This window comes from Burkholderia sp. Ac-20365, from assembly GCF_017104715.1.
Classification (GTDB): domain Bacteria; phylum Pseudomonadota; class Gammaproteobacteria; order Burkholderiales; family Burkholderiaceae; genus Paraburkholderia.
The window spans coordinates 634,388-690,047 of the sequence record NZ_JAAGPI010000002.1; the positions used below are offsets into that span (position 1 = coordinate 634,388).

General features: G+C 63.2%; 53 protein-coding genes and 2 pseudogenes (2 of these 55 cut by a window edge). 22 read left to right on the forward strand and 33 right to left on the reverse strand.

Annotation, left to right across the window (positions count from 1 at the left end):
• Positions 1-530 carry the 5' portion of a pyridoxamine 5'-phosphate oxidase gene (gene pdxH / locus G3O01_RS06175; protein WP_205803633.1) on the reverse strand. 109 nt of this gene lie to the left of the window's left edge, so 530 of the gene's 639 nt are visible here — the first part of the coding sequence; it begins with the start codon at positions 528-530; the stop codon falls past the left edge of the window.
• Positions 531-740: 210 nt separating this feature from the next.
• Between pdxH and tcdA the strand changes: the two genes are divergently transcribed.
• Positions 741-1,604, forward strand: a complete 864-nt coding sequence (tcdA, locus tag G3O01_RS06180; protein WP_205803634.1) for a tRNA cyclic N6-threonylcarbamoyladenosine(37) synthase TcdA — start codon at positions 741-743, stop codon at positions 1,602-1,604.
• An 80-nt stretch (positions 1,605-1,684) separates the two neighbouring features.
• On the opposite strand, the gene trxA is transcribed toward tcdA, so the two are convergent.
• Together trxA and G3O01_RS06190 are read right to left on the reverse strand one after the other, a co-directional pair.
• Positions 1,685-2,533 (reverse strand): thioredoxin, encoded by an 849-nt coding sequence (gene trxA / locus G3O01_RS06185; protein WP_205803635.1) that lies wholly within the window; start codon positions 2,531-2,533, stop codon positions 1,685-1,687.
• Between the two features lie 120 nt (positions 2,534-2,653).
• The gene (locus G3O01_RS06190) at positions 2,654-3,535 is read right to left on the reverse strand and encodes a pirin family protein (RefSeq protein WP_205803636.1); all 882 of its coding nucleotides are present in this window, start codon (positions 3,533-3,535) and stop codon (positions 2,654-2,656) included.
• A gap of 169 nt (positions 3,536-3,704) precedes the next feature.
• Between G3O01_RS06190 and G3O01_RS06195 the strand changes: the two genes are divergently transcribed.
• Positions 3,705-4,586, forward strand: a complete 882-nt coding sequence (locus G3O01_RS06195) for an EamA family transporter (RefSeq protein ID WP_205803637.1) — start codon at positions 3,705-3,707, stop codon at positions 4,584-4,586.
• 745 nt (positions 4,587-5,331) lie between these two features.
• Here G3O01_RS06195 and G3O01_RS06200 read toward each other — a convergent pair.
• Positions 5,332-6,882: an N-acetylmuramoyl-L-alanine amidase gene (locus G3O01_RS06200; protein WP_205803638.1), complete on the reverse strand. Its 1,551-nt coding sequence runs from the start codon at positions 6,880-6,882 to the stop codon at positions 5,332-5,334.
• Positions 6,864-7,418: a tRNA (adenosine(37)-N6)-threonylcarbamoyltransferase complex ATPase subunit type 1 TsaE gene (tsaE, locus tag G3O01_RS06205; protein ID WP_205803639.1), complete on the reverse strand. Its 555-nt coding sequence runs from the start codon at positions 7,416-7,418 to the stop codon at positions 6,864-6,866. The genes G3O01_RS06200 and tsaE overlap by 19 nt, the downstream gene beginning before the upstream one ends.
• Positions 7,419-7,435: 17 nt before the next feature.
• Here tsaE and queG point away from each other — a divergent pair, with 17 nt between their 5' ends.
• From queG to xerD, 3 genes are read left to right on the forward strand one after another with little or no spacing between them, the layout of a single operon-like run.
• A complete protein-coding gene (gene queG / locus G3O01_RS06210; RefSeq protein WP_205803640.1) occupies positions 7,436-8,707 on the forward strand; it encodes a tRNA epoxyqueuosine(34) reductase QueG in 1,272 nt (423 codons plus the stop codon).
• A gap of 44 nt (positions 8,708-8,751) precedes the next feature.
• Positions 8,752-9,222: a methylated-DNA--[protein]-cysteine S-methyltransferase gene (locus tag G3O01_RS06215; protein ID WP_205803641.1), complete on the forward strand. Its 471-nt coding sequence runs from the start codon at positions 8,752-8,754 to the stop codon at positions 9,220-9,222.
• Complete coding sequence (gene xerD / locus G3O01_RS06220; RefSeq protein WP_205803642.1) at positions 9,219-10,154, forward strand: site-specific tyrosine recombinase XerD; 936 nt, start codon at positions 9,219-9,221, stop codon at positions 10,152-10,154. The genes G3O01_RS06215 and xerD overlap by 4 nt, the downstream gene beginning before the upstream one ends.
• Positions 10,155-10,178: 24 nt before the next feature.
• On the opposite strand, the gene G3O01_RS06225 is transcribed toward xerD, so the two are convergent.
• The gene (locus G3O01_RS06225; protein ID WP_205803643.1) at positions 10,179-11,765 is read right to left on the reverse strand and encodes an AMP-binding protein; all 1,587 of its coding nucleotides are present in this window, start codon (positions 11,763-11,765) and stop codon (positions 10,179-10,181) included.
• A 137-nt stretch (positions 11,766-11,902) separates the two neighbouring features.
• On the opposite strand from G3O01_RS06225, the gene ybaK reads away from it, so the two are divergent.
• Positions 11,903-12,394 carry a Cys-tRNA(Pro) deacylase gene (gene ybaK, locus G3O01_RS06230; protein ID WP_205803644.1) on the forward strand — a complete coding sequence of 164 codons (492 nt, stop codon included), beginning with the start codon at positions 11,903-11,905 and terminating at the stop codon, positions 12,392-12,394.
• Positions 12,395-12,527: 133 nt separating this feature from the next.
• Entirely contained in the window at positions 12,528-13,154 is a 627-nt protein-coding gene (plsY, locus tag G3O01_RS06235; protein ID WP_205803645.1) for a glycerol-3-phosphate 1-O-acyltransferase PlsY, read from the forward strand.
• Between the two features lie 63 nt (positions 13,155-13,217).
• Here plsY and G3O01_RS06240 read toward each other — a convergent pair whose 3' ends face one another.
• Positions 13,218-13,703 carry a YajQ family cyclic di-GMP-binding protein gene (locus G3O01_RS06240; protein ID WP_012399944.1) on the reverse strand — a complete coding sequence of 162 codons (486 nt, stop codon included), beginning with the start codon at positions 13,701-13,703 and terminating at the stop codon, positions 13,218-13,220.
• Complete coding sequence (locus G3O01_RS06245) at positions 13,690-13,869, reverse strand: hypothetical protein (RefSeq protein WP_205803646.1); 180 nt, start codon at positions 13,867-13,869, stop codon at positions 13,690-13,692. Before G3O01_RS06245 ends, G3O01_RS06240 begins: the two co-directional genes overlap by 14 nt.
• A 3-nt stretch (positions 13,870-13,872) precedes the next feature.
• Here G3O01_RS06245 and murB point away from each other — a divergent pair, with 3 nt between their 5' ends.
• Positions 13,873-14,913 carry a UDP-N-acetylmuramate dehydrogenase gene (murB, locus tag G3O01_RS06250; protein WP_205803647.1) on the forward strand — a complete coding sequence of 347 codons (1,041 nt, stop codon included), beginning with the start codon at positions 13,873-13,875 and terminating at the stop codon, positions 14,911-14,913.
• Positions 14,914-14,991: 78 nt separating this feature from the next.
• Here the strand turns inward: murB and argF are convergent, their stop codons facing one another.
• Entirely contained in the window at positions 14,992-15,921 is a 930-nt protein-coding gene (gene argF, locus G3O01_RS06255) for an ornithine carbamoyltransferase (RefSeq protein ID WP_205803648.1), read from the reverse strand.
• A gap of 460 nt (positions 15,922-16,381) precedes the next feature.
• On the opposite strand from argF, the gene G3O01_RS06260 reads away from it, so the two are divergent.
• Positions 16,382-16,711, forward strand: a complete 330-nt coding sequence (locus tag G3O01_RS06260; RefSeq protein ID WP_180721616.1) for a DUF3579 domain-containing protein — start codon at positions 16,382-16,384, stop codon at positions 16,709-16,711.
• Positions 16,712-16,877: 166 nt separating this feature from the next.
• Here G3O01_RS06260 and rpsT read toward each other — a convergent pair whose 3' ends face one another.
• Entirely contained in the window at positions 16,878-17,156 is a 279-nt protein-coding gene (rpsT, locus tag G3O01_RS06265) for a 30S ribosomal protein S20 (RefSeq protein ID WP_205803649.1), read from the reverse strand.
• Positions 17,157-17,623: 467 nt separating this feature from the next.
• On the opposite strand from rpsT, the gene murJ reads away from it, so the two are divergent.
• Both murJ and G3O01_RS06275 read left to right on the forward strand, forming a co-directional pair.
• Complete coding sequence (murJ, locus tag G3O01_RS06270; protein WP_205803650.1) at positions 17,624-19,174, forward strand: murein biosynthesis integral membrane protein MurJ; 1,551 nt, start codon at positions 17,624-17,626, stop codon at positions 19,172-19,174.
• Positions 19,175-19,179: 5 nt separating this feature from the next.
• Complete coding sequence (locus tag G3O01_RS06275) at positions 19,180-20,022, forward strand: SirB1 family protein (RefSeq protein WP_205803723.1); 843 nt, start codon at positions 19,180-19,182, stop codon at positions 20,020-20,022.
• 105 nt (positions 20,023-20,127) lie between these two features.
• Here G3O01_RS06275 and G3O01_RS06280 read toward each other — a convergent pair whose 3' ends face one another.
• The 5 genes from G3O01_RS06280 to lpxK all read right to left on the reverse strand — a co-directional run bounded on the left by G3O01_RS06280 (position 20,128) and on the right by lpxK (position 24,782).
• Positions 20,128-20,886, reverse strand: a complete 759-nt coding sequence (locus G3O01_RS06280; RefSeq protein ID WP_205803651.1) for a 3-hydroxyacyl-CoA dehydrogenase — start codon at positions 20,884-20,886, stop codon at positions 20,128-20,130.
• 845 nt (positions 20,887-21,731) lie between these two features.
• Positions 21,732-22,397 (reverse strand): adenylate kinase, encoded by a 666-nt coding sequence (gene adk, locus G3O01_RS06285; protein ID WP_205803652.1) that lies wholly within the window; start codon positions 22,395-22,397, stop codon positions 21,732-21,734.
• Between the two features lie 259 nt (positions 22,398-22,656).
• On the reverse strand, positions 22,657-23,460 hold the full coding sequence (gene kdsB / locus G3O01_RS06290; RefSeq protein WP_205803653.1) for a 3-deoxy-manno-octulosonate cytidylyltransferase: 804 nt from the start codon (positions 23,458-23,460) through the stop codon (positions 22,657-22,659).
• Positions 23,461-23,581: 121 nt separating this feature from the next.
• The gene (locus tag G3O01_RS06295) at positions 23,582-23,785 is read right to left on the reverse strand and encodes a Trm112 family protein (protein ID WP_007180583.1); all 204 of its coding nucleotides are present in this window, start codon (positions 23,783-23,785) and stop codon (positions 23,582-23,584) included.
• Positions 23,766-24,782 (reverse strand): tetraacyldisaccharide 4'-kinase, encoded by a 1,017-nt coding sequence (gene lpxK / locus G3O01_RS06300; RefSeq protein ID WP_205803654.1) that lies wholly within the window; start codon positions 24,780-24,782, stop codon positions 23,766-23,768. Before lpxK ends, G3O01_RS06295 begins: the two co-directional genes overlap by 20 nt.
• Before the next feature lie 577 nt (positions 24,783-25,359).
• Here lpxK and xseA point away from each other — a divergent pair.
• The 5 genes from xseA (at position 25,360) to G3O01_RS06325 (ending at position 30,798) form a co-directional block, all read left to right on the forward strand.
• Positions 25,360-26,739: an exodeoxyribonuclease VII large subunit gene (gene xseA / locus G3O01_RS06305; protein ID WP_205803655.1), complete on the forward strand. Its 1,380-nt coding sequence runs from the start codon at positions 25,360-25,362 to the stop codon at positions 26,737-26,739.
• 213 nt (positions 26,740-26,952) lie between these two features.
• Positions 26,953-27,531 carry a Fe-Mn family superoxide dismutase gene (locus tag G3O01_RS06310; protein WP_205803656.1) on the forward strand — a complete coding sequence of 193 codons (579 nt, stop codon included), beginning with the start codon at positions 26,953-26,955 and terminating at the stop codon, positions 27,529-27,531.
• A gap of 371 nt (positions 27,532-27,902) precedes the next feature.
• Positions 27,903-29,072 (forward strand): CaiB/BaiF CoA-transferase family protein, encoded by a 1,170-nt coding sequence (locus G3O01_RS06315; RefSeq protein ID WP_205803657.1) that lies wholly within the window; start codon positions 27,903-27,905, stop codon positions 29,070-29,072.
• Between the two features lie 21 nt (positions 29,073-29,093).
• Positions 29,094-29,843, forward strand: a complete 750-nt coding sequence (locus G3O01_RS06320) for an electron transfer flavoprotein subunit beta/FixA family protein (RefSeq protein ID WP_205803658.1) — start codon at positions 29,094-29,096, stop codon at positions 29,841-29,843.
• A 10-nt stretch (positions 29,844-29,853) separates the two neighbouring features.
• Positions 29,854-30,798, forward strand: coding sequence for an FAD-binding protein (locus G3O01_RS06325; RefSeq protein WP_205803659.1), 945 nt, complete (start codon positions 29,854-29,856; stop codon positions 30,796-30,798).
• Positions 30,799-31,496: 698 nt separating this feature from the next.
• Here G3O01_RS06325 and G3O01_RS06330 read toward each other — a convergent pair.
• The 8 genes from G3O01_RS06330 to G3O01_RS06365 form a co-directional block, all read right to left on the reverse strand.
• Complete coding sequence (locus G3O01_RS06330) at positions 31,497-31,766, reverse strand: hypothetical protein (RefSeq protein ID WP_205803660.1); 270 nt, start codon at positions 31,764-31,766, stop codon at positions 31,497-31,499.
• Positions 31,741-32,565 carry an SDR family NAD(P)-dependent oxidoreductase gene (locus tag G3O01_RS06335; protein ID WP_205803661.1) on the reverse strand — a complete coding sequence of 275 codons (825 nt, stop codon included), beginning with the start codon at positions 32,563-32,565 and terminating at the stop codon, positions 31,741-31,743. The genes G3O01_RS06330 and G3O01_RS06335 overlap by 26 nt, the downstream gene beginning before the upstream one ends.
• A 42-nt stretch (positions 32,566-32,607) precedes the next feature.
• The gene (locus G3O01_RS06340) at positions 32,608-33,024 is read right to left on the reverse strand and encodes a MaoC family dehydratase (protein ID WP_205803662.1); all 417 of its coding nucleotides are present in this window, start codon (positions 33,022-33,024) and stop codon (positions 32,608-32,610) included.
• Positions 33,025-33,036: 12 nt separating this feature from the next.
• Positions 33,037-33,477 carry a MaoC family dehydratase N-terminal domain-containing protein gene (locus tag G3O01_RS06345; RefSeq protein ID WP_205803663.1) on the reverse strand — a complete coding sequence of 147 codons (441 nt, stop codon included), beginning with the start codon at positions 33,475-33,477 and terminating at the stop codon, positions 33,037-33,039.
• A gap of 25 nt (positions 33,478-33,502) precedes the next feature.
• The gene (locus G3O01_RS06350) at positions 33,503-34,693 is read right to left on the reverse strand and encodes a lipid-transfer protein (RefSeq protein WP_205803664.1); all 1,191 of its coding nucleotides are present in this window, start codon (positions 34,691-34,693) and stop codon (positions 33,503-33,505) included.
• A 51-nt stretch (positions 34,694-34,744) separates the two neighbouring features.
• Complete coding sequence (locus tag G3O01_RS06355; protein WP_205803665.1) at positions 34,745-35,884, reverse strand: acyl-CoA dehydrogenase family protein; 1,140 nt, start codon at positions 35,882-35,884, stop codon at positions 34,745-34,747.
• A 50-nt stretch (positions 35,885-35,934) separates the two neighbouring features.
• A complete protein-coding gene (locus tag G3O01_RS06360) occupies positions 35,935-37,815 on the reverse strand; it encodes a feruloyl-CoA synthase (protein WP_205803666.1) in 1,881 nt (626 codons plus the stop codon).
• A 321-nt stretch (positions 37,816-38,136) separates the two neighbouring features.
• A complete protein-coding gene (locus G3O01_RS06365; RefSeq protein ID WP_205803667.1) occupies positions 38,137-38,703 on the reverse strand; it encodes a DUF2889 domain-containing protein in 567 nt (188 codons plus the stop codon).
• A 285-nt stretch (positions 38,704-38,988) separates the two neighbouring features.
• Here G3O01_RS06365 and G3O01_RS06370 point away from each other — a divergent pair, with 285 nt between their 5' ends.
• On the forward strand, positions 38,989-40,200 hold the full coding sequence (locus G3O01_RS06370; RefSeq protein ID WP_205803668.1) for a porin: 1,212 nt from the start codon (positions 38,989-38,991) through the stop codon (positions 40,198-40,200).
• Between the two features lie 82 nt (positions 40,201-40,282).
• On the opposite strand, the gene G3O01_RS06375 is transcribed toward G3O01_RS06370, so the two are convergent.
• From G3O01_RS06375 to G3O01_RS06385, 3 genes are all read right to left on the reverse strand, one after another.
• Positions 40,283-41,704, reverse strand: coding sequence for an aldehyde dehydrogenase family protein (locus tag G3O01_RS06375; protein WP_205803669.1), 1,422 nt, complete (start codon positions 41,702-41,704; stop codon positions 40,283-40,285).
• A gap of 22 nt (positions 41,705-41,726) precedes the next feature.
• Complete coding sequence (locus tag G3O01_RS06380) at positions 41,727-42,638, reverse strand: TauD/TfdA family dioxygenase (RefSeq protein WP_205803670.1); 912 nt, start codon at positions 42,636-42,638, stop codon at positions 41,727-41,729.
• A gap of 204 nt (positions 42,639-42,842) precedes the next feature.
• A complete protein-coding gene (locus G3O01_RS06385; protein WP_205803671.1) occupies positions 42,843-44,162 on the reverse strand; it encodes an MFS transporter in 1,320 nt (439 codons plus the stop codon).
• A gap of 167 nt (positions 44,163-44,329) precedes the next feature.
• Between G3O01_RS06385 and G3O01_RS06390 the strand changes: the two are divergent.
• A pseudogene (locus tag G3O01_RS06390) lies at positions 44,330-44,492 on the forward strand (4Fe-4S dicluster domain-containing protein); the annotation flags it as partial.
• A 67-nt stretch (positions 44,493-44,559) separates the two neighbouring features.
• Here G3O01_RS06390 and G3O01_RS06395 read toward each other — a convergent pair.
• Together G3O01_RS06395 and G3O01_RS06400 are read right to left on the reverse strand one after the other, a co-directional pair.
• Complete coding sequence (locus G3O01_RS06395; protein WP_205803672.1) at positions 44,560-45,873, reverse strand: NYN domain-containing protein; 1,314 nt, start codon at positions 45,871-45,873, stop codon at positions 44,560-44,562.
• 85 nt (positions 45,874-45,958) lie between these two features.
• Positions 45,959-46,558, reverse strand: coding sequence for an isochorismatase family protein (locus G3O01_RS06400; protein WP_205803673.1), 600 nt, complete (start codon positions 46,556-46,558; stop codon positions 45,959-45,961).
• Between the two features lie 48 nt (positions 46,559-46,606).
• Between G3O01_RS06400 and G3O01_RS06405 the strand changes: the two genes are divergently transcribed.
• Positions 46,607-47,218, forward strand: a complete 612-nt coding sequence (locus G3O01_RS06405; RefSeq protein ID WP_205803674.1) for a TetR/AcrR family transcriptional regulator — start codon at positions 46,607-46,609, stop codon at positions 47,216-47,218.
• Positions 47,219-47,233: 15 nt separating this feature from the next.
• Here G3O01_RS06405 and clpP read toward each other — a convergent pair whose 3' ends face one another.
• Entirely contained in the window at positions 47,234-47,887 is a 654-nt protein-coding gene (gene clpP / locus G3O01_RS06410; protein ID WP_205803675.1) for an ATP-dependent Clp endopeptidase proteolytic subunit ClpP, read from the reverse strand.
• A 158-nt stretch (positions 47,888-48,045) separates the two neighbouring features.
• Here clpP and G3O01_RS06415 point away from each other — a divergent pair.
• Positions 48,046-49,006, forward strand: a pseudogene (locus G3O01_RS06415) (sigma-70 family RNA polymerase sigma factor).
• Here G3O01_RS06415 and G3O01_RS06420 read toward each other — a convergent pair.
• From G3O01_RS06420 to G3O01_RS06430, 3 genes are all read right to left on the reverse strand, one after another.
• On the reverse strand, positions 48,962-50,236 hold the full coding sequence (locus tag G3O01_RS06420) for an EAL domain-containing protein (protein WP_205803676.1): 1,275 nt from the start codon (positions 50,234-50,236) through the stop codon (positions 48,962-48,964). The pseudogene G3O01_RS06415 and the gene G3O01_RS06420 sit on opposite strands and share 45 nt — an antisense overlap.
• A gap of 285 nt (positions 50,237-50,521) precedes the next feature.
• Positions 50,522-51,991: a multidrug transporter subunit MdtD gene (gene mdtD, locus G3O01_RS06425; protein WP_205803677.1), complete on the reverse strand. Its 1,470-nt coding sequence runs from the start codon at positions 51,989-51,991 to the stop codon at positions 50,522-50,524.
• A gap of 107 nt (positions 51,992-52,098) precedes the next feature.
• A complete protein-coding gene (locus G3O01_RS06430; protein ID WP_205803678.1) occupies positions 52,099-53,511 on the reverse strand; it encodes a PLP-dependent aminotransferase family protein in 1,413 nt (470 codons plus the stop codon).
• A 200-nt stretch (positions 53,512-53,711) separates the two neighbouring features.
• Between G3O01_RS06430 and G3O01_RS06435 the strand changes: the two genes are divergently transcribed.
• Complete coding sequence (locus G3O01_RS06435; RefSeq protein ID WP_205803679.1) at positions 53,712-54,023, forward strand: DUF2917 domain-containing protein; 312 nt, start codon at positions 53,712-53,714, stop codon at positions 54,021-54,023.
• 22 nt (positions 54,024-54,045) lie between these two features.
• On the opposite strand, the gene G3O01_RS06440 is transcribed toward G3O01_RS06435, so the two are convergent.
• Entirely contained in the window at positions 54,046-55,278 is a 1,233-nt protein-coding gene (locus G3O01_RS06440; RefSeq protein WP_205803680.1) for a citrate synthase family protein, read from the reverse strand.
• Positions 55,279-55,396: 118 nt separating this feature from the next.
• Between G3O01_RS06440 and G3O01_RS06445 the strand changes: the two genes are divergently transcribed.
• Positions 55,397-55,660 carry the 5' portion of a CoA transferase gene (locus G3O01_RS06445; RefSeq protein ID WP_205803681.1) on the forward strand. The gene runs 1,131 nt beyond the window's last position, so 264 of the gene's 1,395 nt are visible here — the first part of the coding sequence; the start codon lies at positions 55,397-55,399; the stop codon falls past the right edge of the window.

Below are 55,660 nucleotides of genomic sequence, written 5' to 3' on the forward strand. Positions count from 1 at the left end.
ATCAGGCGATAGCCGCCCCAATGCGGAGGCCGGGGCGGATTTTCTCCGTATTGTGCGCTGAATTCACGTTCTCGCGCTTCCAAAGCGGCACGGCTTTCAATCACCTTGCTCTGCTCCGACGCCCATGCGCCGATGCGTGAGCCGACGGGACGCGAGGCGAAGTAGGCATCGCTCTCCGCGTCGCTCGTCTTGACGACGCTGCCCTCGATGCGCACCTGGCGCTCGAGTTCGATCCAGTAGAAGAGCAGGCTTGCGTGTGGGTTCTGCGCGAGCTCCTGGCCTTTGCGGCTTTCGTAGTTCGTGAAGAACATGAAGCCTCGCTCGTCGACACCCTTGATCAGCACGATGCGCGCCGAAGGCCGGCCGCGCGCGTCGACCGTCGCAAGCGTCATCGTGTTCGGTTCGGGGAGTTGTGCGTCGATGGCCTGCTTGAACCACACGTCGAATTGACGGAACGGGTTCGGGTCGGCGTCGGCGATATCCAGTGAACCGAGCGAATAGTTTTTGCGGAGGTCGGCAAGAGTGCTCATGTTTTTATGCAAGCGCTACAGTGGGGCCAGTATAGCGAAGGTCGAAAATCCACGTGTTGAAGCAGGACATTCCGGCGACGCAGATCAGATTACGCGTACTGCGCGCGGCGGGCGCTTGCCCGCGCGATCAGGCAAAATACGGGCTTGAAAGCATGCAGATGTCCGCAGGATATCGCGATGCTGCAGTCCGAATCAGTGAAGCTACCCATCATGTCCACGCCTCTCGTTACCGAGCATTCCGATATTACTACTGACCCTGGCGCGCATGAAGCCGCCGACCGCGCCCGGCGCTTCGGCGGCGTTGCCCGTCTTTACGGCGCTCCCGCTCTGGAGCGCTTCGAGCGCGCGCACGTCGCGGTGATCGGCATTGGCGGCGTCGGTTCGTGGGCGGCGGAAGCACTGGCGCGCACGGCAATCGGGCGAATCACGCTGATCGATCTCGACAACGTCGCCGAAAGCAATACGAACCGGCAGATCCACGCGCTCGACGGCAACTACGGCAAGCCGAAAGTCGACGCGATGGCCGAACGCATCAGGCTGATCGATCCGCAGTGCGACGTGCGCGTGATCGAAGATTTCATCGAGCCGGATAACTTCGACAAGGTTCTGGGCGGCGGTCATTTCGATTACGTGATCGATGCGATCGACAGCGTGCGTACGAAGACGGCGCTGATCGCGTGGTGCGTGGAGCACAAGCAGCCGCTGATCACCGTTGGCGGCGCGGGCGGGCAACTCGATCCGACGCGTATCCGCATCGACGATCTTGCTCAGACCATTCAGGACCCGCTGCTGTCGAAAGTGCGTGGCCAGTTGCGCAAGCAACATGGCTTTCCGCGCGGGCCGAAAGCGAAGTTCAAGGTGAGCGCGGTGTATTCGGACGAGCCGCTGATCTATCCGGAAGCCGCTGTTTGCGATATTGACGAGGAAGCCGAGCACGTCACCACGTCGCCGGGTCATCATGGTCCCGTGGGTTTGAACTGCGCGGGCTTTGGGTCGAGTGTGTGTGTAACGGCGAGCTTCGGTTTTGCGGCCGTGTCGCATGTGTTGCGGGCGTTGGCGAAGAGCGCGGGCTGATAGCCGGCTTGTGCATCAGATAAAAAAACGCGGCACATGGCCGCGTTTTTTATGGTCGAACGATTATCGAACGATAGCGCTCAGTTCAACGCCGCGCTCAGCTTGCGGCGCCATTTCGCCACGAGTTCCGGCTGATGCGCGGCGAGATCGAACACGGACAGCATCGTCTTGCGGCCGATATCTTCGCGGAACGTGCGGTCAAGCTGCACGATCGCGAGCAGATGCTCGAGCGCCGGATCGTATTTGCGCCGTGCGATCAGCGCGCTTGCCAGATCGAAGCGTGCTTCGAGATCCTCCGGGTTGCCGGCGACGCGCGCTTCGAGTGCATCCGTGGGCGGCAGCTCGGCGGCGGCGTCGACGGCATCGAGCCGCGTCTTGATCGCGTTGTAGCGTGCGTCGATGCCCTGCGTCGTTTTCGGCGACAGCAGATCGTTTTCGTTCTGCGCTTCCTCGATGCGGTTGTCTTCGAGCAGCAGTTCCATCAGATCGAGGCGTGCTTCGTCGAAGCCGGGATCGTAGGCGAGCGCGGCCTTCAGCGCGTTATACGCATCTTCGCGACGGCCTTCGGCGATCGCCATCGCAGCTTCCGCGCGCGACGCTTCCGCGCCGTCCGGCACGAGGCGGTCGAGGAACTGGCGCAACTGGCCTTCCGGCAGCACGCCGATGAACTGATCGACGGGCCGCCCGTCCGCGAATGCGACGACATGCGGAATGCTGCGCACCTGGAAGTGCGCGGCCAGTTCCTGGTTTTCGTCGACGTTCACCTTCACGAGGCGCCATTTGCCTTCGTACTCGGCTTCGAGCTTTTCGAGCATCGGGCCGAGCGTCTTGCACGGTCCGCACCACGGCGCCCAGAAGTCGACGAGTACGGGCGTGAGCATCGATGCGCTGATGACGTCCTTTTCGAAAGTGGCGAGAGTGGTGTCCATTGCTGTCTCTTCCTTGGATCGGTACGCGAGTTATATGGGGGCGGCGTGCGTGATTTCAACGCGGGCTTCAGCCGATGTCCGGGCCCGTCGCTGCGCCGCTCCCCGCGGATGCCCGCCAGTCTAGCGCGGCTTGCGCTCGGGCAGCGGGATCCATTCGGTTTCGCCGGGCACTTTGCCCATTTCCTGATTGGTCCAAGCGAGTTTCGCGGCCTCGATCTTCTCGCGCGAACTCGCGACGAAATTCCATTCGATGAAGCGCTCGCCGTCGAGTTTCTCTCCGCCGAGCAGCATCACGGTTGCGCCTTGCCCGCTGGCGAGCGTGACGGTTTCGCCCGGCGTCAGCACGGCCATCTGCGCGACTTCGAGCGGCTCGCCATCGATCGACAGATCTCCGTCGACGAGGTACACGCCGCGCTCTTCATGCTCCGGTTCGAGCGCGAGTACGCTGCCCGGCGCAAAATGCGCGGCTGCATAGAGCGTGCCCGAGTACGTGCGAGCCGGCGATGTCTTGCCGAACGACGTGCCCGCGATGATGCGCAGCGTGACGCCGTTGCGTTCGATCTCCGGCAGCGTCGCGCCCGCGTGATGTTCGAACGAGGGCTCGGTGTCCTCGTCGGCGAGCGGCAGCGCGACCCACGTCTGGATGCCGTGCACCGTCGAGCCGTTGGTGCGCTCGGGTTCCGGCGTGCGTTCCGAGTGAACGATGCCGCGGCCGGCAGTCATCCAGTTGACGTCGCCGGGGACGATTTTCTGTTCCGAGCCGAGGCTGTCGCGATGCATGATCGCGCCTTCGAACAGATAGGTGACGGTGGCGAGGCCGATATGCGGATGCGGGCGCACGTCGAGCCCGATACCGGCGGGCAGCGTAGCGGGGCCCATGTGATCGAAAAAGATGAACGGGCCGACGAGACGCGCGGCCATTGCGGGCAACACGCGCCGCACGGCCAGGTTGCCGATATCGCGGACGTGGGGCTTGAGAACCGCTTTGATCGATGAGGACATGACGGGCTCGGTTGTGGGGACAGGACAGGTCATTCTACTGCCCGGCCCGGTTGCATGCGTCTGAAGGCGCGGGAGATGGAAAGACTTGCGCGATGCAAGGCGGGCGATGCGTATGCTGCCACTCCGCTACACTCTCCTGCTCGGATACCAATAAATCAACGGAGTGCAGATGTCACCGAAAGACCTGCTGCTGGCGCTGGTCGTCGTGGTTGCGTGGGGTGTGAACTTTGTCGTGATCAAGGTTGGCCTGCATGGCGTGCCGCCGATGCTGCTGGGTGCATTGCGCTTCATGCTGGCGGCGTTTCCCGCTGTGTTCTTCATCAAGCGGCCGCAGATGCCGTGGCGCTGGCTGATTGCTTATGGCGCGACCATCTCGCTTGGGCAGTTCGCGTTTCTTTTTTCCGCGATGTATGTCGGCATGCCGGCGGGGCTGGCTTCATTGGTACTGCAGGCGCAGGCTTTCTTTACGCTGGGCTTTGCGGCGCTGTTTCTGCATGAACGCTTTCGTGCGCAAAACGTGCTGGGTCTTGTGATTGCTGCTATCGGACTTGCTGTGATCGGCATGCAGGGCGGGGCTGCGATGACGCTTGCCGGGTTCATTCTCACGCTGTGCGCGGCCGTGATGTGGGCGCTTGGCAATATCGTCACGAAGAAGGTCGGCAAGGTCGATCTGGTTGGGCTCGTCGTGTGGGGCAGTCTGATTCCGCCTGTGCCGTTTTTTGTTTTGTCGTATGTGTTCGAAGGGCCGCAGCGGATAGAGGCGGCGCTGACCGGGATTGGTGCGACTTCCGTGTTCGCGATCGTTTATCTGGCGTTTGTTGCTACGCTGGTTGGGTATGGGTTGTGGAGCAGGTTGTTGTCGCGGTATCCCGCGGGGCAGGTTGCGCCGTTTTCCTTGCTCGTGCCGATTGTTGGGCTTGCTTCTGCTTCGGTTTTTTTGGGCGAGTCTTTGTCTGCGGTGCAGATTGCTGGCGCTGCGCTCGTTATGGTTGGGCTTGTTGTTAATGTTTTTGGTGCGTGGGTGGTGGAGAGGTTCTCTCTCGCGAGGTGATGGTGGTTTTTGTCTGCGACGCTGATTGGTATGCATGGCTTTGCGCTGGCATCCGCGTGATGTTATTGGTTTATTAGCGTTGCCCCTGTGCGGGGCAGCACCTACTTTTCTTTGCCGCGGCAAAGAAAAGTAGGCAAAAGAAAGCCGCTGAACACCGCCAGTTCTTGTCTCTGCCTGAGGGCCCCCTACGGGTCTTCCGCTTCACACGGCGTCCTGCCTTTTAATGCCCGTTGCCAGCGCTCTTATTGAGTGCCTCACCCGCTTCATGCTCCTGCGTCACTGCACGCGTTGTCGAATTGGGCACGTTCTATCGCGGCAAACGGTGTGTAGGCTTTCGCGACGTATGCGCTTCACTCCGGACTGAAAAGCACGATCGGTGTCGTAGAAGCGCCGAGGTGTGAAGCACTACGACCTACACACAGTTTGCCACCTGGGCGGCGGTAACCATTCGCTGCCGCTGGCTGCGCTACGGGTGATTGGAGTGGGTGAGGCGCCTGTTCGAGGCGCTGGCAACGGGCAGTGAATGGCAGAACCCCGTGTGAAGCGGAGGAACTGTGGGGGGCCCTCAGGCTGTGGTCGAGAGCGGGCGGTGTTAGCCCGCTTTCTTTGCTTACTTTCTTTGCGGCGGCAAAGAAAGTAAGTGCCGCCCCGCACAGGGGCAACCCAGGCAGACCAAAAACAATTCGCGGATGCCAGCGAAAACAAAAGCAAACCAAACCCAGCATCGCAATACAAAAAACAACCCTTATGTCATCCGATTCTTAGCCAACGGCGGATTAGCCGCAAAATACCGCTTAATGCCGCTCATAATCGCATTAGCCATCTTATCGCGGTACGCATCATCATTAAGCCGCCGCTCCTCATCCGGATTACTGATAAACGCAGTCTCAACGAGAATAGAAGGAATATCAGGCGCCTTGAGCACAGCAAACCCGGCCTGCTCGACAGAGCCCTTATGCAGCCTGTTGATGCCACCAATCTCCTTCAGCACGAAAGTCCCATACCGCATCGAATCGCGAATCTGCGCCGTCGTCGACATATCGAACAAAGCGCGGTTAACACTCGCATCGGCGGACTTGATATTGATCCCGCCAATCTGATCCGACGAGTTCTCCTTGTTCGCCATCCACCGCGCAGCCGCGCTCGAAGCGCCATGCTCGGACAATGCAAACACCGACGATCCACTCGCCTCAGGCGTAGTGAACGCATCAGCGTGGATAGAAACAAACAGATCGGCACCCACGCGCCGAGCCTTCTGCACGCGCACATTCAGCGGCACGAAGAAGTCGGCATCACGCGTCATCATGGCGCGCATATTCGGCTGCGCATCGATCTTCGCGCGCAGTTTCTTCGCGATGTCGAGCGCCACATGCTTCTCGTACGTGCCGCTGCCGCCGATCGCGCCCGGGTCCTCGCCGCCATGCCCCGGATCGATCGCGACCGTCAGCAGGCGCACCGTGTTGCCGCCTTTCTTCGGGTTGGTGAACTTGTAGGCGTCGTCGCCGTTGTCGTTGTCGCCGTCCGCATCGTTGTCGTTGTTGCGCGCGATGACAGGCGGCGCGGGCGTTGGCGTCGGCTTCGACGACGGTGCGTGCGGCGTCGGCGTCGGCGCGATATGCACAGGCGGACGCGGCACAGGCGCACCCGACGACGGCGCGCCGTTCTGCGCATACTTCTCGAAGAACGCGTCGCTGTTGTCGCCCGGCGGCGTGGTCGGCCCGCTCAGCGTCGCAGCGGGCGGCGCGGCGTTTTCGTTCAGCTGCTGTTGCTTGCGTTCGCTCTGCGCGAGCAGATCCATCAGCGGATCGGGCGCGACGGCGGGATACAGATCGAACACCAGCCGATACTTGTACGAGCCGACAGGCGTCAGCGTGAATACCTGCGGCTTCACCGAACCCTTCAGGTCGAACACCATCCGCACGACATGCGGCTGATACTGCCCGACACGCACGGATTGAATCTGCGGGTCGTTCGGCGCGATCTTCGAGACGAGATCCTTCAGCGCCTGGTCGAGATCGAGACCGTTCAGGTCGACCACCAGACGGTCGGGGCCTTGCAGCAACTGCTGCGTGTTCTGCAGTGGCTGGTCGGACTCGATGGTCACGCGCGTGTAATCGCGCGCAGGCCACACGCGCACGCCGAGCACCGACTGCGCAAACGCGAGGCGAGGGCCAGCGAGCCCGAGAACGAGCGTGGAAGCGCCCGCGCGAAGAATCTGCCGGCGACGCCAGTTATGCGTCGCGGTGGCCGCCGATTCGATCGAGCGGAACGGTTTGATCAACATCTTTCGAGACATGCCTTTCCTGGTTCGCTATACGCCCGGGCGATCAGCATGCGGCCATCGCCGTCGACGTCGAGCGAGAAAACGAGATCCGGCACTCCCAGCAGACTGCCCGCGCGCTGCGGCCATTCGACAAGGCAGATTGCGCCGCTGTCGAAATACTCGCGAAAGCCTGCATCGGCCCATTCGGCCGGATCGTTGAAACGGTAGAGATCGAAGTGATACAGCTCAAGTTCCCCATCCGGTCTTTCGACCGCATAAGGTTCGACGAGTGTGTAGGTCGGGCTGCGCACGCGCCCCGTATGTCCGAGCGCGCGCAGGGTGGCGCGCACGAGCGTCGTCTTGCCGGCGCCGAGGTCGCCGTGGAGCTGTACCTGGAGCCCGTCGAATGTACGCGGGCCTGTTGAGGCGGCTTCGACACGCACGCTGTCGATCGCATGCGCGAAGCGTTCGCCGAATGCCGTGGTCGCGGCCTCGTCCGCGAGCGCGAACTGGCGCTCCAGCAGGACAGGGGCAGAAGGTCGATTCGCGGGACCGGTGTGATCGGGCATTCTCGTAAAATGGCGTAATGAACCAAGGCAAGCAGCATCCCGTGTCTGATCCACGTCGAGACCCACATCGCGATCCCCATGCGCCGCCCGAAGCAGCGACGCATGATGAAGCACGCATTGCGCATCACCATGATGAAGCGCAACTGGCTGCGCTTGCTTCGCGTATCAGAGACTGGGCACGCGAACTGGGCTTCGGCGCGGTGGGCATCAGCGACATCGATCTGTCGCACGCCGAAGCGGGGCTTGCCGCCTGGCTCGACGCGGGTTGCCACGGCGAGATGGATTATATGGCCAAACATGGGATGAAACGTGCGCGGCCCGCCGAGCTTGTGGCCGGCACGCGACGCGTGATCTCGGTGCGCATGGCCTATTTGCCGGCCTCGCTGGACATGCGAAAGGGCGATGAAAGTGCCGCCGCCGACGTTCAACACGACTGGCGGCTCGAAGAACGGCTGCGTCTCGAAGACCCGACAGCCGCCGTCGTCTCGATCTACGCGCGTGGCCGCGACTATCACAAGGTGATGCGCAACCGCCTGCAGCAACTGGCCGGGCGGATCGAAGCCGAGATCGGCCCGTATGGCTACCGCGTGTTCACCGACTCCGCGCCTGTGCTCGAAGTCGAGCTTGCCCAGAAGGCGGGCACGGGCTGGCGCGGCAAGCACACGCTGCTGTTGCAACGGGACGCGGGCTCGCTGTTTTTCCTCGGTGAAATCTTCGTCGATCTGCCTCTGCCAACGGACGCCGAAACCTCGCCCGAACGCGCGCCCGAAACGCCCGGCGCACATTGCGGCAGTTGCACGCGCTGCATCGGCGCCTGTCCGACGGATGCCATCGTCGCGCCGTATCAGGTCGACGCGCGGCGCTGCATCTCCTATCTGACCATCGAACTGAAGGGCAGTATTCCCCAGGACTTGCGGCCGCTGATCGGCAATCGTGTGTATGGCTGCGACGACTGCCAGCTCGCGTGTCCGTGGAACAAGTTCGCGCAGGCCGCGCCCGTCGCCGATTTCGACGTGCGTCATGGGCTGGATCGCGCGTCGCTGGTCGAGCTGTTCGGCTGGAGCGCAGAAGATTTCGACACGCGCATGCAAGGCAGCGCAATCCGCCGGATCGGCTACGAATGCTGGCTGCGCAATCTCGCCGTGGGCATGGGCAACGCGCTGCGCGCCGCGCGCGATACGTTGTCCGCGGAGGCGCGCGCGGCAATCGTCGATGCGTTGCGCCAGCGTGCCGACGATCCATCGCCGCTCGTGCGCGAGCATGTCGAGTGGGCGCTCGAAGCAGCATGAACGCGGCCTGAGCGTGCGGATCGAATGAGAGGAGTGAGCACATCATGTTCAACGCAGTGATCGACGCACCGTTCGGCAAGATCGGCGTGCGGCTCGAAGGCGAGACCGTGCGCGAGATCGTCTATCTGCCCGATTCGGTGGCCAACGTCGAGCCGGATTCACCGCTTGCGAAAGAGGCCGTCGAGCAGATCGAGCATTATCTGCAGCAGGCCTCCGCGAGCTTCGATCTGCCGCTCGCCGATGTCGGCACGCCGTTCCAGCGGCGCGTCTGGAAAGCGATCTGCGAGATTCCGCCCGGCGTCGTGCTGACCTACGGGCAACTGGCCAAGCAGATCGGCAGCGTGCCGCGCGCCGTCGGCCAGGCGTGCGGGTCGAACTTTTTTCCGATCGTGATTCCGTGCCATCGCGTGGTCGGCGCGGCGGGCATCGGCGGCTTTGCGCATACGGGCGGCGACGGCTACTATCGCAACGTCAAACGCTGGCTACTCAAACACGAGGGCGTACCCTACGCATGACTGATGTGCTGACCGAAGACGCGCAGCCCGCGTCGCCTTTGCTGCTGACGAGCGGCGCGTCGATCGACGCCTTTTGCGACGCGCTGTGGCTCGAGCATGGCCTCGCGCGCAATACGCTCGACGCGTATCGGCGCGATCTGCGGCTCTTCTGCGAATGGCTCGCGAGCGCGCGCAATGCCTCACTCGATACGGCAAGCGAAGCCGATCTGAACGCCTATAGCGTTGTGCGTTCGACCGATAAATCGACCTCGGCGAACCGGCGTCTATCGGTGTTTCGGCGGTATTACGCGTGGGCCGTGCGCGAGCATCGGGCGTCGGCGGATCCGACTTTACGCATCCGCTCGGCCAAACAGCCGCCGCGTTTTCCGTCGACGCTGACAGAAGCGCAAGTCGAAGCCCTGCTCGGCGCACCCGACGTAACGACGCCTTTAGGCCTGCGCGATCGCACGATGCTCGAACTGATGTACGCGAGCGGCTTGCGCGTGAGCGAACTGGTGACGCTGAAAACGGTGGAAGTGGGCCTGAACGAAGGCGTCGTGCGCGTGATGGGCAAGGGTTCGAAAGAGCGGCTGATTCCGTTCGGCGAAGAGGCGCACGGCTGGATCGAACGCTATCTGCGCGAGGCGCGTCCGGCGCTGCTCGGCCAGCGCGGCGCCGATGCGCTGTTCGTCACCGCGCGCGCCGAAGGCATGACGCGCCAGCAGTTCTGGAACATCATCAAGCGCCACGCGATGACCGCGCATGTGCACGCGCCGCTGTCGCCTCACACGCTGCGCCACGCGTTCGCAACGCATCTGCTCAATCACGGCGCGGACCTGCGCGTGGTGCAACTGCTGCTCGGCCATACCGATATCTCGACCACGCAGATCTACACGCACGTCGCGCGCGAGCGGCTGAGGACGCTGCACGCGGCGCATCACCCCCGGGGCTGATCTTCTTGTACATGCTTGCGCGGTTCAGGTCAGATCGCGCAAGCGGTGCTTCAAAATCTTCCCCGTCGATGCCGCTGGCAAAGCCGCGAGCACGTTGATTTCGGCGGGTCGCTTGTACGGTGCGAGGCGCGCTTCGCACCACGCGGCGAGATCGGCCGGCGTGGTTATGGCACCGCCCGTGAGTTCGACGAACGCCACTACTTCCTCGTTGCCTGCCACCGCGCGGCCGATCACCGCCGACTGCACAACATCGGGATGCGCGTTTAGCACGTGCTCGACTTCGGCCGGATACACGTTGAAGCCCGAGCGGATGATCAGCTCCTTGCTTCGCCCGGCAATATGCATCGCGCCGTCCGCGTCCTGGCGCGCGAGATCGCCTGTTTTCAGCCAGCCATCCGGAGTGACGGCGGTTTCCGTTTGCTGCGGGTTGCGGTAATAGCCGAGCATCACGTTCGGGCCGCGCACCCACAGTTCACCGACTTCGCCCGGCGCGACGTCCTTGCCGTCGAGTCCTACGAAGCGCACCTCGATGCCAGGAATTGCTGGGCCGACGGAGCAGTCGGCGCGCGGCGCTTCGAGCATCGTTTGAGAAACGGTCGGGCTGCTCTCGGTCATGCCGTAACCATTGTGCAGCGTTACGCCATACACGCCTTCGACGCGCGATTTCAACGCCGCGTCGAGCGGCGATCCGCCCGAGTAAGCAAAACGCAAACGCGGCGCGGACCACGGTAAGCCTTGCGCCTGCAGATATTCGAGCAGCTTCGCGTGCATCGCCGGCACGCCCTGGAAGATCGACACGTGTTCCTCGGCGAGCGCATGGCGCACAGCTTCTGGCGCGTAGCGCGGCGCGAGTCTGAGCGTTGCGCCTGCATACAGGCTGCCCAGGCACACGGACGCGAGTCCATACACGTGCGAGATCGGCAACACGGCGTAGACCACGTCGTCGGCATTGACGCGCCTGAGCGTGCTCGATATCGCCGCGATGAACAGCAGATTGCGGTGCGACAGCATCACGCCTTTGGGCGAGCCGGTCGTACCCGTCGTATAGATCAGCGCGGCGCACTGGCGGTTGCTGGCGCTCTCGACAGGTTCGACCTGCGCGCTTTCGTCGAACGCAAACGACCACGCGCCTATGTCGATATTAATTGCGCGCGCCGGTTGTGCCTGGTGGCGTTCGGCGTGCTGGCGTGCATCCGGCGATACTTCGACGGCATATGCAACGAGGCGCGGCTGCGCGTGCGCGCGAATCGCATCGAGTTCCGCCGCCGACAGCCGCGCGTTCGACACCAGCGCCCATGCATCGAGCGTCGCTGCCGCGAACAGCAACACGATCTGCACGATGCTGTTTTCCGCGACGATCATCACGCGGTCGCCGGCGCGCACGCCCTGTTCAGCGAGCTGCACGGCGACGGCATCGACGGCTGCGACGAGCTGCGCGCGCGTCAGGCGTCGCCCGTCTTCGATCAGCGCCGCATGCTGCGGATTGCGCGCGGCGGTGAGCTTTGGAATATCCGCGATGCGTTCGGGGAGCGCGGCGAGCAGGGCGGAGACGTCGATGACGCGCGCTGCGTCATCGGGATGCTGGACAGGATTCAAAGGTGTCTCCCTCATAAACGATTGGCGCGCGGGCACTTGCTGCACACCCTTGCATCAGACCAGTTTCGAACGATCGTGCCACAGGCTCGATGCCCGCACAATTGGCCATTTGGCCAATGGTCGGCGTGTCGTGCCGCCATTACAATGCGCCGATGAGCAAATCCAGACACGTTTCCGAAACCCCTGCCACGCAGTTTCTGCGCCGCCACAAGGTCGAGTTCGGCGAGCATCCGTACGACTATGTCGACCACGGCGGCACGGGCGAATCGGCACGGCAGCTTGGCGTCGACGAGCATCATGTGGTGAAGACGCTGGTGATGGAAGACGAGCACGCCAAGCCGCTGATCGTGCTGATGCACGGCGACCGCACGGTGTCGACCAAGAATCTCGCGCGGCAGATCGGCGCGAAACGCGTCGAGCCGTGCAAGCCGGACGTTGCGAGCCGGCATTCGGGTTACATGATCGGCGGCACGTCGCCGTTCGGCACGAAGAAGGCAATGCCCGTGTATGTGGAATCGACTATCCTCGCGCTCGACAAGATTTTTATTAACGGCGGGCGGCGCGGTTTTCTGGTCAGCATTGCGCCGAATGTGATGACGTCGCTGCTGGCCGCGAAGCCGGTGGAATGCGCGATCGTCGAATGATGTGTGCGGCTGTGGAAGCGCGTTGAGGGTTCGGTAGAATACGCGCCGTTGCTGCGCTGGCGCGTCTTGCGCATGCGGCGCATGGAGACCAGCGTCGCCTGGTACGCTTTCCGACACTGATAAGAGTTTCAACATGGAAAACCTGATTGTCGCCGTCGTGGCTTATCTGATCGGCTCGGTGTCGTTTGCCGTGGTCGTCAGCGCAGCGATGGGACTGGCCGACCCGCGCTCGTACGGCTCGAAGAACCCCGGCGCGACCAATGTGCTGCGCAGCGGCAACAGGAAAGCCGCGATCCTCACGCTGATCGGCGATGCCTTCAAGGGCTGGCTGGCCGTCTGGCTGACGGGGCATTTCTCGGCCAATTTCGGACTCGACGATACGTCCGTCGCGATTGCCGCGATCGCCGTGTTTATCGGCCACCTGTATCCGGTTTTCTTCCGCTTCAAGGGCGGCAAGGGCGTCGCAACGGCGGCGGGCGTGCTGCTCGCGATCAATCCGATCCTCGGGCTCGCAACGCTGGCCACCTGGCTGATCGTCGCGTTCTTCACCCGTTATTCGTCGCTGGCGGCGCTGTGCGCGGCGATCTTCGCGCCGCTGTTCGACGGCTTTCTGTTCGGCGCGAACGTGATTGCCGTGGCGATCGTCGCAATGAGCGCGCTGCTGATCTGGCGTCACCGCGCGAATATCGCGAAACTGGTGGCGGGGCAGGAAAGCCGTATCGGCGACAAGAAAAAAGCGGCTGCTTCGAACAAGCAGTAAGCCTGCTGCCGGCAGCGCGGCGGGATCATGTGCCGCCGCACGTGCGGCGCATGACAGCGGACATCAATCGCGGAAGTTGTTGAAATCGAGCGGCGTGTCGGTCACGTCCTTGCGCAACATGGCGATCACGCTTTGCAGGTCGTCGCGCTTGGTGCCGGTCACGCGCACGGCGTCGCCCTGAATGCTCGCCTGGACCTTGATCTTGCTGTCCTTCACGAGCTTGACGATTTTCTTCGCCAGATCGCCGGACACACCCTTCTTCACGGTGACGACCTGCTTGACCTTGTCGCCGCCGATCTTCTCGATCTTGCCGTAGTCGAGGAAGCGCACGTCCACGTTGCGCTTCGCCATTTTGGACACCAGCACGTCCTTTACCTGGCCGAGCTTGAATTCATCGTCGGCGAACGCGGTCAGTTCGCGTTCCTTCTGCTCGACGCGGGCGTCCGAGCCCTTGAAGTCGAAGCGCGTCGAGATTTCCTTGTTGGATTGCTCGATGGCGTTCTTCACTTCGATCATGTTGGCTTCGCAGACGACGTCAAACGATGGCATTGCTTTCTCCCATTTGTTTCGGAGCGTGGCGGCGCGCAAGGCTGCGCGCGACGCACTCGCTATAATCACGGACCGGTGTCATTTTACCGACGCCTTTCCCTTTTGCCCAAACCTCGCGCGGCTTGCATCCTTTCTCGCGGGTCATATCGGGCGCTTGCCAGAACATCTGATGTCCCAGTCCGCTCCGCTGTCGTTTATCGCCGATTTCCCGCTCAAGCCGCACAACACGTTCGGTTTCGATGTGCGCGCGCGGCTTGCATGCCCTATCGAAAGCGAGGCGCAGCTGCCCGGCGCCGTACGCGATCCGCGTGCCGCGGGCCTGAAGCGGCTGGTGCTGGGTGGCGGCAGCAATGTCGTGTTGACGGGCGATTTCGACGGTCTCGTGCTCCTGATCGGCTTGCGCGGACGCAAGCTGGTTCGCGAGGACGACGACGCGTGGTACGTCGAAGCGGCCGCGGGCGAGAACTGGCACGAGTTCGTGTCGTGGACGCTCGCCGAGGGCATGCCCGGCCTCGAAAATCTCGCGCTGATTCCGGGCACGGTGGGCGCGGCGCCGATCCAGAACATCGGCGCGTACGGGCTGGAGATGTGCGAGCGTTTCGCGTCGCTGCGCGCCATCGAGCTGGCAACCGGCGAAACCGTCGAACTCGACGCCGATGCTTGCCGGTTCGGCTATCGCGACAGCTACTTCAAGCAGGAAGGGCGCGAGCGCTTCGTGATCGTATCGGTGACGTTCAGGTTGCCGAAAGCCTGGGTGCCGCGCGCCGGCTATGCGGACATTGCGCGCGAACTGGCTGCCGTCGGCCTGGGCGATACGACGCCGACGCCCCAAGCGATTTTCGATGCCGTCGTCGCTGTTCGACGCGCCAAGCTGCCCGATCCGATGGCGCTTGGTAACGCGGGGAGTTTCTTCAAGAATCCTGTGGTCGATGCGACGCAGTTCGATGCGTTGCTCGCGAAAGAGCCGGAGATCGTGTCGTATCGTCAGGCGGATGGACGCGTGAAGCTTGCCGCCGGCTGGCTGATCGACAAGTGCGGCTGGAAAGGCCGAGCGTTGGGCGCGGCGGGCGTGCATGAGCGGCAGGCGCTGGTGCTGGTGAATCGCGGCGGCGCGAGCGGGGCGGAAGTGCTCGCGCTCGCCAAGGCGATCCAGCACGATGTCGCGCAGCGCTTTGGCGTGGAGCTGGAGGCCGAGCCTGTCTGTCTGTGAATGTGAAGCGAACGTGTCCTGATGAAAAAAACGCCGGCTTGAAGCCGGCGTTTTCATTTGATCTGGCTGCAGTGAAGCTCAGTGATTTAACTTGCCGAGCAGCAGGAATTCCATCAGCGCCTTCTGCACGTGCAGACGGTTTTCCGCTTCGTCCCACACGACGCTCTGCGGCCCATCGATCACTTCCGCGCTCACTTCTTCGCCACGATGCGCGGGCAGGCAGTGCATGAAGAGGGCGTCCTTGTTCGCACGCGACATCATGTCGGCATCGACGCACCAGTCCGCGAACGCCTTCTTGCGCGCTTCGTTTTCGGCCTCGAAGCCCATGCTGGTCCAGACGTCCGTGGTGACGAGGTCCGCGCCCTTGCAGGCTTCGTTCGGATCGTCGAATTCTTCGTAGAACGGCGCGCTTTCGTCCGCGACCAGCGCGCGGTCGAGCTTGTAGCCCGGCGGCGTGGACAGCCGCAGCTTGAAGCCGAGAATCTGCGCGGCTTCGATCCACGTGTACAGCATGTTGTTCGCGTCGCCGACCCACGCGACCGTCTTGCCGCGAATCGGCCCGCGATGCTCGTAATACGTGAAGATGTCGGCCAGCACCTGGCACGGGTGATACTCGTTCGTCAGACCGTTGATGACAGGCACGCGCGAGTTTTCCGCAAAGCGCTGGATGATGTCCTGGCCGAACGTGCGGATCATGATGATGTCGACCATCCGCGAGATGACCTGCGCTGCGTCTTCGATCGGCTCGCCGCGGCCGAGTTGGGTATCGCGCGTGCTCATGAAGACGGCGTGACCGCCGAGCTGGAAGATGCCCGCTTCGAACGACAGGCGCGTGCGCGTCGAGTTTTTCTCGAAGATCATCGCGAGCGTGCGGTCGTGCAGCGGATGATACGTCTCGTAGTTCTTGAACTTGCGCTTCAGGATGCGCGCGCGCTCGAGCACGTACTCGTAGTCTTCCAGCGAGAAATCGTTGAACTGCAGATAGTGGCGGATTTTCTTGGCGGTCATAAAACAAATACGGCGGATTCACCCGGGCGAAGTTGCCGGACTGGGCCGCCGTTGTTTGTGGTAACTCAGTCCAGCATAAAGGATTTTGAATGTTTTGACGAGTCGGCCAAAAGCTATGTCCCACTTATCGGAACCTGCAAAGGACTGTTCCAGGACGCTTGTGTGCAGTGCGGAAGAACCCTCGCTGCGCTATAATCTCAAAGTTTTCTCAAAGCCCGGCGGGCAGGCTTTACGCTTGCAGGACACGGCTTTCGCGCAATCGCTGGCGCATGCAGTTTCGCCGCGACGTGCGCCACATGGCTGCTGCCCAAGGCGCCCTCGCTGGCTTGCCACGGCAGGCGAACGGCATACTACGGCTGGTTCGCAGGGTCGCGAGACGTGTTCACACAGCGTTTTCAGGCAACATCCTTCGCGGGCTCTTTACTGGCAGATCGCCGGGCAGTTACACAGGGTTTCGTACATGGCCGACACACCCCCAACCGAATATTTCATTCAAGGCATCACGTCGAGCGGGCGCAAGTTTCGTCCGAGCGACTGGTCGGAGCGGCTGGCGGGCGTGATGTCGTGTTACGGTCCGGGCGCGAAGGGGCCGAATGCCCGTCTTCAGTATTCCCATTACGTTCGCCCTACGCTGATCGGCGACGTCAAGGTGGTGATTCTCGATTCGCGCTTGCGGGATATCGAGCCGATGGCTTTTGATTTCGTGATGAACTTCGCGAAAGACAACGATCTGCTCGTCACCGAGGCCTGCGAGCTTCCGCCTGAACACGAGGCGCGCAAGGCGCCGTAAGGTGTGAGCGTAGAGAAGCAGACAATGGAACCCGCATCGGCGGGTTTTTTTGTGTCCGCGTGCGTAGCAGATGCGAGCGCAAACAAAAAAGCCCGCAAAAGCGGGCTTTCATGACGCAGCGGAAACAGGAAGCAGCCCGCGCGAGCGAGCTGCCGGATTCGTGAAATTACTGCGCTGCGGGCGCTTGCAGACCCTTGATGGCTGCAGCGAGGCGGCTCTTATGGCGAGCTGCCTTGTTCTTGTGAACGATTTTCTTGTCGGCAATGATGTCCAGCGTCTTCGCCGATGCCTTGAAGATTTCAGCGGCTTGCGCTGCGTCGCCGGCTTCGATTGCCTTGCGGACAGCCTTGACAGCCGTGCGGTACTTCGAGCGCAGCGCCGAGTTGTGCGAATTTGCCTTGGCGGCTTGGCGGGCGCGCTTGCGTGCTTGTGCGGTGTTAGCCATGACGGTTCCTTATCCTGTTCCTGTTTCCAGTGCCTGCTTTCAAGTGAAGGGCAGGCGCTGCTTTAGATCGAACCCCTGAGAGCGATTGCCCAAGGGCGCAAATAGACAAACGAAACTACGTGGAATCCCGCTCATTCTGACCCGGGTTGAGTGAGGCAGAAAGGTTTGCGAGCTTCGAAACCGGCGATTATAGCAACAAAATCAGATACGTGGCAACCGCGCGGTGTGACGGTGTTGCCGGCGGACTCGTAAAGCGGTTGGCTGCTGTCACCGTTTTGCCTCGAGCGCGGCAATGCGCGGGCAGGGCATCCCAACGCGCGAGGGCGCGTCGAGCAAGAAGTTTCCTCACAAATTCGCCTGCAAATCGAACGTCTTTGCTGCAAATCGGTCCCAAACGCTTCGAATTGCCACGAATCGTGCCTCTGACATGCTGAGCGCCCTGGGCGCACCCGTATAATAAGCGCCCCATGAATCTATTCCGAGCCCTGCTGACGGTCAGCGGCTTCACGTTGCTTTCGCGCGTGACCGGACTGGCCCGCGAAACCCTGATTGCCCGCGCTTTCGGCGCGAGTCAATACACCGACGCGTTCTACGTCGCGTTCCGCATCCCGAACCTGCTGCGCCGCATTTCCGCGGAAGGCGCGTTCTCGCAGGCCTTCGTGCCGATCCTTGCCGAGTTCAAGAATCAGCAGGGCCACGACGCGACCAAGGCGCTCGTCGATGCCACGTCGACCGTGCTCGCGTGGGCGCTTGCCGTGCTGTCGCTGCTCGGTGTGGCGGGCGCGACGTGGGTCGTGCTGGTGGTCGCTTCCGGCCTGCGCAGCGACGGCCAGGCGTTCACGCTCGCCGTGTCGATGACGCGGATCATGTTCCCTTACATCGTGTTCATCTCGCTGACGTCGCTGGCGTCGGGCGTGCTGAATACGTACAAGAACTTCTCGTTGCCCGCGTTCGCGCCCGTGCTGCTGAACGTCGCGTTCATCATCGCAGCCGTGTTCGTCGCGCCGCTGATGAAAGTGCCCGTGTTCGCGCTCGCGTGGGCCGTGATTGCGGGCGGTATCGCGCAGTTCATCGTGCAGCTGCCGGGGCTGAAGAAGATCGACATGATCCCGCGCATCGGGCTCAATCCGCTCAAGGCGCTCGCGCATCGCGGCGTGAAGCGCGTGCTCGCGAAGATGGTGCCGGCGATGTTCGCTGTCTCCGTTGCGCAGATCAGCCTGATCATCAACACGAATATCGCATCGCACATCGGGCCGGGTGCCGTGTCGTGGATCAACTACGCCGACCGTCTGATGGAGTTCCCGACCGCGCTCCTCGGTGTCGCGCTTGGCACGATCCTGCTGCCGAGCCTGTCGAAGGCGCACGTCGACGCCGACGCGCACGAATACTCGGCGCTGCTCGACTGGGGCTTGCGCGTGACATTCCTGCTCGCCGCGCCGAGCGCTATCGCATTGTTCTTCTTCGCCGAACCGCTGACGGCCACGCTGTTCCACTATGGCAAGTTCGATGGCAATGCTGTGGTGATGGTGGGGCGCGCGCTTGCTGCGTACGGCATCGGCCTGATCGGCATCATCCTGATCAAGATTCTTGCGCCCGGCTTCTATGCGAAGCAGGACATCAAGACGCCTGTGAAGATCGGCGTCTTCGTGCTGGTGATGACCCAGGTGAGCAACTATGTGTTCGTGCCGATTTTCTCGCACGCAGGCCTGACGCTGTCGATCGGGCTGGGTGCCTGCGTGAACGCGTTGTGCCTGTTCATCGGCTTGCGGCGGCGCGGCATCTATATGCCGTCGTCGGGCTGGGCGGTGTTTTTCGTGCAGCTGATTGGCGCGTGTCTCGTGCTCGCCGGCGTGATGCACTGGTTCGCGACCAGCTTCGACTGGATCGGCATGCACGCCGAGCCGGTGCGGCGCATGGTGCTGCTTGCCGCGTCACTCGTGCTGTTCGCGGCGCTATATTTCGGTATGCTCTGGCTGATGGGCTTCAAATACGCGTATTTCAGAAGGCGAGCGAAGTGATCACGATGACCCGGGTTCTCGACTATTTCAGCGCGCTCGTCGCCGAGGACGATGGGCTTCCGCTCACGGAAGCGGCGCTTTCGCTCGCGCAGGACGCTTATCCCGATCTCGATCTTCAAGCGGTGCTCGCGGAGATCGACGAGCTTACGCTACGCGTCAAACGACGCATTCCGGACGACGCCGACATCCAGCAGCGCGTCGGCATTCTGAATCGCTACTTCTTCCGCGAACTCGGTTTCGCGGCGAACGTCAACGATTACTACGACCCGGACAACAGCCATCTGAACATGGTGCTCAAGCGTCGGCGCGGCATTCCGATTTCGCTGGCCGTGCTGTATCTGGAGATGGCGTCGCAGGTCGATATTCCTGTGCGCGGCGTAGCGTTTCCGGGGCATTTTCTGCTGCGCATCACATTGCCCGAAGGCGACGCGATGATCGATCCGACCACGGGGCATCCGCTGACGGAAGCAGAAATGGTCGAGATGCTCGAGCCTTACGTGGCGAAAGCGGGTGAATCGGTGAGCCGCGCGCTGCGCATGTTGCTGCAACCGGCCACGCGCCGCGAGATCATCGCGCGCATGCTGCGCAACCTGAAGGCAACGTATCTCCAAACCGAACGCTGGCAGCGGATGCTCGCGGTGCAGCAGCGGCTTGTGATTCTGCTGCCGGACAGCATCGAGGAAGTGCGCGATCGGGGCTTTGCGTATGCGCGGCTCGATTATTTGCGGCCGGCGCTTGAAGACCTTGAACGCTATCTGGGCGATCGCCCGGATGCTGAAGATGCGACCGTCGTCGAATCGCAATTGCACGAATTGCGGCAGCGCACGCAGCACAACGATCGCGATTGATCGGCTGCTCCAGACCGCTGCTTTAAAAAGAAACGCCTGCGTAAAACACTACGCAGGCGTTTTTATTTGGGCGTCGTCGTTTAGTACAACGCGAGGCGCGAGCGGTTACTTCGGCTGCATGCGGATCGCGCCGTCCAGACGGATCACTTCGCCGTTGAGCATCGGGTTATCGAAGATCTGCTTGACGAGCATGGCGTACTCATCCGGTTTGCCGAGGCGCGGCGGGAACGGCACCATCGCGCCGAGCGCGTCCTGAACTTCCTGCGGCATGCCGAGCAGCATCGGCGTTTCGAAGATGCCGGGCGCAATCGTCATCACGCGAATGGCGTTGCGCGAGAGATCACGCGCGATCGGCAGGGTCATGCCCGCGACGCCTGCTTTCGATGCCGCATAAGCCGCTTGCCCGATCTGCCCGTCGAACGCGGCGACAGATGCCGTATTGACGATCACGCCGCGCTCGCCGAGCGCATTCGGTTCGAGCTTCGACATTTCGGCGGCAGCGAGGCGAATCATGTTGAACGTGCCGACGAGATTGATCGACACCGTGCGTGCAAACGAGTGCAGCGGATGCGGTCCGTCCTTGCCGACTGTTTTCATCGCTGGCGCGACGCCCGCGCAATTGACGAGGCCGCGCAGTGCGCCGAGTTTCGTTGCCGCTTCGACGGCGAGCGCGCCATCGTCTTCGCGGCTCACGTCGCATTTGACAAACACGCCGCCGAGTTCCTGCGCGAGCGCTGTGCCTGTTTCCTGGTTCAGGTCCGCGAGCACGACCTTGCCGCCGTTTTGCGCGAAGAGTCGCGCTGTTGCCGCGCCGAGGCCGGATGCGCCGCCTGTGACCAGGAACACGTTGTTCTTGATGTCCATGTCTTCTCCTTGATTGGATGCGTGAATCGCGGGATTTGGAATTGTTGTCGCTGGATGATTTTAACGGCTGGGCGTTAAAGTGCGTGGGTGGGGAGTTGGTTTGGTTTTGCTTGGTTTGGTTTGGTTTGGTTTGGTTTGCTTTTCGCTGGCATCCGCGTTGTGATGTACCCCTTCAGGCGTTGCCCCTGTGCGGGGCGGCACTTACTTTCTTTGCCGCCGCAAAGAAAGTAAGCAAAGAAAGCGGGCTAACACCGCCCGTGCTTGACCATCGCCTGAGGGCCCCCAACAGTTCCTCCGCTTCACACGGCAATCTGCCAATCGTTGCCCGTTGCCAGCGCTTCGGCTAAGCGCCTCACCCGCTTCAATCACCCGTAGCGCAGCCAGAGGCAGCGAACGGTCACGGCCGCCCAGGTGGCAAACTGTGTGTAGGTCGCAGTACTTCACACGTCAGCGTTCCTTCGACACCGATCGTGTTTTTCAGTCCGGAGTGAAGCGCGTACGCAGCGAAAGCCTACACACAGTTTGCCGCGAGAGAACGTGGGAGATGCGATCGCGCATGTGGCGACGGGGGAGTGTGAAGCGGGTGAGGCGCTCAATAAGAGCGCTGGCAGCGGGCATCGAGAAGAATGCTGTCGCGGACAGGACGGGGCCGTTGGGGGCCCGTGGGCAACTACAAGAACTGGCGGTGTTCAGCGGCTTTCTTTTGCCTACTTTTCTTTGCCGCGGCAAAGAAAAGTAGGTGCCGCCCCGCACAGGGGCGACGCTTGAAGGGGTACATCACAACGCGGATGCCAGCGAAAACACAAGCACACCACCCCAGCGTCGCAAGACAAACAAAAACCTACTTACTTCAGCGCCTCAAACACACGCGCGCGGATTTCATCGACAGAACCGAGGCCAGAGATCCGGCGATACTGCGGCGCCTTCAACGTCGTCGTCGCATCGCCATTCTGTGCCCAACCGTTGTAGTAATCGATCAGCGGCTTGGTCTGCGAGACATACACGTCGAGACGCTTCTTGACGGTCTCTTCCTTGTCGTCGTCGCGCTGGATCAGCGGCTCACCCGTGACATCGTCAACGCCCTCAACCTTCGGCGGATTGAACTTCACGTGATACGTACGCCCCGAAGCCGGGTGCATGCGACGCCCGCTCATACGCGTGATGATCTCGTCGAACGGCACGTCGATCTCCAGCACGTAGTCGATCGCAACGCCAGCCTGCTTCATCGCTTCCGCTTGCGGAATGGTGCGCGGGAAGCCGTCGAACAAATAGCCGTTCTCGCAGTCGCAATCTTGCAGACGTTCCTTCACGAGGTTGATGATGAGTTCATCCGTGACGAGTTCGCCCGCATCCATGTAGCGCTTCGCTTCGAGGCCGAGCGGTGTGCCGGCCTTCACAGCGGCGCGCAACATGTCGCCCGTCGAGATTTGCGGAATGCCGAACTTCTCCTTGATGAAGTTCGCCTGGGTGCCCTTGCCCGCGCCAGGAGCGCCCAACAGGATCAAACGCATTTGATATCTCCAGATCTATGTCAATTCTGTTTGGCGTGCCGCGAGTCATTGAATGCATGACGCGGTCGACGCTCTTGATTCTTTGTTGCCGCTGTTGATACCGGGCAGCTTTTCACTACCGGCTTCGCGCTGCACGCACTACGCGGCGCTGCGAAACAAACGGCACAACATGCGGATTAAAAACGGGCGAATGGTGATATCGATCAATGCGCATCGATATCGGATGAATCGCGCGAACGATCGATTATGCCATGGCTTTTTACGCTGACGACCCGAAAAACGCCTGTACGCGGGCCAGATCGTCCGGTGTGTCGACACCCGGCAGCGGCGCGTCGTGCGTGACGAGCACCGCAATGTGCTCGCCATGCCACATCGCGCGCAGCTGTTCGAGCGCTTCGGCCTGCTCGATAGGGGAGATCGACAGACTCGGGTAAGTACGGAGGAACTTCGCGCGATACGCGTACAGCCCGATATGCCGGTAGACGGCAGCGGGTGCAGGCGGGGCGGGCATCTGCGCGACATTCGGCCAGTGGGGCTGGTACGCGTCGCGGACCCATGGAATCGGCGCGCGCGAGAAGTACAGCGCGACACCGCGTGCATCGAGCACGACCTTGACGACGTTCGGATTGAACACTTCCGCCGGTTCGTGGATCGGATGCGCGGCCGTTGCGATCGCCGCGCCTTGCGTTGCCGCGAGGTGCGACGCTACGCCGCGCACCAGCGCGGGATCGATCAGCGGCTCATCGCCCTGCACGTTGACGACGATCGTCTCGTCGCTCCAGCCGTAATGCGCCGCCACTTCAGCGAGACGGTCGGTGCCCGACGGATGATCGGCGCGCGTCATCATCGCGTCGATGCCATGCGCGCGCGCGACGTCGTACACGGACTGCGCGTCGGTCGCCACCAGCACCTGCTGCGCGCCCGATTCGAGCGCGCGTTCCGCGACGCGCACGACCATCGGCTTGCCGCCGATATCGGCGAGCGGCTTGTTCGGCAGACGCGTCGAAGCGAGGCGCGCCGGGACGACGGCGATAAAGGGCGGAGTGGACTGGGTCTGGTTCATCGGAAGCGTGACGTCAAGCCTTGCGAGGGCCGAGAAAAATGCGCCGCCTGGACGGCGGCGCAGTGTGCGAATTCAGTGAGAGCATGCGCGCAACGAGAGATTCGATGCGACGCTCAGACGCTCAGGCAACCGAGCCCGGGTTCAGGTCGACGGGCGTGCCTTCGACCGTTTGCCGCGCTTCGTCGACCAGCATCACGGGGATGCCGTCGCGGATCGGATACGCGAGCTTGTCTGCATTGCAGATCAGTTCCTGCGCGGCGCGGTCGTAGCTGAGCGGGCCCTTGCAGATCGGGCAAACGAGAATTTCAAGCAGGCGAGCGTCCACGGACTTTCTCCACAACGAGTGCAATGAGGCGATGATCGAGCGTGGCTTCGACGGGAACGACCCAGAGCCGCGCATCATGCCAGGACCCTAATTTTACCGCATCCTTTTCGGTGATCAGGATCGCGTCGGCGTCCACGTCGACGAACGGATTCGTGCTGAATGCGTAATGATCGGGCAGTGCGCGCGTCTGCGGCGAAAGGCCGGCCGCACGCAGCGTCGCGAAGAATCGCTCGGGCGCGCCGATGCCCGCCGCCGCGAGCACGCGCTCGCCGGCGAACTGCGCGAGCGGGCGGCGCAGACGCGGATTGTCGAGATGCCACGCGTCGCCGGGTGCGAGTTCCAGCGCGAACGTGTTCGGCCACGGCGGCAGCGTGCGCTCGTACGGATTGTTGATCAGCGTCGCGTCGCGTTTGCGCGACAAGGGCTCGCGCAACGGGCCGGCGGGCAGCAGGAAGCCGTTGCCGCCCAGCCGGTGATCGAACACGACGATTTCCGCATCGCGTTCCAGACGATAGTGCTGCAGGCCGTCGTCGCTGACGATCACATCGACATCGCGGTGCGTTTTGCACAGCGCTTCAGCCGCCGCGACGCGATCCGGGCACACGAACACGGGCGCACCCGTGCGACGCGCGATCAGGAGCGGCTCGTCGCCCGCCTGCGATGCCTTCGACGTCGGCGTGACGAGCGTGGGCAGCGTGATCTTCGCGCCATAGCCACGCGACACGACGCCGGGCGTGAAGCCCGCGCTGCGCAGCGCCTGCACCAGCGCGATCACCGTCGGCGTCTTGCCCGTGCCGCCGACGGTCACGTTGCCGACCACCACCACGGGCACGCGAATGCGCACCGACCTCAGCCAGCCGGCCTTGAAGGCCGCGCGGCGCGCGAGCGCGACCGCGCCGAACACGCACGCGAGCGGCGTCATCGCCCACGCGAGCGGGCCGCGCTGCTGCCACTCGCGCGCGATGCGCGCTTCGAGGCTGGACGCGCGATCGCTCATCGGCAGGCGGCCGGCTTGCGCGGCGCGTCAGACAGGATGGACAGGGCGGACATCAGCAGGCATCTCCGGGCGGTCGGTTGCACCGACGGTTGAAAGACCACGCAAACCACGAAAGCGGACGACGGCGAAACGGCAAAAGGACGACGGGAATAGCGAAACTGCATGGCGAAATTCTATTGGCGCAAACGCGCTTGCCGTGACCGACAGATTCCGCCAGAACCCGGCACTCTAGCGCGCGGGCGGCGTCGGCTGCAAGTCGGAAAGGCTTCCACGCACGGCCGATGCTTTATCCATAGCCTGTGGATAACTTTGTGGAGAACGTGCCTTGCAATTTGTCGGAAAGGCCGTCGCACAAGCATCTGCTCGGTAAAGGGGAACTTTTATCGAGTAAAAAATGTTTAAAAATCAATTGGTTAGATGGTATTAAGTGGGCTCTGGGGCCGTTTTGAGACAGGATTCCAGCGCTCTCCCGACATGTGGACACTTTTAACAATCCGGCGAAAGACGTTTAGAACGCACTGGACCTGGCTGGCCGATCGGTCTATCGTCTGTGCGGCTTCTCAACACCATTCCTCGCATGAATTCCGAAAGTCCTTTCTCGTCGCCGGCCGGTGCGGGCGGCGATGCCGTCGTTCCCGTCTCGGTGCTCAACCGAGCGATCGGCACGATGCTCGAACGCTCGTTTCCGCTCGTCTGGGTGTCCGGCGAAGTGTCGAATTTCACGCGTGCCGCGAGCGGCCACTGGTACTTCTCGATCAAGGACGCGCAGGCGCAGATGCGCTGCGTGATGTTCCGCGGTCGCGCGCAACACGCTGAGTTCACGCCGCGCGAAGGCGACAAGATCGAGGTGCGCGCGCTTGTCACGATGTACGAGCCGCGCGGCGAGCTTCAGCTGAATGTCGAAGCCGTGCGTCGTACGGGCCAAGGCAGGCTGTATGAAGCGTTTCTGCGCCTGAAGGCGCAACTCGAAGCCGAAGGCCTGTTCGACCCCGATCGCAAGCGCGCGCTGCCCGCGCATCCGCGCGCAATCGGCATCGTCACGTCGTTGCAGGCCGCCGCGTTGCGCGACGTGCTGACCACGCTCGCGCGCCGCGCGCCGCATATTCCCGTGATCGTGTATCCCGCGCCCGTGCAGGGCGCGGGCGTCAGCGCGAAGCTGGCCGCGATGGTCGAGGCGGCCAACCGGCGGCGCGAAGTAGACGTGCTGATCGTGTGCCGCGGCGGCGGTTCGATCGAAGATCTATGGGCGTTCAACGAAGAAGTGCTGGCGCGTGCGATTGCCGCGAGCGAGGTGCCCGTGGTGAGCGGCGTGGGTCACGAAACCGACTTCACGATCGCCGATTTCGCCGCCGATGTCCGTGCGCCCACGCCGACGGGCGCCGCCGAGCTCGTCAGCCCGCAGCGCGTGCTGTTGCTGCGCGAGCTCGATCATCGGCATGCGACGCTTGCGCGCGGCTTCGGCCGGATGATGGAGCGGCGCGCGCAGCAACTCGACTGGCTCGCGCGCCGGCTCGTGTCGCCGGCCGAAAGGCTCGCGCGGCAACGCACGCATTTGCAGCAACTGAGCGTGCGGCTTGCGTCGGCGGGTGCGCGGCCTGTGCGCGACGCGCGCGCACGTTTTGCGCTCGTGCAGATGCGCTGGCAGCGCTGGCGGCCGGATATCTCGCCGCATCGTTCGCAGGTCAACGGCCTTGCCGAGCGGCTCGAGCGCGCATTGTTGCGTCAACATGAACGACACATTGCGCGCGTGGAAACGCTTGCTGCGCGGCTCGAGGTGCTGAGTCCGCAGCGCACGCTCGAACGTGGCTACGCGGCGTTGCTCGACGCCCAGAACGGACGCGCGGTGCGCGCGCCGTCGGCATTGAAACCGGGCCGCCGCATGACCGTTCACCTTGCGGAAGGCTCGGCGGATATCGCGCTGTCGGATGTTCAGCCGCGTCTTACGGATGGCTTCTAACAGGGATCCGTCACAGTAGTTTTGACCTTCGTATGACGGCTTTGAAGGCGCTGCGCGAGCATTAATTACGCTGCCCGCGCAGCGCCTTTTTGCAATGAACGCCATAAAGGGCTTGCGTTTGCGGGGTTATTCCAAGTCGCCTACAATCGAGTGCTCCCGCAGCGTTATCCGCAGACTCCCCATAAACAGATACAGATACAAAGGAATAGCACCATGGAACATACGCTCCCGCCGCTGCCGTTCGCGAAGAACGCCCTCGTTCCGAACATGTCGGAAGAGACGCTTGAGTTTCACTACGGCAAGCACCATCAGACCTATGTGACCAACCTGAACAATCTGATCAAGGGCACCGAGTTCGAGAACCTGTCGCTGGAAGAAATCGTCAAGAAGTCGTCGGGCGGTATCTTCAACAACTCCGCGCAAATCTGGAATCACACGTTCTTCTGGAACAGCCTGTCGCCGCAAGGTGGCGGTGCACCGAAGGGCGCGCTCGCTGACGCGATCAACGCGAAGTGGGGTTCTTTCGACAAGTTCAAGGAAGAATTCACGAAGACGGCAGTCGGCACGTTCGGCTCGGGCTGGGCATGGCTCGTGAAGAAGGCAGACGGCACGCTGGATCTGGTGTCGACCAGCAACGCTGCTACGCCGCTGACCACGGACGCAAAGCCGCTGCTGACGATCGACGTGTGGGAACACGCGTACTACATCGACTACCGCAATGCACGTCCGAAGTTCGTCGAAGCATTCTGGAACATCGCAAACTGGGACTTCGCGGAAAAGAACTTCGCGTAAGTCTTTGCCTGAGCCGGTAAGTGTTTGAAATAACCGGCCAGTGCTGATGAAAGAAAAGCCCTCATTGATGAGGGCTTTTTCTTTTTCTGGCTCCGATTCGCGGCGCCACCCGTTTTCATTGTGCGGATGTCAGAGCATATTGATTCGCTATCCGAATTAATCGACGCATCATCAATGATGGTCACACCCGCGCGTTCTGATCGGCGCAAGAGCGTGCACACCTATCGCCACCCGTTCGGGGTGGTCTCGTCCGTTGCCCGCCAGGGCTTACTACGATCAAGAGGCCTTCTGCCGCCTCGACATATATCGCGACTATCACGACACGGCTGGTATCGGCCGCCGGGTCGCATTTCAACGGAGACAGATGAGCGATGGGCGTTCTGAATGGAATCAGGGTGCTGGAATTCGAGGCGATCGGACCCGGGCCCTTTGGCGCGATGCTGCTCGCCGACATGGGCGCAGACGTGCTGCGTATTGACCGGCCTGCCGCGCCCGAGGACCTCGGACCGAAAACCAACGGCAAGCGAATCGATATCACGGGGCGCGGGCGTCGCTCGGTCACGCTCGACCTGAAGCAACCCGAGTCCGCCGCGGCTGCACTCGAACTGATGGCGCGCGCGGATGTTGTGATCGAAGGTTATCGGCCGGGAACGATGGAGCGGCTCGGACTCGGGCCCGACGAGGCTTTCGCGCGCAACCCGAAGCTCGTCTACGGGCGCATGACGGGCTGGGGCCAAACTGGCCCGCTCGCGGCGCGCGCCGGTCACGATCTGAACTACATCGCGCTGTCGGGCGTGTTGTCCGGCATCGGACGCGCGGAAGGCGCACCCATCGTGCCGCTGAACCTCGTCGGCGATTACGGCGGCGGTGGCATGCTGCTCGCGCTCGGCGTCGTGTCGGCGCTGCTCGGCGTGCAACGCGGCGGATCAGGGCAGGTGGTCGATGCAGCGATGACGGAAGGCGCCGCCCAACTCGGCGCGGTGATCTGGGGGCTGCTCGCTTCGGGCAACTGGCGTGAGCAACGCGCGAGCAATCTGCTAGACGGCGGTGCGCCGTGGTACGACAGCTACCGCACGCGCGACGGTCACTATATGGCCGTCGGTGCCGTCGAGGCGCGCTTTTACGCGCAACTGCTCGACAAGCTGGGCCTCAGCGATGCAGCTCTGCCGAAGCAGCACGATCGCAACGGCTGGCCTGTGCTGCGGGAAGCTTTCACGGCGGCATTCGCGGCCCGCACGCGCGACGAATGGTGCACAGAATTCGAAGGCAGCGACGCATGCGTTGCGCCTGTGCTCGGCTTTTCCGAGGCACCCGATCACGCACAGCATCGCGCGCGCGGCAGCTTCGTCGAAGTGGCGGGCGTCGTGCAGCCCGCGCCCGCGCCGCGCTTTTCCGCCACGCCATCACACATCAACGGACCTGCGCCGCAGCGCGGGCAGGGCGGGTTCCATGCGTTGCGCGACTGGGGCTTCGACGCGGATGCCATAGAACGGATGGTGGCGCGCGGTCTCGGCTTCCAGTGCGAAGTCCCGGCAGGTTAATCGAACGACAGGAGGCAACAGATGAAAGCACTCGTCGCGGTCAAGCGCGTGGTGGACTTCAACGTCAAAGTGCGCGTGAAGTCCGATGGTTCGGGCGTCGATCTCGCCAACGTCAAGATGAGCATCAACCCCTTCGACGAGATTGCTATCGAAGAAGCCGTGCGACTCAAGGAGCGCGGTGTCGTCACCGAGGTCGTTGCGGTGTCGTGTGGCGTGTCCGCATGCCAGGAAACGCTGCGCACGGCCATGGCGATCGGCGCGGATCGCGGCATTCTCGTCGAGACGGATGCGGAGCTGGAACCGCTTGCCGTCGCGAAGCTGCTTAACGTGCTGGTCGACCGGGAAAAGCCGCAACTCGTGCTGTTCGGCAAGCAGGCCATCGACAACGACTGCAACCAGACAGGGCAGATGCTCGCCGCGCTCGCGGGGCGGCCGCAGGCAACGTGTGCGAGCAAGGTCGAGATCGCCGATGACTTCGCTATCGTGACGCGCGAAATCGATGGCGGGCTGGAGACCGTGAGTCTCGCGCTGCCCGCCGTAGTGACTGCCGATTTGCGGCTCAACGAGCCGCGCTACGCGACACTGCCGAACATCATGAAGGCCAAGAAGAAGCCACTCGATACCGTGACGCCCGCGCAACTCGGTGTGGACATCGCACCGCGCCTGACGGTGCTTAGTACCAGCGAGCCGGCGCAACGCGGCGCGGGTGTGAAAGTGCCCGATGTCGCCGCGCTCGTCGCGAAACTGAAAACGGAAGCCAAGGTACTGTGAGGAGAAAAATATGAATGAACGCACAGGCGTGCTGGTGGTTGCCGAGCACGACAACGTATCGATCCGGAGTGCGACGCTGAGCGCCGTGACGGCGGCACTGCAATGCGGTGCCGACGTGCACGTGCTGGTTGCGGGGCATGGCGTGCAGGATGCGGCGAACGCGGCGGCGCGCATCGCGGGCGTCTCGCTCGTGCTGGTCGCCGACGCGCCCTCGCTCGCGCAAGGTCTCGCAGAAAACCTCGGCGCGCAGGTGACGCAAATCGCAGCGAGTTACAGCCATATCCTGTTTCCCGCGACGAGCATGGGCAAGAGCGTTGCCCCGCGGGTTGCCGCGTTGCTCGACGTCGCGCAGATTTCGGACATCGTGCGCGTGGTGAGTGCCGATACCTTCGAGCGCCCTATATACGCGGGAAATGCGATCGTAGCGGTGCGCTCTGACGACCCCGTCAAGGTCGTGACCGTGCGCGCCATTAGCTTCGATGCCGCATCGTCGGAAGGTAGCACTGCGCAGATTGAAATCGTCGATGCTGTGGGTGACAGCGGGCTGTCGACCTTTATCGGGCGGCAGGTTGCGAAGAGCGAGCGGCCTGAGCTTGCGGATGCGCAGATCATCGTGAGCGGCGGCCGCGCGCTCGGCAGCAGCGAGCGTTTCAACGAAGTGCTGACACCGCTCGCGGACCGGCTTGGCGCAGCGCTTGGCGCGAGTCGCGCTGCCGTCGATGCGGGCTTCGCGCCGAATGACTGGCAGGTCGGCCAGACGGGCAAGATCGTAGCGCCGCAGCTTTATATCGCGTGTGGGATTTCAGGCGCGATTCAGCATGTCGCGGGCATGAAGGATTCGAAGGTGATCGTGGCGATCAACAAGGATCCGGAAGCGCCTATTTTTAGCATCGCCGATTATGGGCTGGAAGCGGATTTGTTTGAGGCGGTGCCGGAGATGGTTTTGGCATTGTAGGGGATGGTGTTTTTTGGTCTTTTCGCTGGCATCCGTGATATGTCGCGATGCTTCACGTGTTGCCCCTGTGCGGGGCGGTATCGCGCTGGGTTGTCTTGCGACGCTGGGGTGGTTTGCTTTTGTTGTCGCTTTTGCTGGCATCCGCGATTTGTCTTGCCTGCTTCAGGCGTCGCCCCTGTGCGGGGCGGCACCTACTTTTCTTTGCCGCGGCAAAGAAAAGTAGGCAAAAGAAAGCCGCTGAACACCGCCAGTTCTTGTAGTTGCCCACGGGCCCCCAACGGCCCCGTCCTGTACGTGACAGCGTTCTTCTCGACACCCGCTGCCAACGCTCCTATTGAACGCCTCACCCGCTTCACGCCCCCGCGTCGCCGCATGCGCGATCAAATCGCCCGCGTTCTATAGCGGCAAACTGTGTGTAGGATTTCGCACCATACACGCATCACTCCGGACTGGAAGCAAGGTCGGTGTCGTAAGAGCGATGACGTGTGAACCACTACGGCCTACACACAGTTTGCCACCTGGGCGGCACATACCGTTCGCTGTCGCTGGCTGCGCTATGGGTGATTGAAGTGGGTGAGGCGGCGATTCGAAGCGCTGGCAACGGGCGGGGACTGAGAGGTTGCTGTGTGAAGCGGAGGAACTGTTGGGGGCCCTCAGGCGGAGGTCAAGGACGGGCGGTGTTAGCCCGCTTTCTTTGCTCACTTTCTTTGCGGCGGCAAAGAAAGTAAGTGCCGCCCCGCACAGGGGCAACGCCTGAAGCAAGAAGGCATATCGCGGATGCCAGCGAAAGCAAAACCAAAACCAAAACCAAAACCAAAACCAAAACCAAAACCAAAACCAAAACCAAACCAAACCAAACCAAAAAAAGGCGCCCCCACAGCAGAGACGCCCCCAAAAGCCCGCCCCGCCCGCGCGAGCAGGGCGAACCTCCACGCAACACCGTTATTGAAGATTCCCAGCGACAGCAATCGTCTGCCCGGTGATGTAATTCGACTCCGGCGAGCAGAACAGATAAACACCGCCAGCCGCTTCTTCCGGCGTACCGCCACGACCGAGCGGGTTCCGCTGTGCATGCGACTTCAGCATGTCAGGATTCAGCCCGACGCGGATATCGCGTCCATCGATATTGACCGTCGCACCCGCATGCGCATCCGCCGACGTCATCCGCGTATGGATCAGGCCAAACGCCACACAATTCACGTTGACATTGAAGCGGCCCCATTCACGTGCCAGTGCACGCGTCATACCAATCACGCCAGCCTTAGCCGATGAATAGTTCATCTGGCCAGCATTCCCATTCAGTGCCGACACCGACGAGATGTTCACGATCTTCCGATACACCTCGCGCCCCGCTTCCTTATCGGCAGCATGCAGCGCTTTCACATGGGGATACGCGGCGCGCAGAATGCGAAATGGTGCCGTCATATGACAATCGATGATCGCGTACCACTGTTCGTCGCTCATCTTCTGAATCACGTCGTCCCACGTATAGCCGGCGTTGTTGACGATAATGTCGATGCCCTTGAACGCCTTCAGCGCGGTACCGACGAAGCGATCCGCAAAATCCGGCGCAGTCACGTTGCCGACGCACGCCACAGCCTCCACGCCCATCTTCTTCAACGTTTCGACTGTTTCGTGCGCCGGATCGGCGTCCAGGTCGTTGACGACGATGCGCGCGCCTTCGCTCGCGAACTTCTCGACGATCGCGCGGCCAATGCCGCGTCCCGAGCCCGTCACAAGGGCGACCTTGCCGTCAAGCTTTCCCATTTGCTGTTCTCCTGTGTATGTGTAATTGCGTCGCGCGTTGCATCAAAGCGCAACCACAGCTTCGCCGACCACGCGCGGCTCGCCGTACTGGTTGGCTGTCTGGATCTCGAGCTTCACGCGCCGTTCGCCGTCCGCTTCGAACTTGTCGACGACTCGGCCCGTGCACGTCACCTGATGCCCCAGGTGCGTAATGCCGACGAAGCGCACGCCGAACTCTCGCAATTGCCGCTGATCGACCCAGCGCGTGAGTAGCCGCCCGAGATACGCCATCGACAGCATCCCGTGCGCGAATACGTCGGGCATGCCCGCCTTGCGCGCAAAGTCGGTGTCGATATGCACCTGGTTGTGATCGCCCGACGCGCCAGCGAAGAGCGCGAGCGTCGTGCGGTTGATGGGTTCGAGCGTGAGCGGCGGCAAGGTGTCTCCGATCTTCACGCTGTCGAATGTCAGGGTGCTCATGAGCGTTCTCCGTTAGCCGTTGCGTTGGACGAGCACGCTGCGCAGATCGGCAATGTGCTCGCCGTTCTGCTTCGTCACACGTGTTTCGCGCACGACGAATTCGAGCGCGCCGTTCTTCTTGTCGTAGATATCGGCGATGCGGCTTTCAAAGCGCAACACGTCGCCCGCATACGCGAGGCGGTGATACGTGAACGACTGCTCACCGTGCAGAATGCGCGACAGCTGGATGCCAAGCTCGTCGCGCCAGCCGGTATCCGGCTGCTGGAGTTCCAGCGAAAACAGATAGGTGGGCGGCAAGGGCAGGGCGGAATGTCCCGCGTCATGCGCGGCCGATTCGTCGAAATAGATATGGCTGGTTTCACCCGTCGCCTTCGCGAAGAAGCGCAACTGTCCCGCTTCGGCGACCGCACGAAACACCGGCAACACCTTGCCGATGAATTTTTTATCGATCATGTCGGATGCTCCGTGAACGCGGCCTTTAACGCACGGCCTTGTAGACGGTCACGACGCATGCGCCGCCCAGACCGACGTTGTGTGCGAGCGCAACGCGCGCGCCCTCGACCTGGCGCGCTTCCGCCTTGCCGCGCAGCTGCTGCGTAAGCTCGAAACACTGCGCGAGACCCGTTGCGCCCAACGGATGCCCCTTGGACAGCAGGCCGCCCGACGGATTGACGACCCATTTGCCGCCATACGTGTTGTCGTCGTCGCTGACGATCTTCGCGCCTTCGCCTTCGGCGCACAGGCCGAGACCTTCATAAGTCAGCAGTTCGTTTTGCGCGAAGCAGTCGTGCAGTTCGATCACATCGATGTCTTCCGGGCCGATGCCTGCCTGTTCGTAGGCGCTCTTCGCCGCCGTGCGCGTCATGTCGAACCCGACCACGCGGATCATGTCGCGCGAATCGTACGTGCTCGGCAGATCGGTCGTGAGCGCCTGGCCGGCGATCGTCACGTCGGTGCGCAGCCCGTGCTTGCGCGCGAATTCTTCGGACACGATGATCGCGGCGGCCGCGCCGCAGGTGGGCGGGCAGGCCATCAGACGCGTCAGCACGCCTTCCCACAGCATTGGCGCGGCCAGCACGTCTTCCGTCGACACGACGTTGCGGAACACGGCAAGCGGATTGCGCGCTGCGTGCTGGCTCGCCTTCGCGCGAATCTTCGCGAATGTTTCGAGCTTCGTGCCGTACTTCTTCATATGCGCCTGGCCGGCGCCCGCGAACTGGCGGATCGCGTTGCTCAATCCTTCCGGACGCCCGACGAGCTGATCCGTCATATCGAGCGCACGTTCTAGCGCGCTCGGCCGGTCGGTCCACACCGACTTGAGCGCGCCCGGTCCCATGAATTCGAAACCGACGGCGAGCGCGCACTCGACGGCGCCGCTCGCCACGGCCTGGCGCGCGAGAAACAGCGCCGACGAGCCCGTCGCGCAGTTGTTGTTCACGTTGATGACGGGGATGCCTGTCATGCCGACGTGATAGAGCGCTTTCTGGCCGCAGGTCGAGTCGCCGTACACATAGCCTGCGAAGGCCTGCTGCACGTCGGCATAGCTGACGCCCGCGTCGGCTAGCGCATCGCGTACGGCAGTTGCGCCCATCACGTCATAGGGTTCGCTGGTGCCAGGCTTTTTGAACGGAATCATGCCGACGCCGGCAACGAAGACATTGCGGTTCATGTCACTGCTCCTTGTGAATGCTGAATGGGATGATCTGTCGATGCAGGTGGATCACAGCTTGCGGGAGATGAGGTCGCGCATGACCTCGCTCGTGCCGCCGTAGATGCGCGTCACGCGCGCATCGGCGAACGCGCGCGCGACCGGGTACTCGAGCATGTAGCCGTAGCCGCCGTGCAGCTGCACCATGTCGTCGAGCGCCTTGCCGAGCGCTTCCGTCGCGAACAGCTTGGCGATGGCCGCTTCTTCCAGCGTGAGCCGGCGGCTCACGTGTTCGGCGAGATAGTGGTCGACGAGCAGGCGTACGGCGGTGGCTTGCGCCTTGATGTCGGCGAGTTTGAATTTGGTGTTCTGGAAGTCCCACACGGTCTGGTTGAACGCGCGGCGGTCCTTCACGTAGTTGATCGTGTGCTCGAGACACGCTTCGAGCTTCGCGGCCGCGCCGATTGCAATCGACAGGCGTTCCTGCGGCAGTTCGGCCATCAGATACGCAAAGCCCTTGCCTTCTTCGCCAAGCAGGTTCGAGACCGGCACGCGCACGTTGTCGAAGAAAAGTTCTGCCGTGTCCTGCGCGTGCTGGCCGACCTTGTCGAGCTTGCGGCCGCGCCGGAAACCTTCGCGATCCGCTTCGACGACGATCAGGCTCACGCCCTTCGAGCCCGCGGACGGATCGGTCTTGCAGACCATGACGATGAGATCGGCATTCAGGCCGTTGCTGATGAACGTTTTGCTGCCGTTGATCACGTACTCGTCGCCGTCGCGGATGGCCGTGGTGCGGATCGCTTTCAGATCACTACCCGTGCCCGGTTCGGTCATGCCGATCGCAAGAATGGCTTCGCCCGAGCAGACCTTTGGCAGCCAGCGCTGCTTTTGCTCCTCGTTGCCGATTCGGGCGATGTACGGCGCGATGATGTCCGAGTGCACGGAAAAACCGAGGCCGCTGACACCCGAACGATTGACCTCTTCGTTGAGTACGGCGGCGTGACCGAAGTCGCCGCCACCGCCGCCGTATTCCGTCGGCAGCGTGAGACACAGCAAACCTTCGCGGCCAGCCTTGAGCCACGTCTCGCGGTCGACCTTGCCTGCCTTGTCCCACTCGGCCTGCTTCGGCACGCATTCGCGTTCGAGAAAGCGCCGCGCGCTCGTGCGCAGCATTTCATGGTCGTCGCGGAAGACGGTTCTGTTAATTTGCATGACTAAATATTCCTGTTCGAATGAAGGCGTGGCCTTTTTGCGGGTCGCTGTTACGCGTGGGCGATGTGCGCGATGTGTTGCGTCTGGAAAAGCTGTTCGACCAGATGCGCGCGGCGTGCGCGCGTCACCGACTGGTTGACGTAGCCCTTGTCGGCGATTTCATTGGCGTCGATGGATGGCGGCTCTGCCATCAGCATCAGGCGCTCGATGCGCAGGCTCGAGCCATTGCCCGGCTGCGTGCGCAAACGCGCGCTCAACGCATCGACGACGACGGGATGCCGCACCAGCGCGTCAGCATCGAGCGACGCGAGTTCGGGTGCGAGCTTGCGGCATGCGGCGACATTGGGCCAGGCAAGCGCAGCGAGATATTCGCGATCGTGCCCGCAGATCACGGCATCCGTCAGAAGCGGCGAGCAGCGCTCAAGCAGCGCGAGGCGCACGGCGCCCGTGCGCACCCAGGTGCCGTTGGTCAGCTTGAAGTCTTCGACGACGCGACCGGCAAACAGCATCCCTTGCGATGGGTCTTCACTGTTCACGAGGCGCACGGCGTCGCCGAGCCGGAAGAAGCCGTCTTCATCGAACGCGGCCGCCGTCAGTTCCGGATGCGCGATATAGCCGCTGAACACCTGCGGACCGCGCATGCGGATCTCGTAGCGCCCGTCGTTGCCGTCGAGCGGCACGAGCTTCACTTCGGCGCCCGGCACGGGCGTGCCGATATTGCCGTTTTCTGCGTCCGCGCGGCCGCAATAGGTGCCCATCCCGCTCGTCTCCGTGCAGGCGAGGCCGGTGCAGAACGCGATCCGCTGACCCATGGTCTGCTCGGCCACGCGCTGGATGCGCTGCCAGACGTCGCCGGGCAGGCTCGCGCCGCCGTAGCCGAAGTAGTGAACCTTGGCAAACAGCTTGCGTGCGAATTCCGGGTCGCGTTCGAGTTCGCCCGCGAGCACGCTCCATGCGGAGGGCACGCTGGTGAAGATGGTCGGCGACACGTCGTGCAGATTGCGCACCGTGCGCTCGATCATGCCGGGCAGCGGCCTGCCGTCGTCGATATGATGGGCCGCGCCGAACTGGATCGAGCGGCCGAGGTTGAGTACGCCGCCAAGGCCGTGATGCCACGGCAGCCAGTCGAGGAACGCCGGTTCGCTGTCGCGCAGCCAGCCGAGATTGTCCGCATAGTACGCAGCGACCGCGCGGAAATTGCCGTATGTCAGCGCGACGCCTTTGGGCGCGCCCGTCGAACCGGAGGTGAACAGCACACGTGCGGTGTCGCCTGAGCGGATTGCTGCGTGGGCGGCTGCTACCTTCGCGATCTGTTGCGGCGTGAGGTCTGTCGCGCTCAGGCCGGCCCATGCAATGGTCCCTGCGCGCGCGCCTTGCACGGTGATGACCGGCGTCGTCGCCATTGTGCCCAGCGCAGCGAGCGCGCGTTCGTACGGGCCCGTGTCCTGGACGAACAGCGCGGCAGGCGGCACAAGCGCCGCGACGCCGAGCAGGCGCGCGAAGTCCTTGCTGACGGTCGAGTAAGCGGGCGATACGGGCGCGGTAGGCACGCCGACATATTCAGCCGCAAGCAGCAGCACGGCCTGTTCGATCGAATTGCCCGATAGCAGCATCAACGGCCGCTGCTGGTTCAGGCCGAGATCCAGCAGTGCCGCGCCGACGGTCTGCACCTGCCGCCACAGATCGGCCCAATTGAGCGAACGCCATTCGCCGTTCGCGTCGCGCTCGCGGAAGGCGGGTGCATTGCCGCGCGTTGCGGCCCACGCAGGAATGAAATCCGCGAAGCCTGTTTCCGTGATATCGGGCGGCGGCGTGGCGGAACGGAGTATCAGCGTGCCGTCCGGGCGGCGTTCGACCAGCGTGCGCCGCTCGGGGATGCGAACGGGACGGTAGGACGCTGCCGCAGGTTGAGCGGGGGTGGCCGTCATCATGACGTCGTGTCTCCTATATCGACCGGAGCTGGCGCGTTCGCGGCTCGCTCAGGTCCCATGCAACCTGGTTGCTGGTTCGCGTGACGCGTGCTGCGCGTCCGCGTTTTGTATGGAAGGCGGCGGACGCATCGACGCGCCAGCGCACCTGTATCCAAGAATAGTGGCATACGCCAGACGCAAAACCACCCGAGCCGGGTGGCGAGAGGCAAAGGTGTGCAGACCGTGCGCGATAACGCGCGTGACGCAGAAAGGCTGTCCCCACGACGATGCAGGCGCGCTTTGCGCGATGTCATTGCGTGCCTCGCGGCAACAGGTGAACACTTACGGCCTTTGCGTGCCGACAGCCGGTTCGTCGTCAAGCAAAGCTTCGCTATGGCGCTTGCGCATGAAGCGCACGACTTCCCCATCGGCCCGCCACGCGTAACAGCTATCGACCGTCTGCGCGATATGCGCAGCGGCGTCGTCGCCGACCGGACGTGCGCCCATGAGTGTTTGCAGCGCGGTCGTCGCGAGCGGGCCGAGCAGCTCCGTCAGATGCGTGCAGCCGCGCGTCCCACCTAGGCGCTCTTTCACCTGCTTCCTGAATCCCGCAGCGATCCGCATGCCCGCGAGGCTCGCATAGGCCGCGTTGATATCCGCGCAGTAGGGCGATGGACCGGTATCCGTCGACGCGCTCGCATGCAGGATCAAGCCCGTCCTGTCGATGGTGAGGGTGATACGCAGATCGTGAATCGGCGCGCCGGATGGCACCTGCTTGAAGAGCAGGTGAATCGTCTCGGACTTGAGGTCCTGCAGGTGCGCTTCGATGTCGAACAGACCGTCGCTGCGCTCATACCCGCGACAGACGACGTGGCGCGTATGCAGCAGACGCCGGGTGGGCTCGCTCATGGTGATGGCCTCGCAGCGAAAAATGAAGGGATGGCGATGCATCCAGCGTAGACGGCGGTGTCGCACCGGCTGCCACCTCGTTCGGGTGGTGGCGCTCGGGTCGGGGTATTCCCGTTCCCACTCGATTTGGGTGGGCGGCACGTGCGCGCGGGCCTGCAACCATGATTGCGCGACAAGCCATTGAACGAACTATCGATTCGGTCTGCCAGGCACTACGGCAGGCTTCGGCGCGAGATTGCAAAAAACTGGTCCGCGAGTTGCGGAGGCAAAGTGAGGAGACAGTGCATGCGTTTGATCAGTAAAGGGTTGCTCGGCGCCACCCTGGCGTTGGCCGCGGGGGGCGCCGCCGCACAGTCGAGCGTCACGCTCTACGGCGTGGTCGACGTGTTCGGGCAGTACCTGAATAGCGGCGCGGGGACCAAAAGCGGACCGGGCTCGGCCTATGTGCCCGGCTACCATTCGTTTTCGGAGCGCAGCGGCGGCTCGGCGGGCTCGCAGTTCGGCCTGAGAGGCGTCGAAGACCTCGGCGGGGGACTGAAGGCGGCGTTCACCGTAGAAAACGGTTTCAACGCCAACAACGGCGCATTCTTCGCCGATACGACCACGCTTTTCTACCGTCAGGCGTGGGTCGGCCTCAAGCACGACAACTACGGCCAGCTGACATTCGGCCGCCAGTACCAGCCGAGCTTCTGGGCGGTCTATCCAACCGATCCGTTCCGCGGCAACGAGGTGCTGTCGCCGATCGCGGCCGCCGACCTCGCGGGCGCACGCGACCGTGCGACGCTCGCGACGCAGTACGTGTCGGGTCGCCAGAGCAACTCGGTCATGTATCAGTCGCCGGAAATGTGGGGCATGAAGCTGTACGCGATGTACGCGTTCCCCGTCACGGTCACGCAGCCGATTCCGTCGACTTCCGGCAACATGTTCGATCTCGCGCTGACCTACCAGGGCGCCGGCCTGTACGCGGCGCTCGCATACCAGTTCCAGCACGGCGGACAGGAGACAGTGTCGCTCGGCCAGACGGCTGCCGGAACGCCGCTGCCGGCGAGCACGTTCAATCTCGTGTCGACGGAACACTACACGGGCGCGCTGGGTTACCGCTTCGGCATCGTCAACGTGCAGTTCAACTATGCGTACAACAAGGTCAAGACGCCTGCGAACAACCAGATCGTGACGGTGCCGGGTGTCGGTCCCGTGGGCGCGCTGTCGTCGCTCGTGCATCCGTACAGCATCATGGAACTGGGCACGACGATCCAGGCAACCGCCGCCGATGTGATCGAAATCGCCGGCATCTATCGCAGCGTGCGGGGCGTGGACGACAACACGCTCGGCATCCAGATCGGCGCGGATCACAACCTGTCGAAGCGCACCAGCGTCTATGTACGCGCGGGCTACATGAAGAACAACGGTATCGCGAACATGAGCTGGCCGGGTGTATCGGCGGCGGACGGCTCGAAGCAGATTCTCGGCGTGGCGGGCATGACGCACCGGTTCTGACAGCAGCGCGCGGCGAAAGCGCAAACTCAAACGGGAGATGACCTGGCAGGTCATCTCCCGTTTTGCTATCAGCCTGCACCGACTACATCGTCACCGATTTGCATTCGAGATATTCCGCGATGCCTTCCGCGCCATATTCGCGCCCGTTGCCCGACGTCTTGTAGCCGCCGAACGGCACCGTCACATCGAGCATCGCGCCGTTGATGCGCACGGAGCCCGCACGCAGCTTTGCGGCAACGCGACGCGCGCGGTCTGGATCGTCCGATGCGACATACGCGGCCAGGCCGTAGTCGCTGTCGTTGGCAATGGCGATCGCTTCGGCTTCGTCTTCGTAAGGCAGCACGCATAGCACCGGGCCGAAGATCTCTTCGCGTGCGATCTTCATGTGATTGTGCACGTCGGCGAACACGGTCGGCTTCGTGTAGAAACCTTGTGTGAGACCTTTAGGTCGCCCCAACCCGCCCGTCGCGAGACGCGCACCTTCCTCGATACCCAAGCCGATCATGCGCTGCACCTTGTCGAACTGCGCGCGGTTTGCGAGCGGTCCCATCTTCGTCGCTTCGTTCGACGGATCGCCGACGGGAATCGCATTCGCGACCGCGGCGGCTATCGTCACGGCTTCCTCGTAACGCGCCCGCGGCACCAGCATGCGCGTCGGCGCGACGCAGGTCTGCCCGGAGTTCGCCATGCATTGCGCGACGCCTATGGCGACGGCCATCTGCAGATCGGCGTCGTCGAGAATCAGCAGCGGCGACTTGCCGCCCAGTTCCTGCGCAACGCGCTTGACGGTCGGCGCGGCGCTGATGGCCACTTCGACGCCCGCGCGCGTCGAGCCCGTAATCGACACCATGTCGACGTGCGGATGCGAAGACAGCCGCGCGCCGACCTCGCGCCCTTCGCCGAAGATCATGTTGAATACGCCGGGCGGCGTGCCCGCTTCGTGCACGATCGTTGCGAAGATCATCGCGTCCAGTGGAGCGAATTCGGATGGCTTGAGCACCACCGTGCAGCCGGCCGCGAGCGCCGGCGCGACCTTCGCGACGATCTGGTTCAGCGGCCAGTTCCACGGCGTGATCAGCGCGGCGACGCCGATCGCTTCGCGACGCACGATGCTCTTGCCGCGCGTGTCCTCGAACGGGAAGTGGCGCAGTGTGTCGATGGTCGCCTGCAGATGCGCGATACCGATAGGCGCCTGCAAGCTCTTGCACAGCGAGATCGGCGCGCCGATTTCCTCGCACACAGCCTGCGCAAGCTCGCCGATGCGCTCGCGATAGCAGGCTGCAATGCGTTCGAGCAGCGCGATGCGGGATTCGCGCGAACTCTCGGACCACGCTGGAAACGCGGCCCGTGCCGCGGCGACGGCGCGGTCGGCATCGTGTGCGCTGCCGAGCGTGAGCTGACCGATCGGAAGTTCCGTCGCTGGGCTGACGATGTCCATCGTCTTGCCGCCTTCAATGGGCTCGACCCAGCCGCCGTTGATATAAAACCTGTTGAGCGTTTTCATCGTTTGTTGTCCATGCGAGGGTTCAAACCGGGCGATCGCCGATGATCGTCGCGCGCATCATGTGGCGCACGGCGGGGAAGTAGTCCTGCACCGCGTAGTGCTGGCACGAGCGGTTGTCCCAGAACGCGATCGTGTTCGGCTTCCAGCGCAGCCGCACCTGGTACTCGGGCGCCTGGGCCTGGCGGAACAGATACTGCAGCAGTTCCATTTCCGCGAGCTTGAAGTCGAAGCCGAAGCGATAGCGCGGCACCGTCTGATGGCCATAGTTCGCGATATGCGTCGTGAACGCTTCGTTCACGTAGAGGATCTTTTCGCCTGTCTCGGGATGCGACCGCACGACCGGGTGAAGCGCCGGTGGATATTTCTTGCGCATCTCGTCGTGCTGCTCCTCGGGCACGACGATGCCGAACAGCGGCAGAAACTCGTGCGCTGCTTTCAGCTTGCCGATCAGCGACTTGATCTCGTCGGGCAGGTTCTCGTACGCGGCGACCATGTTGATCCAGATCGTGTCGCCGCCCACTTCAGGGCACTGCACGCAGCGCAGGATCGAACCCATCGACGGCACATCGCGCCACGATACGTCGCTGTGATAGAGGTTTTCGCGGCCGCGCTTCGTTTCGTTGCGGCCGAGGATCACGAGTTCGGGATGATCCGGGTGATGCGCAAAGGTGGGATGGATTTCCAGCGCACCGAAGCGGCGCGCGAACGCTACATGCTGTGCAGGCGTGATGTCCTGATCGCGAAAGAAGATGACCTTGTGCTTTACGACGGCGCGGCGTAGCGCCAGATACGTGGCGTCGTCGAGCGGTTCGCGCAGGTCGATGCCGCTGATTTCAGCGCCGATGGCCGGTGTGCATCGTTCGACGTCGAACGGCCAGCTTTCTCGGGTCGCTTCGATGTGGCCCGGTCTGGAAGCGTCGACAGGTGCTTGCATGGGTTGTCTCCTTGCCTGGTATGGGAAGCGGGCGGCCGTGCCGCGCGCATGAAGTTCGGGCGAAAAATTGTCGGGCCGCGGCGTGCTCGATCGGTCGCTGGGCGGGGTTCGTTTCATCTCGTTCCGGTGCGACGAGACGAGAGACGCAGCCGAGCTATTGATCCCGCGTCCGCCGCATGAGCGCGGCAGACGCATGGCGGCGCGTCACGCGGAGACGGGCACGATTCGGGCGCTCAGCACGCGGTTCGAACGTTCGGGGTGAAGCCAGCGCAGTGCAGCGAGCGCCGCGACGAAGAGCAGCGCCGCGCCAATCACGAAGCCGCTCTCGTAGGCATGACTGGCCGGGTGGCCGGCGTTCTGGACGATGCGGCCCATGACGGCGGGCGCCACGGCGGCGCCGAGGCTCGCGATAGCCGTGTAGATCGCGACGATGGCGCCGCGCTGGCTTTCGGGGACGACTTCGGCGAGCAGGGCGGGTGCGAGCGGGAAGCAGAGCGTGGGCAGCGCGCCCGCGAGCGCAAACAGCAGCGTTTTACCGACGGGCGGCAGATCGAGCACGGCGACCGCGATGAAGAGCGCGCCCGCCGCCATCGCCATCACGCTCAGCAATTGCGCGCGCGCGAAGCGCGTCGTTGCGCCGCGCGCCAGCATGCGCTCGGATAGCCAGCTCAGGCCGATATTGACGGGCGATGCGACGCCGATCACCACGGCAATCCAGCGGCCCGCATCGATGCCATCGAAGCCGAGTCCCTTTTCGAGGTAGCTCGGCAGCCATGTCAGGTTCTGACCGAGCATCCAGTACGCGGAGAAGCCCAGCAGGAAGATCGACAGGATGGAGGGGTCGGTGAGGATGGTGCGGTAGGGAAGCCGGGCGGTTGCTGTAGTTGCGTGTGCATCCTCGCGCGCTGCCCGGGTCGCCGCTGCCGCTGCGTTCGGGCCGCGTTCCCGGCGTTCGCGCGACATGGCGAGCCACGCCACGCTCCACAGCAGACCGATCGCGCACAGCGCGAAGAAGTTCATCCGCCATCCCCATGTGCGTGTGACGAGCGGGATCAGCAGACCGGCGAGCAGCAGCCCGAGCGCGGCACCCTGGCTGACGATGGCAATCGGCAGGCTGCGCTTGTGGTCGGGGAACCATGTGCAGATCGCGTGGACGGAGGTCGAGAACGCGGGGCCTTCGGCGGCGCCGAGTATCACGCGGCAGACGAGGATCGCGACTGCGCTGCCGGCGAGCGCTTGCGGCACCTGAATAACCGCCCAGCTCACGCCCATCGCGAGCAACAGCCAGCGCGCCGGCACGCGATTCGACGCGAAGCCGACGACGATCGTCGACACCGAGAACAGCCAGAAGAAACTGCCGGCGACCAGTCCGAATTGTGCCGGCGACAGATGCAGTTCGGCCATCAGCGGCACGGCGACCATGCCGAGCACGACCTTGTCGAGAAAATTGACGGTGTAGAGACCGGTGAGCATCAGCGTCAGGGTCCAGGCCGCGCGCGGCGGCAGGGCGGTCGGATGGTTCATGAGCCACCCCGGATGCAGGTCTGCCAGATGAGCATGTCGTCTCCTTGCTTTGTCATGCGTGCCGGCGCGTTCGGGAAAGACGGCGGCAGCGTATCGACGGCCACAGTACGGCGGGCGTTGCTCGCCCGGTACCACCCGGATCAGGTGGGCAAGGGAAAGCCCTTGGCGCCAGCTATGAGTTCATCAGGAGCGAAGAGGACGGAACACGTGCGCACATCAACGCGCAGAACTGTTTCCACATGCATGACATGCGACATCAAGGATCCGACACAGAACATCGCGTGGGTGACGCCCGAGGGTGGCGGCGGTCCGAGCTATCCGAACATGTGACGCGCACTGTGTCGCGCCAAAAGAAAAACGCCGCTCGAATGAGCGGCGTTTTCAAATGAAGTGTCGTTCACTCCACGTCGGTCGTCGATTCCGTCTTGCGAGGACGGCGGCTGCGCGCCGCCGATTTGCGCGACGGCTTCTTCTTTGCCGCGGGTGCTTCCGACGCCGCATGTTCCGTTTCAGGTGAAGACAGCGGGGATTCAGACGCAGCGACGTGTTCGACGACATGCGGCACGTCGGCGGGCTGCGACGCCCCCGTTTCTGCCGTCACCGGTTCCGAGCGTTCCGTCTTCGCTTTCTTCGCCTTCTTTGCAGCAGGCTTGCGCGTGCCGCGTCCCTTGCGTCGCGTATCGCTCTTGCCGTTCTCTGCATGTCCTGTCGATGCAGCTTCGACTGCGTCTTCGGCCGGCAGGTCCGTTTCGACAGCCGCTTCTTCGACACTGACGATCTCAGCGGCAGCAGGCATCGCCGCCCATTCGTCGCCTGTATCACGCGGGGTCGACACTTCGGCTGGCGGCGCGGACTCGACCGTTGCAGCAACAGCCGACGATCCGCTGCGATACACGAACGTGCCCGACTTTTCGTCGCGGCCCACTTCGAGCAGCCCGCGCGACTGCGCCTCTTCGAGCAGATTGCCGAACGCGCGGAAACCGTAGTACGTCTCGTTGAAATCGGGCTTGCGGCGCTTGATCGCGTTCTTCAACACCGATGCCCAGATCTTGCCGCTGTCGCCTCGCTCGGAAGCGAGCGCGTCGAAGGTCTGCACCGCGAGATCGACGGCCTTGGTCTTGCGCGTTTCGAGGTCTTCCTTGCGCTTCTCGCCATCGGGCGCGCGCCTGGACGCCTGCTGTGCCGCCTGTTGCGCGGCCTTCGCGTTGTCGCGCTTCGCAGCGGCGCGCTGGTTCTCGCGCACGAGGTCGTCGTAGAAGATGAATTCGTCGCAGTTGGCGGTCAGCAGATCCGATGTGGAGCGCTGTACGCCCACGCCGATCACCTGCTTAGCGTTCTCGCGCAACTTCGACACGAGCGGCGAGAAATCCGAATCGCCGCTGATGATGACGAACGTATTGACGTGCGACTTCGTATAGCAAAGGTCGAGCGCGTCGACGACGAGGCGGATGTCGGCGGAATTCTTGCCGGACTGACGCACATGCGGAATTTCGATCAGCTCGAAGTTCGCTTCGTGCATCGCGGCCTTGAAGCCCTTGTAGCGGTCCCAGTCGCAGTACGCTTTCTTCACGACGATGCTGCCTTTGAGCAGCAGCCGCTCGAGCACGAGCTTGATGTCGAATTTTTCGTATTTCGCATCGCGCACGCCGAGCGCGACGTTCTCGAAATCACAGAACAGCGCCATGCTGACGGTATCCTGGGATGACGCCATATGCTTCTCCAATGAAGTGCAGGCTCGATCGTCTCACACAACGCGGCGTCGATCGAGCATTTGCACGGTGATTGACTTCAATGCGCTATGCGCCGCCAAACGTCCCGCTTTCTGCCACCGCGCTGACGAATTCCTCCGTCGACCGCACGAAGCCCATGCGTGGAAAGATATGCTCGACCGGAAAGCCATGACTTTCGCCCGACAGGCCTGACATCGCGTCTTCGATGAAGATCAGTTCGTAACCTTGATCGAACGCCGCGCGTGCCGTGGATTCAACACCGAAGTTGGTCGCGATACCCGTCAGCGCAATCGTGCGGATGTGGCGGCGCCGCAATTGCTGTTCCAGATCGGTGCCGAAAAATGCGCCCCACTGGCGCTTCGTCACGACGAGATCGCCGGCTTGCAGATTGCATTCGGGCACGAGATCGGACGCTTGCGGCGGCGGGGCAGGCGCGTCGCGCGGACGCAGCGGCGCGTCGGCGGGCAAGGACAGCAGTTGCGCGACATCGACGCGCACGAACACGACCGTGCCGCCCGCTGCGCGCAATGCATCGGCGGCGCGCACGGAACGCGCGACGACGTCGGCGGCGGAATGCGGCGCCAGTTGGCGCCCCACATTGCTGTGCTGCAGATCGATCAGCACGATGGCGGTGCTGCGCGGATCGATGGAAAGTGCTTGCGTCATGTGTCACCTATATGTGAGGATGCCCTCATGTCATGATAAGCGAAAAACATGAGTCTCGCCTCAGATAATCCAAAAGTACGGCGCGTGCCCCAGCAGGAGCGCGCAGCAAAGCGCGTCGATGCGCTGCTCGACGCCGCAGGCGAAGTGATCGCCGAGCGCGGTTTCGACGCCGCGACGATGACCGCGATCGCCGAGCGCGCGGGCGCGTCGATCGGCGCTGTTTACCAGTATTTCCCGAATAAGGATGCGCTTGTTTTCGCGCTGCGTACACGCTACGGCGACGAAATGGACGCGCAATGGAGCGCGCTGGGCGAAGCGGCGCAGGATTGGGACGTCGACGAACTGGTCGAACGCATCTTCGCGCTGATGATCGATTTTATGGCGGCGCGGCCCGCGTATCTGCCGCTGCTGTCGGTGTCGCTGAATTTCCGGCGCGATGCGGCTGCGCGCAACCGCTTGCGCGGCCGCTTCGCCGAGCTGTTTCAGCGCCACAGTCCGGCGCTGTCGGACGACGACGCGTACCGCGTCGCCGAAGTCGCGCTGCAGGTCGTGAAGAGCCTGAATCCGCTGTACGCGGCTGCCAAACCGAAAGATCGCAAGGCGCTGGTCGAAGAGTACAAGCTGGTCGTTTCGTCGTATCTTGCCGCGCGCCTGCGCTGAGACGTCTGAGGAAAGCTACATTGCGTGGCGCGAGGGTTCGACGAAGGTCGGCTCGCGTTTTGTCAGCACGTCGTCGACAAGTCCGTATGCTTTCGCCGCGTCGGCTGACATGAAGTTGTCACGATCGGTGTCCTTCTCGATCTGCGCGATGCTCTTGCTGGTTCTTTCCGCGAGCACGCTGTTCAACCGTTCGCGCAGATACAGCACTTCCTTCGCCTGAATCTCGATGTCGGACGCCGTGCCCTGGCCGCCGCCCGAAGGCTGATGAATCATGATGCGCGCGTTCGGCAAAGCGAAGCGCTTGCCCGGCGCGCCTGCCGCGAGCAGAAACGTGCCCATGCTGGCCGCGAATCCGGTGCAGAGCGTCGATACATCGGGCTTGATGAACTGCATCGTGTCGTAGATCGCGAGCCCGTCGTACACCGAGCCGCCCGGCGAGTTGATGTAAAAGGAAATATCCTTGTCAGGGTTCTCCGATTCCAGAAACAGCAACTGCGCGACGATCAGACTCGCCGACTGATCGTTGACGGGGCCGACCAGAAACACGATCCGCTCGCGCAACAGGCGCGAATAGATGTCATAGGCGCGCTCGCCGCGGCTCGATTGTTCGATGACGGTCGGCACGAGATTGAAGCCGGAAGCGGCGGGGGAAGTGAATTGTCGATGCATGCGTTCCTCGCGGATTGACTGAAAGGCCCGCGGAAGCGGGTTTCAGTCGCATGACGCGAAGGCTCGACCGTGCGTGACAAGAGAATTTTTGCGTCGACGTGTCACATTGCGCGCGGCTGGCGCGTCTAGCCGACAACAACGCCACAGGAGCGGCCCGCATGGAACAGATGGACAGAGAGAAGTCGGCGGATTTCGAGTCGATGCGCGCGAGGCTCTTTGCGCTCGCGTACCGGATGCTCGGCAGCCGCGCGGAAGCAGAAGATGTCGTACAGGACGCCTGGCTCAAATACCACGCCGCCGACGCCAGCGAGCTGCGCTCGTCAGCCGCGTGGCTCACGACGATCACGACTCGTCTTGCGATCGACCGCCTGCGTCATCTGCAGATCGAGCGCACGACGCGCGCGGGCGGCTGGATGCCGGAACCGTGGATCGAAGGGCTCGCGCCATCGCCGGAAGATCTGGCGTTGCAGGCCGTGCAGATGTCGTACGGCGTGATGCTGCTGCTCGAGCGACTCAAGCCTGAAGAACGCGCGGCATTCGTGCTGCATGAAGCCTTCGATTGCGACTACGCGGAGATCGCAAAAATCCTCGCCAAATCGCCCGCGAACTGCCGGCAGATGGTGCATCGCGCGAAAGAGCGTCTGCAGCGCGAAGGCGTCCCCGCAAAACGCGCCGATCCCGCCGCGCATGCGCGCATCGTCGAGCGCTTGCGGGCGGCGATGGAAGCGCAGGATCGCGTGGGACTGGTGCGGCTCTTCTGCGACGTACCGAGCGTGATCAGCGATGCGCCCGAAACCGTCGATGCCGTCGCGACGGCCGAACAGGCGGCAACCACGCTGTCGATGCGCGGCCGTGGCGACGAGATGGAAACGGTGACGATGAACGGCATGCGCGCCGTGGCGCTGATGCGCGACGGCGACATCGACGCGCTGCTGGATATTTCGATTGGCGAGGACGAGCGTATCGTCGCGTTGCGGATCGTGACAGGCGCGATACGGCTCGCGCCCGCGACGCGCGTGTTCGGACGCGCAGCCGTGCTGCAACTGCTGCGGCCCGTCAGCAGCCAGGCCTGCATCAGTTACGATGCGCGGCCACTTCCCAGTTGATATCGACGCATAGCACCTGCATCCCGCGCGAGGTTTCCGCGGCGATCGACGCGGTCACGCACAGGTGCGCCTCGTTGATCGACAGATAGGGCGGCGTCAGATGCACCTGACCCGGCGCGCGCACCGCCTGGATGAAATACGGACGGCGTTCCCAGCTTGCGCCTTCCGAGTGCAGCAGCGGCCGGAAGCGCTTTGCGCGCTGCGATGCGCGGCCCGGCGGCAGCACGTTGTCGCCGATCTGACGGCCCGAGCCGTCGAGCAGAAAGCAGCGCGCCGTCTCGCGCAGTTCGAGCAGCGGCGCGGTCGCGTCCGCCATCGTTTCGCCTTCGACAAGGCGCGCGCTCGCGCTTTCAAGCGCCGTGACGAATGGCGCGAGCCGCTCGGACTGCGCGCGCTCGCGTGCCGCCACGCGCTCGCGCAACGCCGCCGACAATTGATCCATCAGACTCACCGTCGCCTGACGGCCAACGGGTTCCACGCTCGGCGCGGCGAAGAACGTGCCTTGCACGAAGTCGACATTGCATTCGAGCGCGATCAGCGCGTCGCGCTCGGTGGCGAGGCCGCCCATCAGCACGAGTTGTCCCGATTCGTGCAGCATCGACACGATGCCCGGCAGCACCCGCTCGATATGCGAGTGCTCGCTAGCCTGCGCAAGGATGCAGCGGTCGAGCGTGACGATATCGGGCCGCAGATTCCACACGCGGTCGATGTTCGAATGCTTCGCGCCGAAACCGTCCAGCGCGATCAGGAAGCCGGACTTGCGCAGCGCGTCGATGATTTCGGCGAAGCGGGTCGTTTCGCCGCCTGCCTGCTCGGACACTTCGAGCACCACGCGCTGCGGCGGCAGGCCGAGCGCTTTGAGTCCCGCAAGCAGCGCGTCGCCGTAGCTCGTGTCCATCAGCGCGGCGGGGTGCAGGCTCAGGAAAAGCCACTCGTCGTGGCTGTCGAATGCGTTGAAGTTGCCCAGATGCAGCGATTCGGCGAGCCGCCCGAGTTCGAGCAGATCGCCGCGCCGCGCGGCCTGTGTGAAGACTTCGGCGGATGGCACCTGCTTGCTGTTCTCGTCGTGCGCGCGCAGCGAAGCGTGATAACCGATCGCGCGACGGTGCGAAACCGAGAAAACCGGCTGAAACACGCTGAAAACCGTGTAGCCGCCATACCGGACGGTGCGGCGCGAGCCTTCATCGCCTGCTATGGGGCGCGGAGGCTGGAAGCCGGGAGGATCGAGTTCGATCATGCTCATCGTGTCGGTCATCGGTTGAGAAGCGAGGCAAGCCGCGCGCAAATGCGCGAAAAATACAAGTTTACAGGATAGGCCAGCAAGAAACATGCGCACGACAAAACGCCGCGGGCGCGCGCTTCACGATGCGCTGATCGCGCGGTGCTAACGGCGCTTTGCTCTGCTGCGCCTGCGATTGTGCGCCGGGAACGCCGGCGTTGTCATGCGCGTCGCGCGCGGAGCGCACATCGATGGTGCGGCGCGCGCCCCGTTAAGGTTCCGCCTCGGAGGCACTGCATGCTCGATGGCTCAGGTGCGTTCCGACGGATCGGCGCGTCGCGTCGGCTGCCGGATATCCGCCGACAGCTGCGCGAAGATCCACGAGGTCGCCGCCGTAATCAGCCCGACACACAGGAACGTCGCGTGGAAGGCGGGCAGTGAATTGGCCGCGGTGACTTTCGGGATCAGGCCCGTGAAGGTCGTCAGCAATGCGCCCGCGACGGTGACGCCGAGGCTCATCGCCAGCATCTGCACGAGCGAAAACAGGCTGTTGCCGCTGCTCGCGCCACCCGTGCCGAGGTCTTTGAGCGTCAGCGTGTTCATCGCGGTGAACTGCATCGAGTTGACGCCGCCGAAGAACGCCAGCTGCACGAGCCGCAGCCACAGCGGCTGATGCTCGCTGGTGAGCGAGAAGCTCGCCATCGCGAGGCCGACGAGCACGGTGTTCGACACGAGCACGCGCCGGTAGCCGTACTTCATGATGAGCCGCGTGACGAGGCGTTTCGACGTCATGCCGGCGGCGGCGACGGGGAGCATCATCAGGCCGGCTTCGAACGCGCTGTAGCCGAGGCTCACCTGCAGCAGCAGCGGAATCAGATACGGCATCGCGCCGCTGCCGATCCGCGCGAACAGGTTGCCGAGCAGGCCGACGCTGAACGTGTGGATCTTGAACAGATCGAGCGAGAAGATCGGGTTGGGGGCACGCGTTGCATGCAATCCGTAGGCAACGAAACAGCCAAGCGAAAGAATCAGCAGCATCAGCATGGTCGCCTGCTGGATCGAGAATTCGGTGCGGCCGTCGAGCGCCATCGAGATCGACACCATGCCGAGCACCAGCAGCAGATAGCCCTTCATGTCGAACCTCGCGGTGTCCGGGTTGCGGCTGTCGGGCATGAAGATAAACGTCGCGATCACACCGACGATGCCGACGGGCACGTTGATCAGGAAGATCCAGTGCCACGACGCGATCTTCACCAGCCAGCCGCCGAGAGTAGGCCCGATCAGCGGTCCGATCAGCCCTGGAATCGCGACGAACGACAGCGCAGGCAGATAGCGTTCGGCGGGAAACACGCGCAGCACGGCAAGGCGTCCGACGGGCAGCAGCATTGCGCCGCCCACGCCTTGCAGCACGCGGAAAATCACCAGTTGCGTGAGCGTTTGCGCGTTCGCGCATAGCAGCGAGCCGACTGTGAACACGAGGATCGCGCTCATGAACACGCGCCGCGTGCCGAGCTTGTCGGCGAGCCAGCCGGAGACGGGAATCATCACGGCCATCGTCAGCGAATACGCGATCACGACCGATTGCATGCGCAACGGCAGTTCGCCGAGGCTTTTCGCCATCGCGGGGAGCGCGGTATTGACGATGGTCGAATCGAGCGTCTGCATGAAGAAGCCCGTCGCGACGATCCACAGCATCACCGTCAGCGAGCGGGCAGTGGGCGCGGTTTTCGCGGTGCGGTCGCTGGCGGCGGCAGAGGCGGATTCGGTCGATTCGGACATGTAGCAGAGGCAGGGCGGCTGGGCGGGGAGACGTCATTCTAAGGAAAAAGCGGGATGGACGGCGTCCCAGCCTGCACGGGCAGCAATCGTTGCGCCCGGCGCGTGCATCACGCTTTCAACCTTGCAGCCGCCTCGAAAAACGCCCTTGCACGCGGATCATTTGCAAACGCGGCGTTGATGCGTATCCACGGGCTCGGCTCCGTGTTCGGGCGGAAGTAGCTGCCGGGCGCGACCGTCACGCCGAGCGGCGCGCCGCATTCGACGAGACGCTCCGCATTCTCGACATGCGGCACGCGCGCCCACACGAACTTGCCGCCCAACGGATTCTCGAACACCTGCCAGCCGTTCATTTCCAGCGTCTGCACGGTCGCGCCGAGCGCATCGCGCATGCGCCGCCGCAGCCGGTCCAGATGCTTGCGATACATTCCGCGTTCGAGCAGCGCGACGGTCACGGCTTCCGCGAAGCGCGAGCCGCCGATGCTCGTCAGCATCTTGATGTCGGCGAGATCCTTGATGGTCGCGTGGTCCGCGATCACATAGCCGATGCGCAGCGACGACGACAGCGTCTTCGACAGCCCGCCGATGTAGATCACATGTTCCAGTTGATCGAGCGTCGCGAGGCGGTCGGTGAGATCGATCTGGAAGTCCGCATAGATGTCGTCTTCGAGAATCTTGAAGTTGTGCTCGCGTGCGAGCTGCAACAGGCGAAACGCGACGGGCGGCGCGACGGTCGTGCCCGTCGGGTTGTGAAAAACGGAGTTGACGAAAAACAGCTTCGGCCGATGCTGCTGCAATTGCGCCTGCAAGACATCGAGATCGGGACCGCTGCGCGTACGCGGAATGCCGATCAGATTCACGCCGTGCAGCTTCAGCAGGCCGTTGAAATTGTAGTAGCCGGGATCTTCGACGAAGATCGTGTCGCCGGGCTTGAGCAGGTAGCGCATCAGCAGATCCATCGCCTGGCTTGCGCCGATCGTGATCAGGATCTGCGACGCTTCCGCTTCGATGCCGAGCTGCGCGACGCGCTGCTGCAGATGTTCGCGCAAGGTCGCGTTGCCGAGCGGCGTCGCGTAATCGATCATGCTCGCGCCGTCGGTGCGCGACACGTGGCGGATCGCCTGCGCGAGGCTGTCCATGTCGCGCCACGCCTCGGGAATAAAGCCGCTGCCGAGCTTCAGCGATTCGCCCGGATGATTGAACTGCTGCAGGATATGCGTCGATTCATCTTCGGCACGGCGCGGGTCGGACGCGCCCTGGCCGCTCATCGAGCCGCGATGCCGCTCGGCCACGTAGAAACCGGAGCCGGGCCGCGAATCCAGATAGCCGAGCGATACCAGCCGGTCGTAAGCCTCGATCACGGGGAAGCGGCTGATGTCGTTATCGGTGGCGAACTGGCGGATCGACGGCAGCTTCGCGCCGGGATGCGCAGTGCGCGAACGGATCCATTCCTGTACGCCGCTCACGATCTGCTCGGTGAGCGGCACGCCGTTGTCGCGGTTCAGTTCGATGTCGAGTTTCATCGCGTCTATTCCTTCCTGCTTTCTTCGCGTGCTTCGGTTCTGGCAGCCGCCTGTCGCGGCTGTCACGGTCGAAGTACCGGCAACTGTCAGGTTTTCTGACTGTACAGTTCTTTTGAAACTGTTCAGGACTGTGCATGTGACAGTCATCATCGCACGTCAATAATGGATGCAAGCGAAAAAGCACTTCAAGGAGCACTGCGATGCGTGAAATCCGTACTTTCGAACTCGAACACGGCGAGCCGGCCAGCGCGTGGCGGGTCGCGCAGCCGCTGGCCGTGAACGTGCTGGCAGGTGAACTCTGGCTGACCGTCGAAGGCGACGCCGAAGACTACTGGCTTGCCGCCGGCGAATCGTTTGAACTGAAGCGCGGCGCAGTGGCGTGGCTCAGCGCGGGGCGCGATGGCGTGCGGCTCTCGCTGACGGTCACGAGCGGTGCGGCCGACACGGTGCGCGTCGAGCGCCGGCGCACGCCGCGCTGGATGTGGATGCCGCGCTGGCTGGTCACGGCCTGAAGCACCTGACCGCGTTGTCGAATCAGTCGATTTCGTACGCGCCGATGTATCGGGCGCGTGGACGGATCAGGCGGCCGTCGGCTGTCTGTTCCATTGCGTGCGCGATCCAGCCCGTCACGCGGCCTACAGCGAACAATGTGAAAGCTGCGCCGACGGGCAGGCCGAGCACCCGCTCGATGGCCGCGAGCGCGTAATCGACAGTCGGCTCGGCGCCCGTCGTGTCGCGCACGGCACGCGCGAGACGCTGCACGTCGGCGAGCGGCGAACGGGCCGGCGCGCAGTCATCGAGCAGTTCGAGCAGGAGCCGCGCACGCGGATCGCCATCCGGATACAGCGGATGACCGAAGCCCGAGATCACCGCGCCTGGCGCGCCCAGTTCGTGATGCGCGAGCCGTGTCGCCAGATAGCGGTCGAGATCGGCGGCGCGCGCAGCTTCGTCGAGCAACGCGGCCACCCGAGCCGTTTCCCCTCCATGCCTCGGCCCCGATAGCGCGGCCAGCCCGCCCGCGACGGCGCCGAACAGATGCGTGCCTGTCGACGTGATGCAGCGCACCGTGAAGGTCGACGCGTTCAGTTCGTGATCGGCGCACGCGACCAGCGCGGCCCTCAACAGATTGATCTGCGCGCGGTTGCGCACACTCCAGGCGCTGGCAAGCTGTTTATGCAGCGGTTCGTTCGACGGAGACGCCGACGTCATCGCGCTCGCCAGCAGCCGGATCAGCGCGCATGCATTGTCGAGTTGCGCGTCCCGGCCGAGCGCCCAGACACGCGGTAGCTGCGCGGCGGCGGCAGGCAACAGCACGAGCGCGCGATCGAGCGGCGCGCTGTCGCTCCACAGCTTGAGCCATGCCGACCATTGCGCAGCCGCGATCGGCGCGGCGGGCGCTTCGGCGATGCGCCGCGCGCTGCATTCCCACAACAACGCCGCGACGTCTTCCAGCGTGGCCGTGCGCGCAAGTTCAGTTGCATCGCGCCCGCGATACAGCAGCTTGCCGTGCGCGATCAGCGTGATCGACGATTCGAGCACGGGCACGCCCCAATCCAGCACTTTCTGCGCGACCTTGCCCGCGCGCTTGCCGTCTTCCTTGCGGCGCGCGAGCCGGCGAACTTCGTCGGTGTCATAAAGCCGCCGCTTGCTGTTCGCATCCGGCACGGAGCGCAGCATGCCGCGGCTCACATACGCGTAGAGCGTCGTGACACTGATGCCGAGCATCGCGGCGGCTTCGTCGGCGGACAGATAGCGGGGCGTGGACATATGGAAGGCGGAAAGCCAAAGAAACGAATATATATTGATTATATTAATCAAGATTGATCATGACGAAGCGCAAAACTAGACTGGATTACGTCGATTTTCTTCTGGAAGCCAGCCCATCATGACGCCCCAGCTCGCGCTCGATCATCTGTGGTCCGTTGCCGGTTGCGATCCGGCCTTGCTCGAACATGTATCGATCGACGGCAACGATCCTGCGTTGCCTTCGGTGTTTCGTGTCGGCACGCTCGCGAGTGCGTCGATCGCGGCGATGGCGCTTGCGGCCGCCGACTGCTTCCGGCTGCGCACGGGCCGCATGCAACGTGTCGACGTGAACGTGCGGCGCGCGCTGATTGCGTTTCGCAGCGAGCGTTATCTGCGCGTGAAC

Excerpts from the sequence above, each read along its gene's own strand:
- G3O01_RS06360 (WP_205803666.1), bottom strand. The coding sequence starts at position 37,815 with ATGATGACGGCCACCCCCGCTCAACCTGCGGCAGCGTCCTACCGTCCC.
- lpxK (WP_205803654.1), bottom strand. The coding sequence starts at position 24,782 with ATGAGCGATCGCGCGTCCAGCCTCGAAGCGCGCATCGCGCGCGAGTGG.
- G3O01_RS06405 (WP_205803674.1), top strand. The coding sequence starts at position 46,607 with ATGAGTCTCGCCTCAGATAATCCAAAAGTACGGCGCGTGCCCCAGCAG.
- G3O01_RS06335 (WP_205803661.1), bottom strand. The coding sequence starts at position 32,565 with ATGGGAAAGCTTGACGGCAAGGTCGCCCTTGTGACGGGCTCGGGACGC.
- G3O01_RS06200 (WP_205803638.1), bottom strand. The coding sequence starts at position 6,882 with ATGTCTCGAAAGATGTTGATCAAACCGTTCCGCTCGATCGAATCGGCG.
- G3O01_RS06340 (WP_205803662.1), bottom strand. The coding sequence starts at position 33,024 with ATGAGCACCCTGACATTCGACAGCGTGAAGATCGGAGACACCTTGCCG.
- xseA (WP_205803655.1), top strand. The coding sequence starts at position 25,360 with ATGAATTCCGAAAGTCCTTTCTCGTCGCCGGCCGGTGCGGGCGGCGAT.
- queG (WP_205803640.1), top strand. The coding sequence starts at position 7,436 with ATGAACCAAGGCAAGCAGCATCCCGTGTCTGATCCACGTCGAGACCCA.
- G3O01_RS06385 (WP_205803671.1), bottom strand. The coding sequence starts at position 44,162 with ATGAACCATCCGACCGCCCTGCCGCCGCGCGCGGCCTGGACCCTGACG.
- G3O01_RS06215 (WP_205803641.1), top strand. The coding sequence starts at position 8,752 with ATGTTCAACGCAGTGATCGACGCACCGTTCGGCAAGATCGGCGTGCGG.
- G3O01_RS06420 (WP_205803676.1), bottom strand. The coding sequence starts at position 50,236 with ATGAGCATGATCGAACTCGATCCTCCCGGCTTCCAGCCTCCGCGCCCC.
- G3O01_RS06315 (WP_205803657.1), top strand. The coding sequence starts at position 27,903 with ATGGGCGTTCTGAATGGAATCAGGGTGCTGGAATTCGAGGCGATCGGA.
- G3O01_RS06345 (WP_205803663.1), bottom strand. The coding sequence starts at position 33,477 with ATGATCGATAAAAAATTCATCGGCAAGGTGTTGCCGGTGTTTCGTGCG.
- tsaE (WP_205803639.1), bottom strand. The coding sequence starts at position 7,418 with ATGCCCGATCACACCGGTCCCGCGAATCGACCTTCTGCCCCTGTCCTG.
- G3O01_RS06365 (WP_205803667.1), bottom strand. The coding sequence starts at position 38,703 with ATGAGCGAGCCCACCCGGCGTCTGCTGCATACGCGCCACGTCGTCTGT.
- clpP (WP_205803675.1), bottom strand. The coding sequence starts at position 47,887 with ATGCATCGACAATTCACTTCCCCCGCCGCTTCCGGCTTCAATCTCGTG.
- G3O01_RS06240 (WP_012399944.1), bottom strand. The coding sequence starts at position 13,703 with ATGCCATCGTTTGACGTCGTCTGCGAAGCCAACATGATCGAAGTGAAG.
- G3O01_RS06440 (WP_205803680.1), bottom strand. The coding sequence starts at position 55,278 with ATGTCCACGCCCCGCTATCTGTCCGCCGACGAAGCCGCCGCGATGCTC.
- G3O01_RS06350 (WP_205803664.1), bottom strand. The coding sequence starts at position 34,693 with ATGAACCGCAATGTCTTCGTTGCCGGCGTCGGCATGATTCCGTTCAAA.
- murB (WP_205803647.1), top strand. The coding sequence starts at position 13,873 with ATGTCCCAGTCCGCTCCGCTGTCGTTTATCGCCGATTTCCCGCTCAAG.
- argF (WP_205803648.1), bottom strand. The coding sequence starts at position 15,921 with ATGACCGCCAAGAAAATCCGCCACTATCTGCAGTTCAACGATTTCTCG.
- G3O01_RS06375 (WP_205803669.1), bottom strand. The coding sequence starts at position 41,704 with ATGAAAACGCTCAACAGGTTTTATATCAACGGCGGCTGGGTCGAGCCC.
- xerD (WP_205803642.1), top strand. The coding sequence starts at position 9,219 with ATGACTGATGTGCTGACCGAAGACGCGCAGCCCGCGTCGCCTTTGCTG.
- G3O01_RS06260 (WP_180721616.1), top strand. The coding sequence starts at position 16,382 with ATGGCCGACACACCCCCAACCGAATATTTCATTCAAGGCATCACGTCG.
- G3O01_RS06320 (WP_205803658.1), top strand. The coding sequence starts at position 29,094 with ATGAAAGCACTCGTCGCGGTCAAGCGCGTGGTGGACTTCAACGTCAAA.
- G3O01_RS06325 (WP_205803659.1), top strand. The coding sequence starts at position 29,854 with ATGAATGAACGCACAGGCGTGCTGGTGGTTGCCGAGCACGACAACGTA.
- G3O01_RS06310 (WP_205803656.1), top strand. The coding sequence starts at position 26,953 with ATGGAACATACGCTCCCGCCGCTGCCGTTCGCGAAGAACGCCCTCGTT.
- G3O01_RS06280 (WP_205803651.1), bottom strand. The coding sequence starts at position 20,886 with ATGGACATCAAGAACAACGTGTTCCTGGTCACAGGCGGCGCATCCGGC.
- G3O01_RS06400 (WP_205803673.1), bottom strand. The coding sequence starts at position 46,558 with ATGACGCAAGCACTTTCCATCGATCCGCGCAGCACCGCCATCGTGCTG.
- G3O01_RS06190 (WP_205803636.1), bottom strand. The coding sequence starts at position 3,535 with ATGTCCTCATCGATCAAAGCGGTTCTCAAGCCCCACGTCCGCGATATC.
- rpsT (WP_205803649.1), bottom strand. The coding sequence starts at position 17,156 with ATGGCTAACACCGCACAAGCACGCAAGCGCGCCCGCCAAGCCGCCAAG.
- G3O01_RS06430 (WP_205803678.1), bottom strand. The coding sequence starts at position 53,511 with ATGAAACTCGACATCGAACTGAACCGCGACAACGGCGTGCCGCTCACC.
- kdsB (WP_205803653.1), bottom strand. The coding sequence starts at position 23,460 with ATGAACCAGACCCAGTCCACTCCGCCCTTTATCGCCGTCGTCCCGGCG.
- ybaK (WP_205803644.1), top strand. The coding sequence starts at position 11,903 with ATGAGCAAATCCAGACACGTTTCCGAAACCCCTGCCACGCAGTTTCTG.
- trxA (WP_205803635.1), bottom strand. The coding sequence starts at position 2,533 with ATGGACACCACTCTCGCCACTTTCGAAAAGGACGTCATCAGCGCATCG.
- G3O01_RS06435 (WP_205803679.1), top strand. The coding sequence starts at position 53,712 with ATGCGTGAAATCCGTACTTTCGAACTCGAACACGGCGAGCCGGCCAGC.
- G3O01_RS06370 (WP_205803668.1), top strand. The coding sequence starts at position 38,989 with ATGCGTTTGATCAGTAAAGGGTTGCTCGGCGCCACCCTGGCGTTGGCC.
- G3O01_RS06245 (WP_205803646.1), bottom strand. The coding sequence starts at position 13,869 with ATGTTCTGGCAAGCGCCCGATATGACCCGCGAGAAAGGATGCAAGCCG.
- plsY (WP_205803645.1), top strand. The coding sequence starts at position 12,528 with ATGGAAAACCTGATTGTCGCCGTCGTGGCTTATCTGATCGGCTCGGTG.
- adk (WP_205803652.1), bottom strand. The coding sequence starts at position 22,397 with ATGCGTTTGATCCTGTTGGGCGCTCCTGGCGCGGGCAAGGGCACCCAG.
- G3O01_RS06380 (WP_205803670.1), bottom strand. The coding sequence starts at position 42,638 with ATGCAAGCACCTGTCGACGCTTCCAGACCGGGCCACATCGAAGCGACC.
- mdtD (WP_205803677.1), bottom strand. The coding sequence starts at position 51,991 with ATGTCCGAATCGACCGAATCCGCCTCTGCCGCCGCCAGCGACCGCACC.
- murJ (WP_205803650.1), top strand. The coding sequence starts at position 17,624 with ATGAATCTATTCCGAGCCCTGCTGACGGTCAGCGGCTTCACGTTGCTT.
- G3O01_RS06395 (WP_205803672.1), bottom strand. The coding sequence starts at position 45,873 with ATGGCGTCATCCCAGGATACCGTCAGCATGGCGCTGTTCTGTGATTTC.
- G3O01_RS06355 (WP_205803665.1), bottom strand. The coding sequence starts at position 35,884 with ATGCAAATTAACAGAACCGTCTTCCGCGACGACCATGAAATGCTGCGC.
- tcdA (WP_205803634.1), top strand. The coding sequence starts at position 741 with ATGTCCACGCCTCTCGTTACCGAGCATTCCGATATTACTACTGACCCT.
- G3O01_RS06275 (WP_205803723.1), top strand. The coding sequence starts at position 19,180 with ATGACCCGGGTTCTCGACTATTTCAGCGCGCTCGTCGCCGAGGACGAT.
- G3O01_RS06225 (WP_205803643.1), bottom strand. The coding sequence starts at position 11,765 with ATGAGGGAGACACCTTTGAATCCTGTCCAGCATCCCGATGACGCAGCG.
- G3O01_RS06195 (WP_205803637.1), top strand. The coding sequence starts at position 3,705 with ATGTCACCGAAAGACCTGCTGCTGGCGCTGGTCGTCGTGGTTGCGTGG.